Below are 57,014 nucleotides of genomic sequence, written 5' to 3'. Positions count from 1 at the left end.
GAGGCCGTGGCGACCGGCGAGGTCGAGGAGCGCGGTCTCGATCCGCGCCTCCTCGGACTGGCCGTGGCGCTGGATCTCCACGTAGAGCCGGTCCTCGCCGAACGTCTCCTTCAGGCGCTTCAGGCGGTTGAGGGCGAGCTCCGGCCGGCCCGCCCGAAAGGCCGCGTCGAGGGGGCCCGCCATCCCGCCGGTGAGCGCGATCAGCCCCTCGGAGGCGCCCGCGAGCGCTCCGGCATCGAGGCGCGGCGCCTCGCCGAGGGCCGTGTCGAAATAGGCGCGGCTCGCCAGCCGCAGCAGGTTGGCGTAGCCGGTCTCGTCCTGGGCGAGGAGCACGATGCCGTGGCTGGTCGGCGCCTGACGCTGGTGCGGGTCCGCGGCCTCGAACGCCACCGAGAGCTGCACGCCGGCGATCGGCTGGACGCCCTCCCCGGCCGCCTTCTCGGAGAATTCCAGCGCGCCGAACAGGTTGTTGGTGTCGGTCAGGGCCAGGGCCGGCTGCCTGTCGGCGACCGCCGCCTTGATCAGGGAGCCGACCTTCAGCGCCCCTTCGAGCAGGGAATAGGACGAGTGGACGTGGAGGTGGACGAATCCGACCTCCTTGAGCTGGCGTGGCATGGCCGACCTTGTTCCGGGGTCGGGCAGCATCCCCGCTCGCCGGCCTCAAGTCGACGTGCGCCGCGCCGCCGGCGGACGATATCCACCGGTCGTGCCCCGGAAGCACCAGTTCGGCCCAGCCCTGTGGACAATCGGCGCCTACGGGGCGATCGCCTGTGCATAACCCGTCCGCGGACGGAACCGGGCAGTCTTCGGAAAAATCCGGCTAACGAACCGGTGCCAAGGCTATCGCCCAGGCGCCCACCGCCGCGAACAGCATCCCGAACGCCATGAACTCGACCATTCCGGTCAGGATCACCCGCTTCAGCATCGACCTGCCTCCTGTGTTCCGGCCCTAGTATGTTCATGTTTTGTTCTATGGAAAGGGTCTGTGGGTCACAGGGCGGCCCCGTTTCTTCGACAGGGTAAAAAGTGTCTTGATGCGGATCGGGCGGGCTGGCATGCCCCCGCCTTCGAGACGAGCTCGTCACCGGCTGGGGAGTTCGAAGGAGCAAGCCATTCCCGAGCACCGGACGGTCGAACGGTTCGACGTCGCCCTCGTGGCCGTCGGCACACACGGCGATGTGCTTCCGTTCATCGCGCTGGGGCACGAGCTCCTGAAGCGCGGCCACGGCGTCTCGCTGGCGGCCCCGGCCCCGTTCGAGGCGATGGCCCGCCGGGCCGGCCTCGCCTTCCAGCCCCTGGGCACGGTCGCCGATTACGAGGCGGTGATCCGCCAGCCGGATCTGTGGCACCCGCAGCAGGGGTTCCGCCCGATGTTCGATTACGCCCTGCGGGTGGCCGAGCCGGCCTGCCTGTGGCTCGGCGCGACCCGCGCCCGGGGGATCGACCTGCGGGTGGTCGCCTCGCCGCTGGGCTGGGGGGCGCGGCTCGCGCAGGACCTCTACGATCTGCCGACCGCGACGCTGCACGTCATGCCGTTCCTGATCGAGAGCCGGTACGATCCGCCGCGCCTGCCGGGCCTGCCGCTGCCGCGCGTCCTGCCGGCCGCCCTGCGGGCCTACGTGAATCTCGGCGTCGACAAGGTGGCGGTCGGCCCGTTCACCCTCCCGCCGCTGAACGCCCTGCGGGCGCGTCTCGGCCTCGATCCGGTCTACCGGCTGCGGCACTGGTGGAACAGCCCGACCGGCATGCTTCTGATGTTCCCCGACTGGTACGCGGAGCCGCAGGCCGACTGGCCGGGCCAGGCGGTGCAGCTCGGCTTCCCGTTGGTCGACCGGTTCGGCGACGTGGCGTCCATGCCGCCGGAGCTGGAAGCGTTCCTCGAGGCGGGCGAGCCGCCGATCGTGTTCACCTACGGCTCGGCCATGCGCCAGGGCGCCGGCTTCTTCGACACCGCGGTGCGGCTGTGCCGGCGCATGGGGCGGCGCGGCGTCCTGCTCGCCCCGCAGGGGGGGCAGATCCCGAAGCCGCTGCCGGCCGGGATCATCCACCTGCCCTACGCCCCCCTGAGCGCCCTGCTGCCGCGCAGCGCGGCGCTGGTCCACCACGGCGGCGTCGGCACGGTGGCGCAGGCGCTGGCCGCGGGCGTCCCGCAGCTGGTGGTGCCCGTGGCCTTCGACCATTTCGACGAGGGGCGGCGGCTGAAGGATCGGGATCTCGGCGCCACCCTGAGCCGCCGCGCCTTCCGGCCCGCGCGGGCGGCGCGGGTCCTCGGCCGGCTACTCGCCGACCCCGCGGTGACGCGGGCCTGCGCGGCGGCCCGGGCGCGGATGGCGGACGGCCGCGACGCCGTCCTCGACGCCTGCGACTACGTCGAGCGGCTGACGGCCGCCGAGGCCGGTCCCGGCCCGTCCCGCGCGTCCTGACCGCGCCGCCTGCCCGAACGCGGGGGGGCGCCGCCTCCGACCGAAGCGGCGCCCTTTCGATTACTGCCCGAGCAGCGCGGTGGCCGAACCGACGAACGTCATGAGCAGGCCGCTCACGAAGGCGCCGATCATGACGTAGGAGAGAGCCTTGAGCTTCATCCGTCCTCGCGTCGGCTCAGCAGCGGTAGCCGCCGGAGGTCTGGCCGTACTGCTTCACCGGCCGGGTCTGCTGGTCGGCGTTGCCCTCGGCGGCCGAGCTCAGCGGGCAGCCGACGTAGTTGGGATTGTCGTGGACCCCCAGTCCGAGCGAGCCCGTGGTCTCGACCTCGTAGGGAGCGAGGCCCGTCCAGCGGGCGCCGTTCGCCGCCAGAGCGGACGAGATCGGGGCAACGCCAAGGACAAGTGCGGTGACGGCTGCGGCGATACGGGTCTTCATGGTCAGGCTCCAGAGATAACGCAGTACAGGCCGGTTGTTCGGCTCTGTTTTGTCTTGCGTGATCACAAGATAGGGGCCCGGTGTCTTCCGCGACGTGACGCGTCGCACGCGGCGCGACGGATTAAAGATCGCGTGCACTTGCGGGGCTCGGAGGTCTGCGGGCCGGCTGGCGTCGCGGGCCGGGAGCGATGCGCCCTGTGGTTGATCGAGGCTGCCGCGGCGCGGCGTGTAAGGGGCGCGCCGCCGCGCGGGCCGTCGCCGCGCCGGCACACGGGAGATCTGCTCAGCGGGTGGCCCGCTCAGTCGAGCTGCGTGATCAGCCCGTCCCGGATAGTGACCCGCCGATCCATGCGGGCGGCCAATTCCAGGTTGTGGGTCGCGACCAGGGCGGCGAGCCCCGAGGCGCGGACCAGGGCCATCAGGATCGAGAAGACGTGGCCCGCCGTCCCGGGATCGAGGTTGCCGGTCGGCTCGTCGGCGAGCAGCAGCCGCGGGCCGTTGGCCACCGCCCGGGCGATGGCGACGCGCTGCTGCTCGCCTCCCGACAGCTCCGCCGGGCGGTGCGGCAGCCGCTCCTTGAGGCCGAGGAAGCTCAGGAGTTCCGTGGCGCGGGCCTTCGCCTCCGGGGCCTTCAGGCCGCGGATGAGCTGGGGCATCACCACGTTCTCCAGCGCCGAGAACTCCGGCAGCAGGTGGTGGAACTGGTAGACGAAACCCATCTCCTCGCGCCGCAGGCGCGTGCGCTCGGAATCCGCCATCGCGGCCGTGGGCTGACCGCCGATATAGATCTCGCCCCCGTCCGGCCGCTCCAAGAGGCCGGCGAGGTGCAGCAGGGTCGACTTGCCGGCTCCCGACGGTGCCACCAGAGCGACCAACTCCCCCGGCCAGATCGCGAGGTCTGCGCCGCGCAGGATCTCGAGGGCACCCTCGGCCTGGGCGTAGCGCCGCTCGACGCGGGAGAAGAACAGCGCCGGCACCGGCTGGTCGCCGGCGGTCTGGCTCGAATCGCTCATCGGATGCGGCCCGTCAGCCGTAGCGGAGGGCCTGCACCGGATCGAGCCGGGCGGCGCGCCAGGAGGGATACAGCGTCGCCGCGAGCGACAGCAGCAGGGAGGTGATCACCACGGCGGTGATCTCCTTCGGGTTCATCTGCGCCGGGATCTCGGCGAGGAAGCGCACGGTCGGGTCCCAGGCGCCCGGAAACAGCACGTGCTGGATCGGCTTGATGTTGAGGGTGATCAGGATGCCGAGGCCGAGCCCGCTGAGCGTCCCGACGACGCCGATCAGCGCGCCGTTGATCAGGAAAACCCGCATGATCGTGCCCGGCGTCGCCCCCATGGTGCGCAGGATCGCGATGTCGCTCGACTTGTCGCGCACCAGCAGGATCAGGCCGGAGACGATGTTGAGGGTCGCCACCACGACGATCAGGCTGAGGATCAGGAACATGACGTTCCGCTCAACCTCCAGGGCCCCGAAGAAGGTCCGGTTGCGCTGGCGCCAGTCGGTGAGCAGGATCGGGCGCTCGGCCGCCATCTCCAGGGGCTCGCGCATGTCGCCGACATGGTCGGGATCGTCGACGTAGATCTCGATCATGCTCACGTCGCCGTCTTTGTTGAAGAACGCCTGGGCCTCGGCCAGCGGCATGAACACGAAGGTCTGGTCGAACTCGGTCATCCCGACCTCGAACACCGCCTTGACCGTGTAGCTCTTGGTGCGCGGCGCGGTCCCGAAGGGCGTCGACGAGCCCTTGGGCGTGACCAGCGTGATCGTGTCGCCGGCCTGCAGGCCCAGCGTGTCGGCGAGCCGCCGCCCGATCAGCACGCCGGTGCCGTCGTCGAAACCTTCGAGGGTGCCGCCGCGGATCGCCGAGGACACGGCCGCCAGCGCGTCGAGGTCGGCCGCCCGCACGCCGCGGATGATGACGCCGGATCCGCCGTACTGCGACGAGGCGAAGGCCTGGCCCTCGACCAGCGGCACCGCGGCGCGCACGCCCGCCACCTTCGACAGCCGGTCCGACAGGTCGGTCCAGTCGTTGAACGGCCGGTCGATGGGCGTCGCGAACAGGTGGCCGTTGATGCCGACGATCTTCGACAGCAGTTCCGCGCGGAAGCCGTTCATCACCGACAGGACGATGATCAGCGTGGCGACGCCGAGCGCGATGCCGAGCACCGAGAAGAACGCCACCACCGAGACGCCGCCGCCCCGGCGCCGGGCGCGCAGGTAGCGGCCGGCGAGGATCCACTCGAACGGCGCGAAGGGCGCGGTGCCCTGGCGGAACGAGGCCGCGAACGAGGCCGCGAAGGTCCGAACCCGGTCCAGCTTCGCTGAGGCGGCCATCGGCACGCCTCAGACGCGCCGGATGCGTGCCAGCAGATCGACGGTCGCGAGGCTCTCGCGCTCGCCGCCGGCACGCCGCTTCAGCTCGACCTTGCCCTCCGCCAGGCCCTTGGGCCCGACGATCACCTGCCAGGGCAGGCCGATCAGGTCGGCGGTGGCGAACTTCGCGCCGGGGCGCTCGTCGCGGTCGTCGTAGAGCACCGACAGGCCGGCGGTCTCGAGGTCGGACTGGATCTGCGCGCAGGCGGCGTCGGTGGCCGCGTCCCCGACCTTGAGGTTGATCAGGGCGACGTCGAACGGCGCGACCGAGTCCGGCCAGATGATCCCGGCCTCGTCGTGGCTGGCCTCGACGATGGCGGCGACCAGCCGGCTCGGCCCGATGCCGTAGGAGCCCATATGGACCGGCCGCTCGATCCCGTCCGGACCGGCGACCTTGGCGCCCATCGGCTCGGAATACTTGGTGCCGAAGTAGAAGATGTGCCCGACCTCGATGCCGCGGGCCGCCATGCGGTTGTCCTCCGGGACCTCCGCGAAGGCCGCCGGCTCGTGCATCTCCTCGGTGGCCGCGTAGTGCGAGGTCCAGGCATCGACGATGCCCTGGAGGGCGGCGACGTCGTCGAAATCGACGGTCGCCGGCGGGATGTCGAAGTCGAGATAGGCCTTGTCGCAGAAGACCTCGCTCTCGCCGGTCTTGGCCAGGATGATGAACTCGTGGGACAGGTCGCCGCCGATCGGGCCGGTATCGGCGCGCATCGGGATCGCCTTCAGGCCGAGGCCCGCGAAGGTCCGCAGGTACGCCACGAACATCCGGTTGTAGGCGTGGCGCGCCCCGGCCTGGTCGAAATCGAACGAGTAGGCGTCCTTCATCAAGAACTCGCGCGAGCGCATCGTGCCGAAGCGCGGCCGCACCTCGTCGCGGAACTTCCACGAGATCTGGTAGAGATTCTTGGGCAGGTCCTTGTAGGAGCGCACGCTCGCCCGGAAGATCTCGGTGACCATCTCCTCGGCTGTGGGGCCGTAGAGCATCTCGCGGTCGTGCCGGTCCTTCAGGCGCAGCATCTCCTTGCCGTAGGCGTCGTAGCGGCCGGATTCCCGCCACAGCTCGGCGGACTGCACCGTCGGCATCAGGATCTCGACGGCGCCGGACCGGTCCTGCTCCCGCCGGATCACCGCGCAGACGCGCTCCAGAACCCGCAGGCCCAGCGGCAACCAGGCGTAGATGCCGGCGGCTTCCTGGCGGACCAGGCCGGCGCGCAGCATCAGCCGGTGCGAGACGATCTCGGCTTCCTTGGGCGTCTCGCGCAAGGTCGGCATGAAATAGCGGGAGAGACGCATGTCGTCAGAGTCTTGGAAGAGGATCGGCCGGGAGGAGCCGCGGCGCGCCGGCACACAACACGCCGGAGACGCAAATTACAAGCACTGCGCGACCACGGCGGGGCGTAATCGCGGCGAACCGGAGGCGGCGGCCCGGCCGCGCTGAGGCCGCTGCCTAGGCGGAAAGCGGTATGCCCATTTGCCGGCAAGAAAGCGCAGATTTTTCTCGCAGACCCGGTGACAACACGAATTGTTGTTCCTATAAGCGTCCGGCGATGTTTGCGACGCCCGGAAGAGGTGGCGCAAGGTCCGAGTCTCGGGAGGAAAAGCGACCGCCCCGCAGCCAATGCGAGGGATATTTCAAGGTCGAGCCAGTGAAGCTTGAAAGCAAGGCCTCGGGCCTTGCTTTTTTTATTCTTGGGTCCGGTCGGCGCGGCCGTGTCGGACCACCCGCTAGGCCCGCGCCCATCTGGTTTCGGGCGGTGGCCCGCCGCGGCGGCGCTTCCCGGATCGCCGCTCCGAGCCGTCCTAGAGCCCGGTCAGCGGGAACACCGCCAGGGCGATCAGGAAGGCTGCGCCCGCGACCAGCGTCGTCCAGATCGCCTTCTCGCGCAGCCGCGGCGCCGCCGGCGCCCCAGGATCCTGGCCCGGCACCACGTGGCTGGGCCGCGTCTCCGGCTGGTTGCGCAGGGGCAGGACCGCGAAGAGCAGCGTCCACCAGACCACGAAGTAGAGGGCGATCGCCCCGCCCACCGTCAGCTTGAACAGGCTCACCGCCGCCGCCACGAAGGCGGCGATCAGGACGGTGATCGCCGCCAGGGTCACCGGCGTCGAGCGGGCCAGTGCGTTCATCATCCGGCTCACACCTGCTCCAGCTCGACCAGGGTGCCGAGGAAGTCCTTGGGGTGCAGGAACAGGACCGGCTTGCCGTGCGCGCCGATCCGCGGCTCACCGGTGCCGAGCACCCGGGCGCCCTGCGCCTTGAGCTGGTCGCGGGCGGCCAGGATGTCGTCGACCTCGTAGCAGACGTGGTGGATGCCGCCGCCCGGGTTGCGGGCCACGAAGGACTCGATCGGCGAGCCCTCGCCCAGAGGGGACATCAGCTCGATCTTGCTGTTCGGTAGCTCGACGAACACGACGGTGACGCCGTGCTCGGGCTGCGGCAGGGGCGCGGTGATCGTCGCGCCCAGCGCGTCGCGGTAGACCGCGCAGGCGGCGTCGAGATCCTGCACGGCGATGGCCACGTGGTTGAGACGGCCGATCATGATGTTTCCTCCCCGGCGTTCTGGCCCCCTGTCCGGGAGCTTCGTTCGTTCGCGGGGAAGGCTCCGCCCGTACGCGCGGACGCGACCGGCCCCCTCTCCCGTGCGGCAGAGGGTTGGGGTGAGGGACGAGCCCTCTCCGGCAGAACCTGTCCCCCTCACCCTGTCCCTCTCCCGTGCGCGAGAGGGAACCCGGGCCCTGTCCGGCAGCCGATCGGATGATCGGCTGCTTCGGCTCCGTCTAGATTACAGCCAACCGCTATCGGCAGCCAGCTTCACACCTCCACCACCTGCACGTGGCAGGCCGGCTTCTTGCCCCACACCTCGTTGACCGCGGTGCGCACCGCCCGGTCGACCGTCTTCTCGACGCTCTCCGAGTCCTTGAGCTTGCCCCGCGACATCCCCGACAGGGTGCGGGAGACCGCGTCCACCACGGTCTCGATCAGCGGCTCGCCGGACCGGCCGCGGTTCGGCAGGCCGATGATGTCCACCGCCGGCTCGCCGAGCACGACGCCGTCCTCGTCGATAGCGATCGCCACCGAGACCAGGCCGGCCTGCATCAGCTTGCGCCGCTCCGGGATCGCCCGGTCCTTCTCGTCGATCAGGACGTCGCCGTCCTTGAACAGGCGGCCGGCCTTCACGTGGTCGATCACCTCGGGCTTGCCGGGGCTCAGACGGATCAGGCTGCCGTTGCGGGCCTTGACCACGTTCTGCACGCCCTGCGCCCGCGCGAAGCGGGCGTGCTCGTCGAGGTGCAGGGCCTCGCCGTGGACCGGGATCGCGGTGCCCGGGCGGGTCCACCGGTACATCTCGACCATCTCGTCCCGGCGCGGGTGGCCGGAGACGTGGACGAGGTCGGTGCGGTCGGTGATCACCTCGACGCCCTGCTCGATCAGGTCGTTGATGATCGAGCCGACATCGCGCTCGTTGCCCGGGATGGCGCGCGAGGAGAAGATCACCTGGTCACCGGCGGTGAGGCTGATATCCGGGTGGTCGCGGCGGGAGACGCGGGCGAGCGCCGCCCGCGGCTCGCCCTGTGAGCCGGTGAGCAGCGCGACGACGCGCTCCCGCGGCAGGCTCTTCCACGAATCGGAGCGGCGGAACTCGGGCAGGCCGTCGAGGTAGCCGCACTCGCGGGCCACGTCGATCACCCGGTCCATGGCGCGGCCGACCGCGATGACCTCGCGCCCGCAGGCGGCGGCGGCCTCGGCGACCGCGCGGATGCGCGCCACGTTGGACGCGAAGGTCGTCACGGCGACCCGGTGCGGCGCGTCCGCGATCAGCGTCTTCAGCGTCTCGGCGACGGTCTTCTCGCTCGGCGAGAAGCCCTCGCGCACGACGTTGGTCGAGTCGCAGACGATGGCGAGGACGCCCTCGTCCCCGAGCGCCGTGAACGCCTCCGGCGACGTCACCGAGCCGGCCACCGGGGTCGGGTCGATCTTCCAGTCGCCGGTGTGGAGGACGAGGCCCGCCGCGGTGCGAATGGCGATGGCGTTCGACTCCGGGATGGAGTGCGAGACCGGCACGTACTCGAGCTCGAACGGCCCGACGGTCACGCGCCGGCCGGGCTTCACCTCGCGCAACTCGACCTTCGGGGCGCCGGGCTCGGACAGGCGCCGGGTCTCCAGCAGGTTCTTGGCGAAGCGGGTCGCGTAGACCGGTACCTTGAGCCGGGGCCACAGCTCGGAGATCGCCCCGATATGGTCCTCGTGCGCGTGGGTGATGAAGATCCCCAGCAGGTCCTTGCGCCGCTCCTCGATGAAGGAGAGGTCGGGGAACATCAGGTCGACGCCCGGCATCTGCTCCTCGCCGGCGAAGCCCATGCCGCAATCGACCATGATCCACTTCCGGCCCTTCTCCGGGCCGAACCCGTAGAGTGCCGCGTTCATCCCGATCTCGCCCACGCCGCCGAGCGGCAGGAAGACCAGCTCCTCCTGTCCCTTTATCATCTGTCGTCGTCCAAACTCAGGCCGCCGTCGCGGCCGATCCGAAATGCACCTCGCCCGCCGTCACGGTATGCCGGTTCCCGTCGGGGGCGAGGATCACGAGCCGCCCCCCCTCGTCGATCGTCTCGAACACGCCCCGCAGGATGTGACCGCCGCTGTGCACCGCGATCTCCGATCCGAGACCCGCGGCCCGCGCGAGCCAGGCCGCGCGCAGGTCAGCGAAATTCCGTCCCCGGTCCCAGGCGCGCGCCCGCGCGGCCACCCGGTCCGAGAGATGTTCCAGTAGCGCCTCGGCGCCGCACGCGTAACCCGCCGCCGCCAAGCTCGCGGCCCCGAGGCCCTCCGGCGCCGCCGCGACGTTCACGCCGAAGCCGATGACCGCGGCACGCCGCCCGCCCGGGAGCGTCTCCGCCTCCAGGAGCAGGCCGGCGAGCTTCGCCCCGCCGAGCAGCACGTCGTTCGGCCATTTGAGCTGAAGAGATCGGGCCCCGGCGCCGGATCCGGTATCCGGCAGGGTGCCGCAGGCCGCCTCCAGCGCCTCGATCAGGGCGAGGCCAGCCACGAAGCCCAACTCGGCGAGGTGGTCCGGCGCGACCCCGGCGACCGGCCAGAGCACGCTCGCCGCGAGGTTGCCGGGGAGCGAGGACCAGCTGTTGCCCCGCCGACCGCGGCCCGCCTCCTGGCGGTGCGTCACCACCCAGAGCGGGCCTGTCTCGCCGGCGCGCGCGCGCGCCACGGCCTCCGTGTTGGTGGAGCCGAGGGTGTCGTGGACGTGCAGGCGGTGGCCCTCGGCGCGCGCCGAGGGCCCGAGTCGGTAGGTCAAGGCCGTCCTAGAACAGCGACTTCGCGGCCCGGCCGGCGGCGCCGACCAGCGGCCCGGGCAGCAGGAAGAACAGCACCACCACGACGCTCGACAGGGCGAGCACGATGCGCAGGCCCGGGGCCATCGCCTCGTACGGCTCCTTCGGCTCGTCGAAGTACATGATCCGCACGACGCGCAGGTAGTAGTAGGCGCCCACCACGCTGGTCACCACGCCGATCACCGCCAGCGTCACGAGACCCGCCTTGATGGCGGCGGCGAAGACGTAGAACTTCGCGAAGAACCCGGCGAGCGGCGGGATGCCGGCCAGCGAGAACATCATCGCGGCGAGGCAGAAGGCGAGCCACGGATGGGTCCGCGACAGGCCCGACAGGTCCTCGATCTTCTCGAACATCACGTCCCGGCGCCGGAGCGACAGGATGATCGCGAAGGTGCCGAGCGTCATCGCGAGGTAGATGATCATGTAGGTGACGAGCCCGCTGATCCCCTCCTCCGAGCCGGAGGCCAGGCCGATCAGCGCGTAGCCGATATTGCCGATCGACGAGTAGGCCATCAGGCGCTTGATCGAGGTCTGCCCGATCGCCGCGAACGAGCCGAGCGCCATCGACGCGATCGAGACGAAGATGAAGATCTGCTGCCAGATCGCCGTCACGTCCGGCATCGCGCCGATGAAGACCCGCACGGTCATCGCCACGGCGGCCATCTTGGGCGCCGAGGCGAAGAAGGCCGTCACCGGGGTCGGCGAGCCCTCGTAGACGTCGGGCGTCCACATGTGGAACGGCACGGCCGCCAGCTTGAAGCACACGCCGGCCGCCAGGAACACGATGCCCAGCACGATGCCGAACCCGGCATTCTCGTTGAGCGCCGAGACGATGCCGGGGAACGAGACCGTGCCGGTGAAGCCGTAGACCAGCGAGGCGCCGTAGAGCAGCATGCCGGAGGAGAGCGCGCCGAGCACGAAGTACTTGAGGCCGGCCTCGGTGGACTTCACGTCGTCGCGATGGAAGGCGGCGATCACGTAGGCGGCGAGCGACTGCAGTTCCAGGCCCAGGTAGAGCGCGATCAGGTCGTTGGCCGAGACCATGACCATCATGCCGATGGTGCAGAGCACGATCAGGACCGGGAACTCGAACCGGTCGATGCGCTCGCGCTTGAAGAAGTCGTGCGCCAGCAGGATCGTCGCCGCGGATCCGAGCAGCACCAGCGACTTCATCACCTTGGCGAAGGAATCGGACACGAACGCGCCCGACAGGGTCGTGACCCGGCCGTGCACCGGCTGCGAGATCACCACCGACAGGGCGACGAGGAGCAGGGCGAGGGCGCCGATGCTCACGGTCTCGGCGGAGCGGTCGCCGCGCCACGCGCCGTAGAGGATCAGGCCCATGACGCCGACGCCGAGGATCAGCTCGGGCATGAGCGGCGCCAGCGAGGGCAGGACGGAGTGGACGGTTGTCATGGTGTCCGCCTCAGCGCGGGATCGGCAGCGCCGCGGCGGCCGTCTGGGTGTTCGAGAGCGCGGTCTTGATGCTCGCCATCAGCGCGTCGGTCGAGGGCGCGAACACGTCGAGCACGGGGGCCGGGTGAACGCCGTAGTAGATCGTCATGACGACCAGCGGCGCCAGGATGATCTTCTCGCGGGTGTCGAGATCCAGGATGCCCTGGAGATTCGGCTTCTCCAGCTTCCCGTAGATCACCCGGGCGTAGAGCCACAGGGCGTAGGCCGCCGACAGGATGATGCCGAAGGTCGAGAAGAACGCCACGTTCGGGTTCGCCTTGAAGGCGCCGAGCATGGCCAGGAACTCGCCGACGAAGCCCGAGGTGCCCGGCAGGCCGACATTGGCCATCGTGAACACCATCATGGCCACGGCGTAGAGCGGCATCCGCTTCACGAGGCCGCCATAGGCCGAGATCTCGCGGGTGTGCATCCGGTCGTAGACGACGCCGACGCAGAGGAAGAGCGCCCCCGACACGATGCCGTGGGAGATCATCAGGAACAGCGCGCCCTGGATGCCCTGCTCGTTCAGGGTGAACAGGCCCAGCGTCACGAAGCCCATATGGGCCACCGACGAGTAGGCGATCAGCTTCTTGATGTCGGTCTGCATCATCGCGGTGAGCGACGTGAAGATGATCGCGATCACCGACAGCGCGAAGACGAAGGGCGCGAAGTCGTGGCTCGCCACCGGCAGCATCGGCAGCGAGATCCGGATGAAGCCGTAGCCGCCCATCTTCAGGAGTATGCCCGCCAGGATCACCGAGCCGGCGGTGGGCGCCTCCACGTGGGCGTCGGGCAGCCAGGTGTGGACCGGCCACATCGGCATCTTCACCGCGAAGGAGGCGAAGAAGGCGAGCCACAGCCAGGTCTGCATCTGCACCGGGAAGCGGTACTGCAGCAGGGTCGGGATGTCGGTGGTGCCGGCCTGCCAGTACATCGCCATCACGGCGAGCAGCATCAGCACCGAGCCGAGCAGGGTGTAGAGGAAGAACTTGAAGCTGGCGTAGACCCGGCGCGCGCCGCCCCAGATGCCGATGATCAGGAACATCGGGATCAGGCCTGCCTCGAAGAACAGGTAGAACAGCACCAGGTCGAGGGCGGCGAAGACGCCGATCATCGTCGTCTCGAGGACGAGGAAGGCGACGAAGTACTCCTTCACCCGGAAGTGGATCGAGTGCCACGAGGCGCCGATGCAGAACGGCATCAGGAACGTGGTCAGCAGGATCAGCGGCATCGAGAAGCCGTCGACGCCGAGCTTGAACCGGATCGTCTCGGTGAGCCACGCGTGACTCTCCACGAGCTGGAAGCTCGACGAGGCGGTGTCGTAGCGGCTCCACGCCACCAGGGAGAGCAGGAAGGTGACGATCGTGGTGGCGAGCGCGGCCCAGCGGCTGTTGCGCGCGACCGACTCCTCGTCGCCGTTCAGCGTGAGGATGAAGGCCGCGCCGCAGAGCGGCACGATCAGCAGGCCGGAGAGGATGCCGAGACCGAGCATGTCAGTGTGCACTCTTGGGCAGGCCGGACATCAGGTACCAGCTGATCAGGCCGGCGACGCCGATGAGCATGACGAAGGCGTAGTGGTAGACGTAGCCGGTCTGGAGACGGACCACCCCGCGGGTCACGTCCACGACGCGCGCCGCGATCCCGTTCGGTCCGAGGCCGTCGATGATCCGGCCGTCGCCCTGCTTCCAGAGGAACAGGCCGAAATCCTTGGCCGGGCGGACGAAGATCCGGTCGTAGATCTCGTCGAAGTACCACTTGTTGAGCAGGAACCGGTACAGCGACGGCTGCTGCGCGGCGAGCGCGCCCGGCAGTTCCGGCCGGCGGATGTACATCCAGTAGGCCACGACGAAGCCGAGGATCAGCATGATCAGCGGCGAGTACGAGACCAGCGCCGGGACGTCGTGGATCTCGTGCATGATGTGGTTGTTCGGGCCGTGCGCCAGGGCGTGACCCCAGAACGCCTCCATCCCCTCGCCGATGAAGCGGTTGTGGAAGATGATCCCGGCGAATAGCGCGCCGAAGGCGAGCACCGCGAGCGGGATCGTCATCACCAGCGGGCTCTCGTGGGGCGTGTGGTCGCCGTGGTGGCCGTGCCCGTGGTGGTCGTCGGCGACGAGGTCGCTCTTGTGGGCCGGCTCGATGTCGTGGCCCTTGTCGTCGTGGGCGACGCCCTCGGTGTGCCCGGGCGCGCCGTCGGCCTCGTGGGCCATGGTCGCGTGGGCCGTAGTCGCGTGGGCGACCGCGGGCGCGTGGTGCTGATCGTGGGCGGCGTGGGCGCCCCAGCGGGCCGGGCCCTCGAAGGTCATGAAGAACAGGCGCCAGGAGTAGAACGAGGTGAAGAACGCCGCCACCACGGTGCAAAGGAAGGCGAGCGTGTGCCCGGGGCGGGTCGAGGCGTAGGCCGCTTCGATGATCGCGTCCTTCGAGTAGTAGCCGGCCGTGTAGGGGAAGCCGATCAGCGCGAGCGAACCGATCGCCATCATGGCGCTGGTGTAGGGGATGTAGCGGCGCAGGCCGCCCATGTTCCGCATGTCCTGCTCGTGGTGCATCGCGTGGATGACCGAGCCGGCGCCGAGGAACAGCAGCGCCTTGAAGAAGGCGTGGGTGAACAGGTGGAACACGCCGGCCGCGTAGGCGCCGACGCCGAGCGCCACGAACATGTAGCCGAGCTGCGAGCAGGTCGAGTAGGCGATCACCCGCTTGATGTCGTTCTGCACGAGGCCGATCGTGGCCGCGAACAGGGACGTGATGCCGCCGATCACCGTCACGACGATCAGCGCGTTCGGCGCCTCCTCGAAGAGCGGCGACAGGCGGGCGACCATGAACACGCCGGCGGTGACCATCGTGGCCGCGTGGATCAGCGCCGAGACCGGGGTCGGGCCCTCCATGGCGTCGGGCAGCCACGTGTGCAGCAGGAACTGCGCCGACTTGCCCATGGCGCCCATGAACAGCAGCAGGCAGGCCAGCGTCAGGGCGTTCCAGTCGTAGCCGAGGAGGTGGAAGCTGAGCGTCTTGATCGCGTCGACCTTGCCGAAGACGGCGTCGAACGCCACCGAGCCGGTCAGCACGAAGACCAGGAAGATGCCGAGCGAGAAGCCGAAATCGCCGACGCGGTTGACGATGAACGCCTTCATGGCGGCGGCGTTGGCCGAGGGCTTCTCGTACCAGAAACCGATCAGCAGGTACGAGGCGAGGCCCACGCCTTCCCAGCCGAAGAACATCTGGACGAGGTTGTCGGCCGTCACCAGCATCAGCATGGCGAAGGTGAACAGCGACAGGTAGGCGAAGAAGCGCGGCCGGTGCGGATCCTCCTCCATGTAGCCCACGGAGTAGAGGTGCACGAGGGTCGAGACGGTGGTCACGACGACCAGCATCACCCGGGTCAGGGTGTCGACCTTGAAGGCCCAGTCGACCTGGAGGTCGCCGGCCGCGAACCAGGACGCCACCTGCACGCGCTCGGCCGGCCCGCCGTCGATGAACACGCCCCAGGCGATCAGCGCCGTGAAGGCGAGGAAGGACGTGGTGATGTACTCACAGGCCCGCGCCCCGATGTACCGGCCGAACAGGCCGGCGATCAGGAAGCCGATGAGCGGGAAGAAGACGATCGCGTGATACATCGCTCTCTTGCAGTCCGTCCTCCGGGCCGGCCGCGAAGCGGCGGCGTCCGGATGTCACTCGGGGCGCGCGAAGGGGAAGGCCCTAGCCCTTCATCATGCTGACGTCTTCCACCGCGATCGAGCCGCGGTTGCGGAAGAACACCACCAGGATGGCGAGGCCGATCGCCGATTCGGCGGCCGCGACGGTCAGCACGAACAGGGCGAAGACCTGTCCGGTGATGTCGTTCAGCTGCGTCGAGAAGGCGACGAGGTTGATGTTGACCGAGAGCAGGATCAGCTCGACCGACATCAGGATGACGATGATGTTCTTGCGGTTGATGAAGATGCCGAGCACGCCGAGCGTGAACAGGATCGCCGCGACGGTGAGGTAGTGGCTCAGGCCGATCATCGTTCGATTCCTCCGGCTCTCATCAGCGCGCGCATCAGACCTCGACACCTTGGCGCGAGGGGACCTTGCGGGTCTCGACCGCCATGGCCTGGGTGCGGGCGTTCTGGACCGCGATGTTCTGGCGCTTGACGCCCGGCCGGTCGCGCAGCGTCAACACGATGGCGCCGATCATGGCGACCAGCAGGATCAGGCCGGCGAGCTGGAAGAAGTAGGCGTAGTCCGTGTAGATCACGCGGCCCAGCGCCTGGGCGTTGGTGAGGTTCTCGGCCGAGGCGACGTTGCCGAGCGGGGCCTGGACGAGGCCCGGATCGATGCTCCACGAGCCGACGACCAGCAGGATCTCGACCAGGAAGATCGCGCCGATCAGGGCGCCGATCGGGAGATACTGCTGGAAGCCCTGGCGCAGCTCGGCGAAATCGACGTCGAGCATCATCACCACGAACAGGAACAGCACCGCGACCGCGCCGACGTAGACGACCACGAGGATCATCGCGAGGAACTCGGCGCCCATCAGGACGAACAGTCCGGCGGCGTTCACGAAGGCGAGGATCAGGAACAGCACCGAGGCGACGGGATTGCGCGAGGCGATCACCATGAAGCCCGACGCGACCGTGATGCTCGCGAACAGATAGAAGAAGGCGGCTGCTGCGGTCATGCGCTGATCGGGATCGGCCGCCGGAGCGGCCCCTTCTGCCGTGCGTGGAGACGGTCCGCGGCGGGCGGCCCGTCTATAGAACCCGGTCGACGGGGGCACAACAGCGCCCCCGGCATGGCTCTAGAGCATCGCACCGGAACCGGGAACCGGTGCGACGCTCTAGGGCCTTGTTTTCGCGTCATCTTCTGCCGGGCACCGGCGACCGGTGCCCGGGACGACGGCTCAGCGATACGGCGCGTCCATCGCGATGTTGCGGGCGATCTCGCGCTCCCAGCGGTCGCCGTTCAGCAGGAGCTTCTGCTTGTCGTAGAGAAGCTCCTCCCGGGTCTCCACCGAGAATTCGAAGTTCGGCCCCTCCACGATGGCGTCCACCGGGCAGGCCTCCTGGCACATGCCGCAGTAGATGCACTTCACCATGTCGATGTCGTAGCGCGTCGTGCGGCGGGTACCGTCGTTGCGGCGCGGTCCCGCCTCGATGGTGATCGCCTGCGCCGGGCAGATCGCCTCGCAGAGCTTGCAGGCGATGCAGCGCTCCTCGCCGTTGGGATAGCGGCGCAGGGCGTGCTCGCCCCGGAAGCGTGGGCCACGATGGCCCATCTCGAAGGGGTAGTTGATCGTGGCCTTCGGCTTGAAGAAGTAGCGCATGCCGAGGATCATCCCCGACACGAACTCCTTCAGGAGAAGGCTCTTGGCGACCTGATCGAGCTTCATGCCCGGATCTCCGATGCGAAGGGTAGGCTCAGGCGCCCGGCGCGAGGCCGGTCAGCTTGAGCACGAAGGCGACGACGACGACCGAGACGAGCGAGATCGGCAGGAAGACCTTCCAGCCGAGGCGCATGAGCTGATCGTACCGGTAGCGGGGCACGATGGACTTCACCATCGCGAACAGGAAGAACAGGAAGCTCGCCTTCAGGGTGAACCAGATCACGCCCGGCACCCAGGTGAAGGGTGCGAACGGGATCGGGGACAGCCAGCCGCCCATGAACAGGATGGTCCCGAGAGCGCACATGCTCATGATGGCGACGTACTCGCCGAGCATGAACAGCAGGTACGGGGTTGAGGAATACTCGACCATGTAGCCGGCCACGAGTTCCGACTCTGCCTCCGGCAGGTCGAAGGGCGGGCGGTTTGTCTCGGCCAGCGCCGAGACGAAGAACACCACGAACATCGGGAACAGCCACAGCCAGTACCAGCCGAACAGGCCGAGGCTGGTGTCCTGCGCCATCACGATGCGGGAGAGGTTCAGCGAGCCGGCGCAGAGCAGCACGCAGATGATCACGAAGCCGAGCGACACCTCGTAGGAGATCATCTGCGCCGCCGAGCGCAGCGCGCCGAGGAAGGCGTATTTCGAGTTCGACGCCCAGCCGCCCATGATGACGCCGTACACGCCGAGCGACGAGATCGCGAAGATGTAGGTGATGCCGACGTTGATGTCGGCGATCGCCCAGCCGTCGGCGAGCGGGATCACCGCCCAGCTCGACAGGGCGAGCATCGCGAAGACGAGCGGCGCCAGCAGGTAGATCGCCTTGTTGGCGCCGGCCGGGATCACCGGCTCCTTGATCACGAACTTGATCAGGTCGGCGAAGGACTGGAACAGGCCGAACGGCCCGACCACGTTCGGGCCGCGGCGGAGCTGCACCGCCGCCCAGATCTTCCGATCGGCGAGCAGCGCGTAGGCGATGAACACGAGCAGCGCCGAGAGGAGCACCAAGCTCTTCAGCACGATCAGGAGCACGGTCCCGAGGATTTCGAGCGGCGTCATCGGTCTTCAGCTCCTACTCGGCCGCCGCGAGGGGCCGCGCCTCGGCGGCGCGCTCCCGGGCGAGGCGCGAGCACTCCGCGAGGATGCGCGAGGCGCGGGCGATCGGGTTGGTGAGGTAGAAGTCGGTCACGGGCGACGCGAAGGCCGGCCCGGTCGCGGTGCCGCCGAGACCGGCGAGCCGGTCGACCGCCTCGGTCACGTTGCCGGGCTCGATGGCGCCGATCGCCGCCAGGTGCGGGTGGGCGGCGTAGAGCGCCCGGCGCAGCGCCGTGAGCGAGTCGAACGGCAGGCGCTTGCCCAGCACGTCCGAGAGGGCGCGCAGGATCGCCCAATCCTCGCGGGCGTCGCCCGGCGGGAAGGCGGCGCGGTTGCCCATCTGGACCCGGCCTTCCGTGTTCACCCAGGTCGCCGACTTCTCGCTGTAGGCCGCCCCCGGCAGGATCACGTCGGCGCGGGAGGCCCCGCGGTCGCCGTGGCTGCCCTGGTAGACCACGAAGGCGCCCGGCGCGACGTCGCGCTCGTCGGCGCCGAGGTTGAACAGGACGTCCAGCGCGCCCGGCTCCAGCATCTGCGCGAAGGTCAGGCCGCCCTCCCCCGGCACGAAGCCGAGATCGAGCGCGCCGACGCGGGCGGCGGCCGTGTGCAGCACGCCGAAGCCGTTCCCCTCGGCCGAGACCGCGCCGATCTCCTTCGCGAGGGAGGCGGCGACGGCCAGGATGCCCGGCGCTGCATTGGCGCCGACGATCACGAGCGGGGCCTTCGCCTCCTTGAGGATCTCGAGGAAGCTGTGCTCGCCGCGGGCGAGTGCCGCCAGTGAATCCGGGCCGGCGCCGATGTAGTGGCTCGGATAGGTCAGGTCGACCGGCTCGCCGATCACGCCCACCGCCAGCGGCGCCATGCGCCAGCGCTTGCGGATGCGCACGTTCAGCAGCGAGGCCTCGGTGCGCGGGTTGGCGCCCACGATCAAGATCGCGTCCGCCGCCTCGATGCCGGGAATCGTCGGGTTGAAGATGTACGACGCGCGGCCCAGCGCCGGGTCGAGGCCGGCATCGGTCTGGCGGCAATCGAGGTTCGGCGAGCCGAGGCTCTTGATCAGCTCGCGCAGCGCGAAGATCTCCTCGACGCCCGAGAGGTCGCCGACCACGGCACCGACGCGCTTCGGATCCGCGCCCTTCACCTTGGCGGCGATGGCCTGGAACGCCTCGCCCCAGGAGGCGGGCCGCAGCCGGCCGTTCTCGCGCAGGTACGGCCGGTCGAGGCGCTGCATCCGCAGCCCGTCGATGTGGTAGCGGGTCTTGTCGGAGATCCACTCCTCGTTGATCTCCTCGCTGATCCGCGGCTCGATCTGCATGACCTCGCGGCCGCGTGTGTCGATGCGGATCGAGGAGCCGACCGCGTCCATCACGTCGACCGACTCGGTCTTGTTCAGCTCCCACGGGCGGACGTTGTAGCTCTGCGGCCGGTGCACGAGGGCGCCCACCGGGCAGAGGTCGGCGACGTTGCCCTGGAGCTCCGAGGCCATCGACTGCTCGAGGTAGCTGGTGATCTCCATGTCCTCGCCGCGGCCGATGGCGCCGAGGTCGGGCACGCCCGCCACCTCGGCGAGGAAGCGCACGCAGCGGGTGCAGTGGATGCAGCGGTTCATCGCGGTCCGCACAAGCGGACCGATATGCTTCTCCTCGACTGCGCGCTTGTTCTCCGTGTAGCGGGTCGAATCGACCCCGTAGGCCATGGCCTGGTCCTGCAGGTCGCAGTGGCCGCCCTGGTCGCAGATCGGGCAGTCGAGCGGGTGGTTGATGAGGAGGAACTCCATCACCCCCTCGCGGGCCTTCTTGGTGCCCTGCGAGCGCGTCAGCACCTCAGGCGGCTCGCCGTTCGGGCCGGGGCGGCAATCCTTCACCGCGTAGGCGCAGGAGGCCACCGGCTTCGGCGCGCCCTTCAGCTCGACGAGGCACATGCGGCAATTGCCGGCGATCGACAGGCGCTCGTGGAAGCAGAAGCGCGGGATCTCGGCCCCCGCGGCCTCGCAGGCCTGGAGCAGCGTGTAATCGGCGGGGACGTCGACCTCGGTGCCGTCGACGAGGATTTTTGTCATCGGATCGTCTCGTGAACTGGCCCAAACGCGCGAGGCCGGATCCCACCCACGCCCTCATCCTGAGGTGCGAGGCGCAGCCGAGCCTCGAAGGAGATGTCCAGCCCGCCTCGCGATCTCTGGAGGGCTCCTTCGAGGCCCGCTGACGCAGGCACCTCAGGATGAGGCTGTGGGTTGGACACCGGCATCGTGCTCCTACTCCGCAGCCATCGGCACAGGCTCGCTGTGCGGGTTGGCCGTGTAGCGGTCGATGCGCTTCTCGATCTCGGGGCGGAAGTGCCGGATCAGGCCCTGGATCGGCCAGGCCGCGGCGTCGCCCAGCGCGCAGATCGTGTGACCCTCGATCTGCTTGGTCACCTCGAACAGCATGTCGATCTCGCGCTTCTGCGCGCGGCCCTCGGTCATGCGCTGCATGACGCGCCACATCCAGCCGGTGCCCTCGCGGCAGGGCGTGCACTGGCCGCAGGATTCGTGCTTGTAGAAGTACGAGATCCGGGTGATCGCCGCGACGATGTCGGTGGACTTGTCGAGCACGATCACCGCCGCGGTGCCGAGGCCGGAGCCCAGGTTGCGCAGGGTATCGAAGTCCATCTTGGCGTCGACGATCTGCTCGGCCGGCACCAGCGGCACCGACGAGCCGCCCGGGATCGAGCACAGCAGGTTGTCCCAGCCGCCGCGCATGCCGCCGCAATGGCGGTCGATGAGCTCGCGGAAGGTGATGCCGAGCTCCTCCTCGACGTTGCACGGCTTGTTGACGTGCCCGGAGACGCAGAAGAGCTTGGTGCCGGTGTTGTTCTTGCCGCCGAGGCCGGCGAACCACGCGCCGCCCCGGCGCAGGATCGTGCCGGCGACCGCGATCGACTCGACGTTGTTCACGGTCGTGGGGCAGCCGTAGAGGCCCATATTGGCCGGGAACGGCGGCTTCAGCCGCGGCATGCCCTTCTTGCCCTCGAGGCTCTCGATGAGCGCCGTCTCCTCGCCGCAGATATAGGCGCCGGCGCCGTGGTGGACGTAGATGTCGAACGGGTAGTCGTGGACGTTCGACTGGCCGACGAGGCGGGCCGCGTAGGCCTCGTCCACTGCCTTCTGGAGGGCGTGCTTCTCGGCGACGTACTCGCCGCGGATGTAGACGTAGCAGGCATGCGCGTTCATCGCGAAGCAGGCCAGCATGCAGCCCTCGATCAGGAGATGCGGGTCGTGCCGCATGATCTCCCGGTCCTTGCAGGTGCCCGGCTCCGACTCGTCGGCGTTGACCACGAGGTAGTGCGGGCGCCCGTCGGACTTCTTGGGCATGAACGACCATTTGAGGCCGGTGGGGAAGCCCGCGCCGCCGCGGCCGCGCAGGCCGGAGGCTTTCATCTCCTCGATGATCCAGTCGCGGCCCTGCTCCAGCAGGAACTTGGTGCCGTCCCACGCGCCGCGCTTCTTGGCGGCCTCCAGCCCCGGCGAGTGCAGGCCGTAGAGGTTGGTGAAGATGCGATCCTGATCCGACAGCATGTCAGGTCCTCACTGAGCCGGCGCCGACAGGGCCTTGGCCTGCCCCACCCAGTTCTCCCGGTCGATGCGACCCGGGAACGCGAGGTAGGTGCCGACCCAGGCGATCTCGTCGCGGGACCAGGCGGCGATCTGGTCGAAATGGTAGATGCCGAGCCCGTTCAGGCGCTGGCTGTTGCCCGGGCCGATGCCCTTGATGCGCGTCAGCTCGTCCGGCTTGCCGGCGCGGGCGGCCTCAAGCCCCGGCGGCCGCTTGCCCACGGCGTCGGCCTTCTGCTCGGGGCTCGCATCCTTCGGCAGGGCCGCGAGCGCGCCGGCGATGCGCGCCTCCTCGGTCTCGGCCGCCACCTCGCCCTCGCTGGCGCCGGAGGCCTCCGGCTGCTGCGGGACGGCGTCGCGGTTCGGCACCGCCTGATGGCCCTGCTCGCCGGCGGCGGGCTCGCCCTCGGCGACGCGCTTGGCCGGCGTGTCGAGCACGTCCGCGTCGCCCGGCCGGGCGGCGCCGTGCTTGGCGGTGGAGCGGCCGCGCTCGGCCGCGTCGGCGCGATCCTCGGGCTTCACCGGACTCTCGCCGTTGGCGGCGCGCTGGGCCGGAGCGTCGCTCACGGGACGCTCGACCGGGCGGCCGGCGTCGGGCCGGGCCGGCTTCGGGTTCTCGGCGGCCTGCTGCGTGCTGGACGCGGCTTCACCGGTCTGGGTGGCCGGTTCCTCCGCCTTGCCGGCCTCCTCGAAGCGCTTGCGCCACGCGCCGACCCGCGAGCCGTCGAACAGCGTCGGGTCGGTGAGGGTGTTCACGGCGTCCTGGGGCTCGGACGAGACGCGCCCGGTCTGGGAGCCGACCTTCACGGGCCGGCCGGCGGCGAGGTCGTCCATCAGCTGGCCGAGGGACTCGGGCGTCAGGTCCTCGTAGTAATCCTGGTTGATCTGCACCATCGGCGCGTTGCAGCAGGCGCCGAGGCACTCGACCTCGAGCCACGAGAAATTGCCGTCGGCCGAGACGTGGCCGGCCGGGCCCAGACGGGCCTGGAGCATCTCCTTGAGGCCCCGCGCGCCGCAGGAATCGCACGGGACCGTGCCGCAGACCTGGATCCAGAAGCGGCCCACGGGCTCGAGGGCGAACATCGTGTAGAAGGTCGCGACCTCCAGCACGCGGATGTTCGGCATGCCGAGCTCGGCCGCCACCGCCTCGATGGCCGCCCGCGGCAGCCAGCCGCCGTTCTGCTCCTGCGCCCGCCACAGGAGCGAGATCACCGCCGAGGCCTGGCGGCCTTCCGGGTACTTGGCGATCTGGGTCTTGGCCCACTCGGCATTCTCGGGGGAGAACGCGAAGCTCTCGGGCTGCTCCGAGGCCGGGGCGAGTCTGCGGTTTGCCATCGCTTCTGTCTTACCGATCCACTTCGCCGAACACGATGTCGAGCGTGCCGAGCACGCAGGACACGTCGGCTAAGAGGTGCCCGCGGCACATCCAGTCCATCGCCTGCAGGTGCGCGAAGCCCGGCGCGCGGATCTTGCAGCGATACGGCTTGTTGGTCCCGTCGGACACCAGGTACACGCCGAACTCGCCCTTCGGCGCCTCGACCGCGGCGTAGACCTCGCCCTCGGGCACGTGGAAGCCCTCGGTGTAGAGCTTGAAGTGGTGGATGAGCGCCTCCATCGAGCGCTTCATCTCCCGGCGCGGCGGCGGCGCGAACTTGCCGTCGACGGAGGCGATCGGCCCCTGGCCGGCGGGCTCGCGCAGCTTGGCGACGCACTGCTTCATGATGCGCACGGATTCGCGCATCTCCTCCATGCGGATCACTTGGCGATCGTAGGTGTCGCCGTTCTTCCCGACGGGGATGTCGAACTCCATCTCCTCGTAGCACTCGTAGGGCTGCGCCTTGCGCAGGTCCCACGGGATGCCCGAGCCGCGCACCATCACGCCCGAGAAGCCCCACTCCATCGCCTCGTCGACCGACACGATGCCGATATCGACGTTGCGCTGCTTGAAGATGCGGTTGGCCATGACGAGATCGTCGAGGTCCTGGACGACCTGCAGGAACGGGTCGCAGAACGCGTCGATGTCGTCGATGAGCTTCGGCGGCAGGTCCTGGTGGACGCCGCCGGGCCGGAAATAGTTGGCGTGGAGCCGGGCGCCGGAGGCCCGCTCGTAGAAGATCATCAGCTTCTCGCGCTCCTCGAAGCCCCAGAGCGGGGGCGTGAGGGCGCCGACGTCCATCGCCTGCGTGGTGACGTTGAGCAGGTGCGACAGCAGGCGGCCGATCTCGCAGAACAGCACACGGATCAGCTGCGCGCGGCGCGGTACCTCGATACCGGCGAGCTTCTCGATCGCCAGGCAGAAGGCGTGCTCCTGGTTCATCGGCGACACGTAGTCGAGCCGGTCGAAATAGGGCGTCGCCTGCAGGTAGGTCTTGTACTCGATCAGCTTCTCGGTGCCGCGGTGGAGCAGCCCGATATGCGGGTCGACCCGCTCGACCACCTCGCCGTCGAGTTCCAGCACGAGGCGCAGCACGCCGTGCGCCGCCGGGTGCTGCGGGCCGAAGTTGATCGCGAAGTTGCGGATGTTGTGTTCGGTCACGGACGCTCTCCGCGGCTCAAGCCGACGTCTTCTCGTCGCCGGGGAGCACGTAGTCGGTGCCTTCCCACGGGGACAAGAAGTCGAAGTTCCGGAATTCCTGCGTCAGCTGCACCGGCTCGTAGACGACCCGCGCCTGGTCCTGGTCGTAGCGGACCTCGACGAAGCCGGTGAGCGGGAAGTCCTTGCGCAGGGGGTGCCCCTCGAAGCCGTAATCGGTGAGCAGGCGGCGCAGGTCGGGATGGCCCGAGAACAGGATCCCGTAGAGGTCGTAGGTCTCGCGCTCGTACCAGTTGGCCGCCGGGAAGACCTCGATCACGGAGGGGACCGGCGTCACCTCGTCGGTCTGCACCTTCACCCGGATGCGCAGGTTATGGCGCAGGGAGAGCAGGTGGTAGACCACGTCGAAGCGCTTCTCGCGCTGCGGATAGTCCACGCCGCATATGTCGATGAAGTTGCGGAACGCGCAGGCCGGATCGTCGCGCAGGTAGGTCAGCGCGTAGACGATGTCGGAGGCCTGGACCACCAGCGTCAGCTCGCCGAACGCGACGGTGTGGGACACGACCGCTGGCCCGAGGGCGCCGAGGACGCGCTCGGCCAGGGCCGAGACGGCGTCGTCGCCGTAGGCCGGCTGGGTGTGGGGCAGGATCGAGATGCCGTTCGTCATGGCCGCTCCTCAGCGCTCGATCGTGCCGGTCCGGCGGATCTTCTTCTGCAGCAGCAGCACGCCGTAGAGCAGCGCCTCGGCGGTGGGCGGGCAGCCGGGCACGTAGATGTCCACCGGCACCACCCGGTCGCAGCCGCGCACCACCGAGTAGGAGTAGTGGTAGTAGCCGCCGCCGTTGGCGCAGGAGCCCATGGAGATGACGTAGCGGGGCTCCGGCATCTGGTCGTAGACCTTGCGCAGAGCCGGGGCCATCTTGTTGGTCAGCGTGCCGGCGACGATCATCACGTCGGACTGGCGCGGCGAGCCGCGGGGGGCGAAGCCGAAGCGCTCGCAATCGTAGCGCGGCATCGACATCTGCATCATCTCGACCGCGCAGCAGGCGAGACCGAAGGTCATCCACATCAGCGAGCCCGTGCGGGCCCAGTTGATCAGCTCGTCCGTGGTGGTGAGCAGGAAGCCCCGGTCGGCGAGCTCGTCGCTGATCGACAGGAAGGTCGGGTCGTCCGCGCCGATCGGGCGGCCGGTGTTGGGATCGATGATCCCCTTCGGCTGGGGCGCGATCGCGGGGGCGCGGTTGGTGTCGGTGATCAGGGCCATCGGCGACTCAAGAATTCTGTGCGGGCGGCGAGCGGCGGGAGATCAATCCCATTCGAGGGCGCCCTTGCGCCACTCGTAGACGAAACCGACGGTCAGCACGCCCAGGAAGACGATCATCGACCAGAAGCCGAACCAGCCCAGGTCCCCGAAGGTGATCGCCCAGGGGAAGAGGAACGCGACCTCGAGGTCGAAAATGATGAACAGGATGGCGACGAGGTAGAAGCGCACGTCGAACTTCATGCGGGCGTCGTCGAAGGCGTTGAAGCCGCACTCGTAGGCCGAGAGCTTCTCGGGATCGGGGCTCTTGAAGGCCACCAGGAACGGCACGACCAGGAGCGCCGTGGCGATGAACAGCGCCACGCCGATGAACACGATGAGCGGCAGGTAATCCGCCAACAATCCGGTCATGCCAGGGCCTCGCGAGACGAGTGAAACCGCGGTGCGACGCCGACCCGGATCCGCCCGTGGAATTGTTCTTATGCCAGGATGCGCGCGGCCGGAGGCTTAGTCGAGCCGCCGGCCCGTGACAATGGCTTGTCGCGTCGCACAAAGCGCGCTGTCAGCCATCCTGTCGGTCGTCCTGTCGGTCGTCCTGTCGGTCATGTCCGAGATGGGCTTGCGCGGCGCCGGCGCAACACGACGGAAGCGCGCAGGCCCGAGTCGGGGGGCTGGTATGCCCGCGGCGGCGGTCGCGGATCGTGGCGGATGCGAATCCGTGCGGGACGCGCTTGACAGGGCACCGGGCGCCCCATAAACCCCGCCCCGTCGCCGGGCGAAACGCCCCTTCGAAGCGACCACGCCGTGCGGGCGTAGCTCAGTTGGTTAGAGTGCCGGCCTGTCACGCCGGAGGTCGCGGGTTCGAGCCCCGTCGCCCGCGCCACGTCCCCCCGATATCACCATCAGAATTCGTCTCGCGGTGCACCGTGCCGACGCGCAGTCGCGCCTGCCCGAGCGGGACGGGTGATGGCTCGGCCGTGCGGTCAGGCCACCTTCGACGATTCGGGGGCAGGACTCGGCGGAGCGACCGCGCCCGGCCGCGTCCCGCGCAGGCTGAGGGCGATTCCCGTCAGGATCAGGCCTCCCCCGGCCAGGATGTCGGCGCTCAGCGGTTCGCCCAGGACGAGATGCGTGCTCAGGATGCCGGCCACCGGCACCAGCAGGGCGAAGGGGGTCACGGCAGCCGCCGGGTAGCGGGTCAGGAGCCCGTTCCAGAGGCCGAAGGCGAGGAGCGTCGTCGCGTAGGCCTGGAACGCGACCGATCCGATCGCCCCCCAACTCGGATGCGCCAGCGCCGTGAGCGCCCCGGGCCCCTCGACGATCAGCGACAGGATGAGCAGGGGCGGCGTGGTGGCGAGGCTGCTCCAGACCATCAGCGCCAGGCGGTCGACCCGGCCGATCCGCTTCGCGACGACGTTCGCGCTGGCCCAGGACAGGGCCGCGCCGACGACGAGGATCAGCGGGCCGAGCGGGGCGCCCCCGCCCCGCCCGAGCGCCACCGCGGCGACACCGAGGAGCGCGATGCTGCCGCCCAGGATCTGTCGTCGGCGCGGGCGCTCCCCCTGCAGCGCCCAGGCGAGCGCCACGGTGAACGGGACCTGGACCTGGATCAGGAGCGACGACAGCCCGGCCGGCATGCCGAGGCGGATCGCCGTCATGAGCAGCCCGAACTGGCCGACCCCGAGGGCGAGGCCGAACCCCGCCACCAGGGCGACGGGGGCCCGGGGCGGCCGGATCACCAGCGCCGCCGGCAGCGCCGCGAAGCCGAAGCGCAGGGCGCACAGCATCAGCGGCGGCACCGTCTCCAGGCCGACCTTGATGGCCACGAAGGCCAGCCCGAGGATCGTGACCACCAGGATTGCGGCGAGCCCGTCGCGCAGCGTCATGCGCGCACCCTACGCCGCACGCCGACGCGTCACCACCGCATCACCAAGGCCGCACGGCCGCCCGGGCATGGCGTCGCTCGTCGCGCCGGCCGACCAGCAGGTGGATCGCGTCGCCCGCGCCGGGCACGCAGGCATCGGCCACGTCCTGCCGCGTCAGGCCGATATCCTTCAGTTCCCGGTCCGACAGGGTCGACAGGCGCTGGAGCACGCGACGGTTCATCGCCGCCCGCGACAGGCCCGCGCGCACCTCGGCGGCGACCGTCAGCACGGGCCCGGCCATCCGGGCGAGCCATCCGCCGCGCGATCTGATCCGGGATCCGATCCGGGTTTCCAGGGCGGCGGTCTCTGTCAGGCACTGAGTCATGGATCCCCTCCTCCATCGTTCCGGGGCGTCGCGATCCTGGCGGGCGGGGGCTGGCGGCGACAGGAACACTTCGGTACGGTTCGGAAGAATTGTCCGGACGAATGAGCAGTACGGATGACGGTCGAAGTCAGAAGCCCAGGGACGCGCGTCGAGGCCGTGGTCGGCGAGATCCGCGAGCGGATCGCGGCGCGGCGGCTGGTCCCGGGCGTGCGGATCCCCTCGGTCCGGGCCTTCGCGGAGACGATGGGCGTCTCGAAATCCACCGTCGTGGAGGCCTACGAGCGCCTCGCCGCCGAGGGCGCCGTGGTGCCGCGGCCGGGCTCGGGCTTCTACGTCGCCGGCAAGACCCGGCCGCTCTCGCTCCAGGCGATGGGGCCGCGGCTCGACCGGATCGTCGACCCGCTCTGGATCACCCGTCAGGCGCAGCAGGCCGGCTCCGACCAGCTGAAGCCCGGGGCCGGCTGGCTGCCCGATTCCTGGATGCCCCACGAGGCGATCCGCCGGGGCCTGCGCCGGGTGGCCCGGGCCGACCTCGCCGAGATGACCAACTATGACCGGCCCCTGGGCTACGAGCCCCTGCGCCACCAGATCGCCCGCAAGGTCGGCGAGAAGGGCGTCGGCGCCGAGCCCGACCAGATCGTGCTGGTCGAATCGGCTACGCAGGCGCTGGACCTCGTCTGCCGGTTCCTGCTCCAGCCCGGCGACACCGTGCTGGTCGACGATCCCTGCTACTTCAACTTCCTGGCGCTGCTGCGCGCGCAGCGCGTGGCGGTGGTCGGCGTGCCGATCACGCCGGAGGGGCCGGACCTGCAGGCGCTCGCGACCCTGCTGGAGCAGCACCGGCCGCGCTTCTACCTGACCAACGCCGCCCTCCAGAACCCGACCGGGGCGAGCCTCGCGCCGACCGTTGCGCACCGGCTCCTCAAGCTGTGCGAGGCGCACGACACGCTCATCGTCGAGGACGAGATCTTCGGCGACCTCGAGCCCGAGGCCGCCCCGCGGCTCGCCGGCTTCGACGGACTGGAGCGCGTGATCCAGATCGGCAGCTTCTCCAAGACCCTGTCGGCGGCCGCGCGCTGCGGCTGGATCGCGCTCCGGGCCGACTGGGTCGAGCCGCTGGTCGATCTCAAGCTCGCCCTCAGCCTCGGCAACGGCCACATCACGGCCGCGCTGGTGCACGCGCTGATCACCGAGGGCGCCTACCGGCGGCACCTCGCCGAGACCCGCCGCCGGCTCGCCGGCGCGATGGTGCAGGCCTCCGCGGAGCTGCGCGCCTGCGGCCTCGAGACCTGGGCGCAGCCCCGGGGCGGCTTCTTCCTGTGGATGCGGCTGCCCGACGGGCGCGACGGGGCCGACGTCGCCCGCCGGGCGCTGGCACGCGGCATGGTGCTGGCGCCCGGGACCTCGTTCAGCCTGTCGGATGCGTGGAACGGCTACATGCGCTTCAACGTGGCCCACTGCGCCGATCCGCGGATCCGGCCGATCCTCCGGGAGGCGCTGGGCTGAGGGGCACGGTCAGGCCGGCAGCCGCAGCTCCGCCCGCAGGCCGCCGAAATCCGACCGCCCGAGGCTCAGGCCGCCGCCGTACAGCTCGGCGAGCTCCAGGGTGATCGGCAGCCCGAAGCCGTGGCCCGGCACGCCCTCGTCGAGGCGCCGGCCCCGGGCCATGACGGCGGAGGCCGCCGCCGGGTCGAGGCCGGGTCCGTCATCCTCCACGACTACGGCCACCGCGCCGTCGCGCGCCGCCGCCGAGACCCGCACGCGGCCGAGGCACCAGCGGCAGGCATTGTCCACGAGGTTGCCGAGCATCTCGTCGAGATCCTGGCCCTCGCAGGAGACCGACAGGGTCTCCGGGACGTCGAGGTCGATCGCCGCGCCCTTCTCGGCGTGGATCCGCGTCAGCGCCGCGCGCAGGTCCGACAGCCGGGGCGCCAGGGCCGTGCGGCCCCGGGCCGAGCCCGCCAGGGCCGCGGCCCGGGCGCGCCGGAGGTGATGGCGCACCCGCCGGTCCATGTCGTCCACCTGCCGGCGCAGGGCGCCGTCCGGGTCGCGGGCCGGCTCCGCGAGGGCCATCGACAGGGTGGCGAGCGGCGTCTTGAGGGCGTGGGCGAGGTTGGCGACGTGGCCGCGGGCGCGTTCCAGGTTCTGCGCGTTCTGGTCGAGGAGCGCGTTGAGTTCCGCCACCATCGGCGCGATCTCGGCCGGCTGGTCCGCCGGCACGCGCTCGTGCCGCCCCGCCCGGACCGACGCGAGGTCCGCGCGCAGGCGCGTCAGCGGCGCGAGGCCCAGGCGTACCTGGAAGGCCAGGCCCGCGAGCAGGCACAGGCCGAGGATGCCGAGCGCCAGGGCGAGGCTCGTGAGCGCCTCGCGCAGCGGCCCGCGCAGCTCCCCCTCCGGCGCCGCCACCACGATCGTCGCCGGCTCGGGCCCGGGCACGGCCAGCACGCGGGCGACGAGGGGCTCGCCGCGCGGCCCCGTGCCCGAGGCCGGGTGCGGCCGGCCCGGATCGTCGTCCGGTCCGGGATCGGACAGGCGGATGTCCCCGCCCCGCAGGGAGCCGGATCGGATCGTCTCGGCGCCACGGCGCACCTCCCAGGCCCAGCCGGGGCCGGGCCGGTCGAAGGGCGGCGCGTCGAGCCCCTGCGGGAGGATCCCGGCCTCGAGCCCGGCCCGCAGGGCGACGATCTGCGCGTCGAGCCGGCCGTCGAGCTGCCCGCGCACGAAGCGGTGCAGGATCACCCCGATGGCGAGGCCCGCCACCACCAGGGCCGCCAGCACCAGCACCAGGGCCGACGCGAGCAGCCGTGTGCGGAGCGAGCGGCGCCGCGCCGTCGCCGCCATCAGGCGGGCTCCGCGTGCAGGCGGTAGCCGTGGCCGCGCACGCTCTCGATCCGCGCCGGCGCGATCTTCCGGCGCAGGCGCGTGATGATCACCTCGACGGAATTCGAATCGACGTCGGCGTCGCCCTCGTAGACCCGCTCGATCAGGTGCGGGCGCGGCACCACGGTCTCGCGGTTCAGCATCAGGCAGGACAGGACCCGCCATTCCAGGCCGGTGAGCTTGAGCGGCAGGCCCTCGTGCTCGAAGGCGCCGAGACCCGGATCGAAGCTGAGGGGACCGCAGGTGATCCGGCTCGCGCCCCCGCCCTGGGACCGGCGCACGAGGGCGCGGAGGCGGATCACCAACTCCTCCACGCGCACCGGCTTTACGAGATAATCGTCCGCCCCCGCCTTGAAGGCCGCGACCTTGTCGCTCCAGCCGTCCCGGGCGGTGAGCACCAGCACCGGCAGGGTCCGGCCGGCCCCGCGCCAGGCCCGCAGCACCGAGACGCCGTCGCCCTTCGGCAGGCCGAGATCGAGCACGACGGCGTCGTAGCCCTCGGTCTCGCCGAGATGCTGGGCGTCCTCGCCGGTGGCGGCGTGGTCGAGCACGAAGTTCTCGGCGCGCAGGACCTTGGCGACCTCCGCCGCGAGGGCGGCGTCGTCCTCCACCAGCAGGATCTTCACCGGTCTCACCTCCCCGTCTGGACCGCGGCGGCCGGCCGGTTTCGCCCGCCGCCGCCGGCACTTAGGGCCGTGGTCTCACGTCGGCTCCCGGGACGGCCGCCCGGGCGCCGACCTGTCGGCCCGCATCAACGCCCGCTGCCAAGCCTCTGAACCCGCACGGGTTCCACACGGAGCGCTCTAGGGCGGCGCGTTTAACCGGGCCTGAACCGCGCGGTTCAGACCGGATTGCCGGCGCCTCCCTAGGAAGGGGCATCGGATCGAGCGGATCCGGACCCTCCAGAGGATGAGATCATGAGCGACGACAAGACCATCGACGGGACCGCGCGGGAAGTCCGCGAGACCGAGGCCGCCAAGCCGGCGTCGCGGGCGGTGCCGCGGCGGACCTGGGTGGTGGGCGCGGTGGCGCTGCCGCTGGCCCTGGGCGCCGTCGGCCTGTCCCTGGCGCAGGGAACGCCGTTCCAGCCGACGCCGGTCGCGCCGGTGGCGATCCAGGCCCTGGCCCCCTCCGGCGCGACCGCCATCAAGGGTGAGGTCGCGGAGATCTTCGGCAACAAGTTCGTGGTGCAGGACGGGACCGGGCGGGCCCTCGTGGAGACGGGCCGCGAGGGCGAGGGCGGCGGCCTCGTCGCCAAGGGCGAGACCGTGACGGTGCAGGGTCGCTTCGAGACCGGCTTCCTGCGCGCCCGGGTCCTGACCCACGGGGACGGGCGCACGCTGCTGCTCGGGCCGGCCGGCGGCCCTCCGACCGGCAGCCTGGACTGGGCCAAGGACCGGCTCGGTCTCGGGCCGAAGCCCGACATGGCCGCCCTGACCGCCTCGGTCCAGGCGGCGGGCTACGGCGACGTGCGGGTCACGGGTCGCGGGCCGCGCCACGTCGAGGTGGCCGCGAAGGACCGGGACGGCCGCGAGCACCAGCTCCATGTCGGCTTCGACGGCCAGGTGCGGGAGCGCCCCGCGCCGGGGTTGCCGCCGCTCTGAGCCGGGCCCGGGCGGGCGGGTCCGCGTGCAACCCTTCCGCGCCTGCCGCGTCCTCCTGTCTCTCGCCGGACAGGAGGTGCGCGCCGTGGAGCCGATGAAGCCGATGGAACCCATGAAGCCCATGGAGCCCATGGAGCCCATGAAACCGATGAAGGGCGCGGAGCCCTGGTGGCCGAAGGATCTCGGCGAGCCCGCGACCAGCGGCGCGCAGAACGGGATGAGGTACGCGTTCTTCCCGGACAAGCGCCGCCTCCTCGTCGACCGCGACGGGCAGGTCTCGACCTACGACAGCGGCGACCACCGGATCGGCGGTGTCGCGCAGGCGGACGGGGCGGCCAAGACCCTGACCTTCACCGGCCAGGACGGCGAGGTCGACCTGGGCTCCCTGAAGAAGCTCGACTGAGCCCGGCGTGGACAGGCCGGGACGGCGCGCTTAAGCCCGGCCCGACCATGCGAGCCGTCCCGCCAGACCCCGCGATGCCATGCGCGCGCTGATCGACCTCGTCCGCGCCATGCGGTCGGCCGACCGGCGCCGGCTCGCCCTGATCGCCCTCGGCCTCGCGGCGGCGGCGCTGCTCGAGGTGGTGGGCGTCGCCTCGGTGATCCCGTTCCTGACGCTGGTCGGGGACCCGTCGGCGGCGACCCGGATCCCCTACCTGGCCCAGGCCCGGAGCGCCCTCGGACTGACCGACGAGCGCGGCTTCCTGCTGGTGACCGGCGGGGCCGCGCTCGCGGCGATCCTCGTCACCGCGCTGGTGAATGCCGGGCTGACCTACGCGCAGCTCCGGTTCACGCACCTGGCCGGCTACAGCCTCAGCCGGCGGCTGCTGTTCCGCTACCTCGACCGGGAGCGGCTGTTCTTCGCGAAGGCCAACAGCGCCGAGCTCGCCAAGAACGTGCTGTCCGAGACCGACCGGCTGGTGATCGGCGCGCTGACCCCCGCCACGGTGCTCGCCTCGCGGGCGAGCTCGGCGCTCGCGGTGATCGTCTTCCTGCTGGCCTACGCGCCACAGCTCGCGCTGATCCTGGGGGGCGGCTTCGGCGGCCTCTATGTCGGGATCTACCTCGTGATGCGCGCCCGGCTGGCGCGGCTGGGCGGCCGCACCGTCGCCGACAACGAGGCCCGCTTCCGGATCGTGCAGGAGACCTTCGGGGCGCTCACCGAGCTGAAGCTCTACGGGCGCGCGGAGGCGTTCGCGTCGCGGTTCGACGCCCCGGCCCGGGCCTACGCCCTCGCCACCGCGGCGAGCCAGCTCACCGGCCAGATGCCGCGCTTCGTCATCGAGGCCCTGGCCTTCGGCGGGGTGATCGTGGTGGTGCTGTTCGCGCTCGCCCAGGGGCTCGACGTCGCCGGCATCCTGCCGCTGCTCGGCCTGTTCGCCTTCGCGGGCTACCGCATGCTGCCGGCCTTCCAGAACATCTTCACCTCGGTGGCGCTGATGCGCTTCACCCTGCCGGCGGTGCGGGTGATCGTCGACGAGCTCGCCGACGAGCGCGAGCCCCGGCCCCGCACCGCGGAGCGGCTGCCCTTCGCGCGGGCGATCCGGCTCGAGAGCCTCGGCTTCGACTACGGCACCGGCCGTCCGGCCCTCGCGGGGATCGACTTGACGATCCCGGTCAACGCCACGGTCGGCCTCGCCGGGCGCACCGGCTCGGGCAAGTCGACGCTCGCGGGCCTGATCCTCGGCGTCCTGGGCCCGACCGCCGGGCGGATCACCGTGGACGGCCGGGCCCTCGATGCCGAGATCCTGCCCGCCTGGCAGAACCGGATCGGCTACGTCCCGCAGGAGGTGTTCCTGGTGGACGGGACCGTGGCGGAGAACATCGCGCTCGGCCTCGACGCGCCGGACCTCGCCGCCGTCGAGCGGGCGGCGCGGCTCGCCGGCGCCCACGACTTCGTCGCCGCCCTGCCGCACGGCTACGCCGAGCGGGTCGGCGAGCGCGGGGCGCGGCTGTCCGGCGGCCAGCGCCAGCGCGTCGGCATCGCCCGGGCACTCTACCACGACCCGGACGTCATCGTCTTCGACGAAGCGACCTCGGCCCTCGACGACGAGACGCAGGCGGCCGTGATGCGGGCGCTGCGCGCCCTCTCGGGCCGGCGGACGCTGATCCTGATCGCCCACCGCCTCTCGACCCTGGAGGGCGCCGACGCGGTCCACGTCCTGGAGGCCGGCCGGATCGTCGCTTCCGGGCCGCCCGAGGCGGTCCTGCCGGGGCTCGGAACGGCGGCCTGAGCAACCGCGCGCCGGGGCCTTGCGTCCGGCCCCGCCTCCGTTACCTCGGCTCACCGAGGCAGACCGGGAGAGCACCGTGACCACGCGCATCGAGCTGACCGCACCGGACGGCACCACCGCGACGCTCGCGACCGACGGGGCCGAGCCGGTCTCGTGGCGGGTCGGCGGGACCGAGTATCTCTGGAGCGGCGATCCCGAGCACTGGAACCGCCACGCACCCTGGCTCTTCCCGGTGGTCGGCGCCTCGGCGGGCGGGCACGTGACGGTCGGGTCCGAGCGCTACCCGATGGCCCAGCACGGCTTCGCCCGGGACCTGCCCTTCGCGGTGGTCGATCGCAGCGCCGACGCGGTCACCCTGCGCCTGACCGACGGGCCCGAGACGCGGGCGCACTACCCGTTCGCGTTCCGGCTCGACATCGCCGCGCGGGTCCGCCCCGCGGGGCTCGACCTCGACGTGACCGTCGCCAATCCCGGCGCCGTCCCCCTGCCCTACGCCCTCGGCTTCCACCCGGCCTTCCCATGGCCCTTCGCGGGCGGCACCCGCGCCCGCGACGGCGGCTACGCGGTCGCCTTCGAGGAGGCGGAGCGGCCCTTCGCCCCCCAGGTCGGCCCGGGCGGCCTGCTGCTGCGCGACGAGCAGCCGATCCCCCTCGCCGGGGACACGCTGCCCCTCGATCCGGCGCTCTTCACCGAGGCCTTCGTGTTCCGGAACGCCCGCAGCCGCTGGATGCGCTTCACCGGCCCCGGACGATCGATCCGCATGGAGATGGCGGATTTCCCCCACCTGGCGGTCTGGACCAAGCCGACCGCACCCTTCCTGTCGCTGGAGTGCTGGACCGGCTACGCCGACTGGTCGGACTTCGCGGGCGACCTCGCCGCGCGCGATTCGCAGCGCCTGCTCGCCCCGGGCGACGCAGCGCGCCACGGCGTCCGCCTGATGCTGGAGACCTAGCCCTTGCGGATCTGGGTGGCGCGGCCCGAGCCGGGAGCGACGCGGACCGGGGCGGCCCTTGCCGAACTCGGCCATGCGCCGCTTGTGGCGCCCGTCCTGGCCGTGCGGCCGACCGCGGCGGCCCCGCCCATGGGACCCTTCGCCGCGCTGCTGCTGACCAGCGCCAACGCGGTTCCGGCGATCCGCGACGCCCCGGCCCTGCGCGGACTCCCGGTCTTTGCCGTCGGCGCTCGGACGGCCGCCCTGGCCCGCGCGGCCGGTCTCGGCCCCGTCCGGGAGGGGCCCGGCGACGCCGCGGGCCTCGCCGGCCTGGTGGCGGCGACGCTGCCGCCCGGCCAGCCGCTCCTCCACGCGACGGGAGCCGAGCGCAAGCCGGAACCGGCGGCGACGCTCACGGCCGCCGGATTCCGGGTCACGGCCTTCGTGGCGTACCGGGCCGAACCGCTGGACCGCCTGCCGCCGGCGGTCGGCCGCGAACTCGCCGGGAACCGCCTCGAGGCGGCCCTTCACTATTCCCGGCGCAGCGCCGCCGTCGCCCTTGCCCTCGCGGATGGATCGGAGCACGGCGGAGCTTTCCGCCGGCTGAGGCATTACTGCCTATCGCCGGATGTTGCGGCACCCCTGGAAGCGGCCGGTGTTCCGGTCCATTTCGTCGCGGCACGCCCGCGCGAAGCGGACCTGCTCGACGCCCTGGCAGGGCGACCGGGCTAACCGCGCGGTGACAGGGAGGCCGGGCCGCCGTATCTCGCCCTCGCGCCCGGCGCCGCCGCGGTGCTAGGGGGGCGCGGCGACGCCGAAGAGTTGGAGGACTTGCCCGTGACGCCACCACCCAGCGACGCCGACAAGCCCGGCCCCGGCGGCCGGAAGCCGGACGCCGCGCCCGGCAAGCCCGGGCAGTCCAGCCCGCCCGGCGGCGCGTCCCGACCGGCCGCGACGTCGGCGTCCACGGCCTCCACGTCGGCCTCGATGTCGGCCTCCACCTCTTCCACCGCCGCCGGCGGCGTGCGGGGGCCGCAGGGATCCGCGTCGGGAACGCCGCCCAGGCCGGCGACCGACCCGGTCGTGACCGCCAAGCCCGGCACGACCGATCCGAAGGCCGACGCCGGCAAGCCGGTCTCCGGGGCCGACAGCCTGAAGCCGTCGACCGGCCCGGCCGCCCAGTCGGCCGGTGCGAAGCCCGATCCCGTGACGGCGGGCGCCGCGTCGTCGGCCTCCGACGGCAGGACCGGAGCGTCCCCCTCGTCGTCGTCGACGGCCTCCACCGCCGCGTCCGGGACGTCCGGCGCGAAGATCGATCCGAAGGCCGCGCAGCCCGGAACCGGCCCGCAGGGCGGTCCCCGTCCGGGGGGAGGCGCACCCGGCGCCGCGGGCCCGGCAGCGGCCAGCGCGGTGACGGCCGGCCCGATCATCGACCTGAAGGCCAAGCGCATCCCGGATCCGCCGGCCGCCGGCAAGGAGCCGGGCAAGGACGCTTCCAAGGACGCCTCCAGGGACGGCAAGGAGCCGCCGAAAGGCCCGATCCCCGCGGTGGCCGCCGTCGATCCCAGCAGGAGCGCCGCCGCGCCCGCCGGTCGGGCCCGGGCCGGGTTCGGCTCGCTCGCGGCCGCGGGGCTGCTCGGCGGCGTGATCGGCGCCGGCCTGCTGTTCGGCGCCGAGAAGGCCGGGATCGGACCCGACCCGCGCCTGAGCGCCCTGGACCAGAGGCTCTCCAGCCAGCTCGCGTCCCTCGACAAGCGTCTCGACGGGCTGGCCCCGCGCGACGCCGTGACGGCGCTCGACAAGCGCGTCGCCGCCGCCGAGGCGAGCGCCAAGCAGGCCCTGGACAAGTCCGGTGCGGCGCCCGCGTCCACCGCCAACGGGCAAGCGGCCGGTCAGGCCTCCGGTCAGGCCCCCGCGGTGCCGCCGGATCTCGTCGCCCGCCTCGACAGCCTCGACCAGCGCGTCGCGGCCCTGCAGGAGGAGCCGGGTCAGGAGCCCGGTCGCGACCAGCCGGCCGATTCGAAGCTCGGCGTGGTCCAGGACAATGCGAAGCAGATCGCCGACCTCGAGACCCGCCTGAAGGCGGTGGAGGATGGCGGCGCCAACAAGGGCGCGGCCGAGGAGGCCGCTCGCAAGGTCGCGGCGCTGCAGAGCGAGGTGGAGCAGAAGACCAAGGCGAACGCCGAGGCCGACGCGGCCCTGGGGCAGCGCCTCGATGCGCTGCAGCAGGCCGTCGATGCGCGGGTGAAGGCCGCGACCGAGGCGGTCCAGGCGGCGACCCAGGCGAGCCGCACCGCCGCCGAGGCCGGACAGGCCCAGGCCGCGGAGGCCGCGAAGGCGGTCGACCGGCGGCTGCAGGAGCAGGCCGACCAGATCGCCGCCCTGGACAAGAGCGTCGCGCAGCGCGCCGAGGCCAGCACCGTTCAGGCAGCGCTCCGGGTCGTCGTCGCCGACCGCGTGGCGGCCGCCCTGGAATCCGGGACGAGCTACGCCGAGCCGCTCGCGACCCTGCGCAAGCTCGATCCGGGGACCGACGCGCAGGCCAAGGCCCTGGCGCCCTTCGCCGACGGCGGTGCTCCCTCGGCTGGGGATCTTGCCGACACGTTCCGGCCGATCGCCGAGCGGATCGCGGCCAAGCGGCAGGCGCAGCGGGCCAAGAGCGCGGCCGAGACCGGCGATTTCCGCACCAAGCTCCTCAGCATGGCCGACGGTCTCGTGCAGATCCGCAAGGCGGACGCACCCGCTCCCGAGGCCGCGGACGATCCGGAGAGCAAGGTCCAGGCGGCCCTCGACCGCGGCGACCTGCCGGCGGCCTCGGCGGCCTTCGCGGCGCTCCCGGCCGAGGCCCGGGAGCAGGCCGGGGATTTCGGCGCCAAGCTCAAGGCCCGGGCCGAGGCCGAGCAGGCCGTGCGCGCGCTGCTCGACGGCGCCTTCAAGGCCCTGCCGGTCGGCGCCGCCCAGCCGGCCCAGGCCGCCCCCGGGCGCTAGGCCGGTGAGGGCCCCGATCCGCGCGCTGCGCGGCCGCACCATCTCCGAGCGGGCGCGCAGGCGCCCCGCTCCTCCCGCACCCCGCGACGGCCGCCAGCCGGCCGCCGACAGGAGATACTGACCCCATGTGGCGCGCCCTCGCCTTCCTGGCCCTGCTCGCACTCGCCGCCTTCGGGGCGGTCTGGATCGCCGACAGGCCCGGCACCGTCACCGTCGTCTGGAACGGCTACCAGATCGGCACCAGCCTCGCGGTCGCCCTCGTCGGCGTGATCGCGGCGGCGATCGTCCTGGGCGTCCTCTGGGCGATCGTGCGCGGTGTCATCGGCCTGCCCGAGGCCCTGGTCCGCGGCTCGGCCGAGCGGCGCCGGGCCAAGGGCCTCTCGGCCCTCTCCCGCGGCATGGTGGCGGTGGGCTCGGGCGATCCCCTGGCGGCCCGCCGCTTCGCGGGCGACGCCGAGCGGCTCCTCGGCACCGAGCCGCTGACCCTGCTGCTGAAGGCGCAGGCGGCGCAGATCTCCGGCGACCGGGACGCGGCCGAGAGCGCCTTCCAGCGCATGGTCGACGATCCCGAGACCCGGGTCCTGGGCCTGCGCGGCCTGTTCGTCGAGGCCCGGCGCCGCGAGGACGAGACGGCCGCCCGCGCCTACGCCACCGAGGCCGCCCGCCTCGCCCCGAGCGTGACCTGGGCCAACGAGGCCCTTCTGGAGGCGCAGAGCGCCGACGGCGACTGGGCGGCCGCCCTGGAGACGATCGAGCGCCGCTCGTCCCTCGGACTGATCGACAAGGCCGCGGCCCGACGCCAGCGGGCGGTGCTCCTCACCGCCATCGCTGGCGAGCGCGAGGCCGGCGAGCCGGAGATCGCCACGGAGCGGGCCCTGCAGGCGGTCAAGCTCGCCCCCGACCTCGTGCCGGCGGCCTGCATCGCCGGCCGCCTCCTCGCCCGTCGCGGCGACGTCAAGAAGGCCGCCCGGATCGTCGAGGCGGCCTGGAAGGCCAATCCCCATCCCGACCTCGCGAAGGTCTATCTGGGCCTGCGTCCCGGCGATTCGGTCCGCGACCGCCTCGCCCGCGCCGAAGTCCTGGCGAAGCTGTCGGTCTGGGACCCCGAATCCCGCCTCGCCCTGGGCCAGGCCGCCCTCGACGCGCGGGACTACAAGCGGGCCCGCGAGGCCGTGAAGCCCCTGCTCTCCGACCGTCCGACCGCCCGGGCCTGCCTGATGATGGCGGCCATCGAGGAGGCCGAGCACGGGGCCGCTTCCGGTCAGGCCCGCGAGTGGCTGGCCCGGGCCGCCCGCGCCCCGCGCGACCGCGTGTGGATCGCCGACGGCATCGCCACCGATACCTGGGCGCCGGTCTCGCCGGTGACCGGGCGCCTCGACGCCTTCGCGTGGCGCGAGCCCCCGAACACGCTCGGTGCCGCGCCCGCGGTGGAGCCGGAGGCGGACGCCGCCGGCCCGGCCCTCGTGCCGGCGGCCCCGAACGCCGCGGCGCCGGGCGCCAGACCGCTCGCCTCATCGGTCCCCGTGTCGCCTTCGACCGTGTCCCCCGCCGCCGCGACTGCTCCGGTCCCGTCGCCGACACCCGCGTCGACCTCCGCGTCGGCCAAGGCCGCGTCCTCGGCCTCGGTCGCGTCCGCGGCGTCGACCTCCACCGGGCCGATCCCGACCGTCCTTCCGGCGAAGGCGAGCGCCTCGAAGGCGGCCGGTGCCGACCCGGTCTCGGCCGGGATGGCGTCTGCGGCGTTGCCGCCTTCCGGCTCGGGTGAGCGGCCGGTTCGTCGGATCGGGTGACCGGTTTCACGGCGCGCCGGCCGTCCGAGCGCGAGATGACAGGAGCGCCGCGGGGTCACGGACACGCCGGGGCGTTCGACTATTGCAAGTTGAATGAGCCGGCGCGCCGTGTAGCTTGTCGTGAGCTGCCGACCGAGGATCCGATCATCCCCCAGCCCGCTCACAGCCCGCGCGCGCCGTCGATCCGGTCGGATCGGAGGGGCGTCCCGCGTCGCCGGGTGCGCCCGTGACCGTCCTCGAGGAGGACGGCGAGCCGCGCCGGCAGGTCGGGGCCCTGCCGTTCCGGCACGGGCGGGACGGCAAGACCAAGATCCTGCTGGTGACCTCCCGGGAGAGCCGCCGCTGGGTCATCCCCAAGGGATGGCCGATGAAGGGTCGCAAGCCGTTCGAGGCGGCCGCGCGGGAGGCCTACGAGGAGGCCGGCCTGCGCGGTGCGGTCGGCAAGCGGCCGATCGGGCTGTACCTCTACCGGAAGCGTCTGAGGAACCTCGACACCGTCCTGTGCCAGGTGAAGGTGTTTCCGCTGGAGGTGCGCAAGCAGCTCAAGCATTTCCCGGAGGCGCGCCAGCGGGAACTCCGATGGTTCACCCCGTCGGACGCCGCCGAGGCCGTGTCCGAGCCCGGGCTCGCCGCCCTGATCCGGGCCGCATCGCGCACCTAAAACGGCGCGGAAGCGCAACACGGCGTTGCCAACCCGGCGGCGATCCGTTATGGCCCCACTCGGCCGGACGGAGACGCCCTCGCGGGAGCGCCCCGGTCACCTGCTGCGGTAGCTCAGTGGTAGAGCACTTCATTGGTAATGAAGAGGTCGAGAGTTCAATCCTCTCTCGCAGCACCAGAAACCTTCCCGATCTCGCAAACAGTCCGGACGATGCTAACGGTTCCCTAGCGGAACCCGTCGCAGACTGAGGATCGCGTCGGCTGCCCGGCCGACACCATCCGCTGAAGGGGACGCGCGGACGTGAACTCGACAGCCCTGTTCACCATGCTGGGCCTCGTCATCGGATGGGCGGTCCTGGCCGGCGCGGCCCTGATCACCGGGCGGGTCGCCACCTTCGCGTTCCTGATCCTGACGCTGATCGCCCTCTACCTCTACGTGCCGTGGGTGCGGCTGCGGGCGAGCGGGATCGACGGGTCCAGCCGGCCGGTCCGGTTCTGGACCAACGTCGCCATGCTGGCCGTCAGCCTCGCCGCCTGCCTCGCCTTCGGGATCATGCTCGCCCGGCGCACCGGGCTCCTGTAGGCGCTCGTAGAGCGGCGCGTTCCGCGGCCGCGCCGCGCGCGCCCGGCGATCCCGAGAGAACTGTCCCCTGTCCGACCACCGAGCGCGCTCACGCGGCGCATCGCGGGCAGAGAAAGGGGCCGCTGATCCGGTCATTCGCGGCGCCCCCTTAACATGGGTGAAGCGCCCTTAACTTACATTGTGTAATTCTGGCCGGTTAGGCGCGGCCCTGATCGTGGATTTTCACGACAATACCCTGGCGCGGCGCGGGAAAATGCGTTCGGTCAAATATTGATCGTTATAAAATTCGCGAAAGATCGAACCGTGGTCCCGAGGCGGGGTTGGACAGAGTGCGAGGCGCGATGCTCCCACGGAGTACCGGGCCGACGGCCGATCGTGCGGTGGGCTTGAGCACGCCGTGCCTCTCGCGAGGGACAGACATCATGTACTATCACGACAAGCGGCTTCAGTACCCGGTCAAGGTCGACAGCCCCGACCCGATCTACGCCCGCATGCTCCAGCAGGCGATTGGCGGCATCGAGGGCGAGATCCGGGTCGCCTTCCAGTACTTCTTCCAGGCCTGGGGGAACCGCGCCCCGACGACCAAGTACCGCGACATGCTGCTCAATACGGCCACCGAGGAGATCGGCCATATCGAGATGCTCGCGACTGCGGTGGCGCTGAACCTCGAGAATGCCCCTACCAAGGTCCAGGAGGCCGGGGCGGCCGACGCGATCGTCGGTGCCGTGATGGGCGGCGAGAACCCGCGCCACATCGCCGAGGGCATGCTGCACAAGACGCTGCTGTCGACCGGCATGGCCGCCTTCCCGGGTAATTCCGACGGCCAGTCCTTCGACATGAGCCACATCTACGCCAGCGGCAACATCGCGGCCGACATGTACTGCAACGTCGCCGCCGAGAGCACCGGGCGCGTCCTGGCGGTGCGGCTCTACAACGCCACCAATGATGCGGGCATGCGCGACATGTGGAGCTTCCTCATCGCCCGGGACACGATGCACCAGCAGCAATGGCTGGCGGTGATCGAGGAACTCGGCGGCCACGCCGGAACGCTGCCGATCCCGAACTCCTTCCCGCAGGAGAAGGAGAACCAGAAGTTCAACTACAACTTCTTCTCGACGTCGGCGGACGGTTCGCCGCCGCCGGCCGGGCGCTGGACCCAGGGCCCGTCGCTCGACGGCAAGGGCGAGTTCAGCGTCGTCCAGAACCAGCCGATGGGCGAGGAGCCGGTGCTCGGCCCGGCCCGGCCCGACAGCGGTGCCGAGAGCCAGCAGATCGGCTGATCCGCCGGCCGGGACGGCTCACCCGAGGTCGCGGCGCTCCGGTGCGCCGCGACCCGCGCGCGGACGGGAACAGGTGGCTCGCAGGACGGTGACACGCGGCACGCTCGTCGACGGTCGTGTCTGCCTCGCCCGGACCGACGCGGAGCGCGCCCCGCTGGTCCGGCGACTGGCGCGGATCGAGGGTCAGGTTCGAGGATTGCGGGCGATGGTCGAGGCCGACAGGCACTGCCTCGACGAGATCCAGCAGATCCGGGCCGCCACCGCGGCATTGCGCGAGGTCGGCCTCCTGATCATCGACCAGCACGTCGCCGCGGGGCTCCGCCTCGCGGCGCGCGATCCGGACCGGGAGGCGGTGATGGCGGACCTCCTTCGGGTTCTGCGGGCGGCCATGGCGGAGGCCGGATAGGCGCGGGCGGCCGGCCCGCACCCCCCGGCGCCCACGCTCAGTGCTTGGTCAGCGTCTCGACGACGGTGCCTGGCCCGATGCGCGCCGAGAAACGGGCCAGCCGGCTGCGGCTGGGCTCCTCGAGACCGCCGGCATGCGCGAAGGTCGTCAGGGCGATGCCGACGAGGAACCGGGCCTCCTCGACGGTCACGGCCCGGCCGCTCAGGGTGCTGGCCGCGCCCCGAACGGCGAGGACGGCCTCCTGGAAGGCGGGATCGTCCTCGAGATCCGAGAGCCGGGTCATGGGCGCGATCCCGCGGTCGAGAGCGTCCTGCGGCCGCCCCGCTCGGGGCGGGCATTCGCAGCAGCGAGATCTTCGCGTGCGCTGCCGCAGATACGGCCGTGCGGCGAACAGTTTTCCGGTGCGTATGACCTCATCGAACTCCCTCTTTCCGTCGACATATCTGTCGCGATTGTCGCGGATGCCAGCATATATTGATCCGAAGATGTGCCCATCCGCTGATCTATGTTGCGGCGGATGCGGCGGATGCGGCGTATTCAGCGATTAATGGCGCCACGCGATTTTTCGTACCCTTCAGGTGATCGGCTATCATGCTCGAACTCTCGCTCGACGCTGATACAATCGACGCGCAGGGCCCCCGGCTCCCCGACAGCGTGCAGTATCACCTCGGCCATCTGCTCGCGGCGACCTACGCGCAGGACAACGTCGAGCCGACCATCGCGGATCGCTTCGCCGAACTGCTGAGGCTGCTCGACGGCGCCTTCGGCCGGGCGCAGGACGGACGCGAGAAGGCGTTCCAGGCCTCGCTCCTCGCCCTGGTGCCGAACCTGCAGCGCTTCGCCCGCTCGCTCCTGCGCAGCCATGTCGGTGCCGACGACCTCCTGCAGAACACGCTCCTCCGGGCCTGGCGCTCGCGCGCGAGCTTCGCGCCGGGCACGAACCTGGAAGCGTGGCTGTTCACCATCATGCGCAACCAGTTCTACAACGAGCACCGCAAGCGTGGGCGCGAGGTGCAGGACGAGGATGGCGCGCAGGCGGAGCGGATGGTCTCGCTGCCAGAGCAGGGTGGCCATCTCGACCTGAGCGACGTCCAGGCCGCCCTCGACCGCCTGGCGCCGCCGATGCGGCAGGCGCTGGTGCTCGTGGCGATCGAGAACCTCACTTACGAGGAGACCGCCGCCGTCATGCAGTGCCGCATCGGCACGGTGAAGAGCCGGGTCTGGCGGGCCCGGACGCAGCTCGCCGAGATGCTGGGCTACACCGGCCTCGAGGTCGGCAGCGACGACATCATGCTGGCCGCCGCGGGACCGAAGGGCTGGAAATCCACCGCTGTCTCGTGACGGCGACCGGCGGACGGGGTCGCTAGGGACCCGCCTCTGCGCGTAGGGTCGATCCCCGATCCCGGGCTCGAGGAGCCGCTGTTCCCCATGTCGCCGCTCCCCATGCTGCCGCGCGCCGTGATCGCCGCTGCCGTCGTGTTCGGCCTCGCCCTTTCGTCGGCGGCGGTGGCGGCGCGGACCGCAACGGGACCCGCAGCGCGGGCCTGGCTCTCCGACCTCGTCACGCGGATCGATGCCGCGGACCGCGCCGGGACGCGGCCGGGACCGAGCCGTGGCCGCGGAACCGTGGTCGTCCACGTGCAGATCGCCGCGGACGGTGCGGTTCAGGGCGCGGAGATCGAGGAGAGCTCGGGCTCGGCGAAGCTCGATCAACGGGCGCTCCGCGCCGTGCAGGGGATCAGTCCGGCGCCCGCGCCGCCCGCCGCACTCCTGGGTGTGGACGGGATCGTCGATCTCAGCATCCCGGTCGCGCTCGGCCACTGAGCCCGCGCCGAGTATGCGTCTGCCGGCCGGACCTCAATCCCGGCGGCGTCGCCGGACCGGTCAGCGGCTCGGGCCGGTATCGGCGCTGATATAGGCCCCGACGAGATAGCCGGCCTGGAGAGCGGTGAGGTAGGCGAAGAGCAGCAGCACCTTCTCGGCGTCGAACTGGGCCCAGACGAAGATCGAGAGGGCCAGCCACCCGAGGGTGACCAGCATCGAGCTGGCCATCAGAACCGATGCCCGATACCGCCAGCCCTCCCATATGCCCACCGCGAAAAGCAGGGCCGCAACCAGCAACGGGCCGTCTCCTTCCGCGCGAACAGATAAAATTTTACGCGCTAAACCTCTGGTATTTCGAAGATTTTCGACCGCGCGCCCGACATTCGGGGGGGAGTTTTAATTTTGCATTAACTCGGTCCGTCCGCTGGGGCCGTCCGTCATAGGACGACCCGGTCACGGTCCGAGTCCAGCAACGCCTCCACTCCGCGCCGGCCGCTCGGCGGGCCGGGGATGCAGAATGCGAGCCAGGCAGACGGCGGCGCCGACCGGCAGTTTCACCGGCGATCCATCATTGACAAGATCGATAATAGAAATCGATTGCATCTGTTTGGATCATGTTGCTCTGCAGCGTAGATATCCCCTCGAAGCCGGGCACGCCCCGGACAACGAGAGGACTTCAGATCATGACCGTTCGCACCATCGTTCTCGCCGCCCTCGCTGCCGTTCCGATGATCGGGGCCGCTCGCGCCGACGAGAGCATCGCGCTGACCCCGCCGCTCTATCGCGAGCAGGCCCGTCCCACGGCCGCCGTGCGGCCGGCCTCCGAGCTGGCCACGACGCCGCGTCTCGTCCCGGCGAGCCCGGCCTCGCGCCGGGTCGTCGCCACCGCGGTCCCGGCCCGCTGAGGCGGGGCGTGTCCGCGATCCGGCGTCACCGGGTCATCCGGTGGCGCCGGCCGCAAAGCCGGGCCGGTACGAAGCGTCAGCCTAGCCGTCAGGCCGGGCAGGGTTTTCCCCCCGGCAGAACCACCTCGCTCTGCCCGTTGTAGATCTCGCCGCCGCGCACCGGCCAGATCTTCTTGTACCGGAAGGTCCACCGCGTCAGGTTCGAGAGGACCGGGAAGATCGGGTGGTAGGTCATCGTGACTTCTGACACGACGAAGCGGTCGCCGTTCCGGGTCATCCCGGCGGGCGGTGCGCCGAGCGAGGAGCCCGCCGTGCGGGCCTGTCCGTTGGACTCGGCGCTCGAGCAGACCTTGGTCGCCGCCGAGCTGCCGTCGCTGTAGGTGCCCGCCGCCGTGAGCACGATGCTCGCCCGGCTCACGTCGTAGGGGTTGGAGATCGCGCTCGTCGCGGCGAAGACCGGCTTGAGGTCGGCGTAGCTGCCGCGTGAGATCAGGTCCGCCATCGTGGCCGCCGCGTTGTCGAGCCGCTTCCCGATCATGTAGGCGCGGGGCAGCTCGATCGACCCCATCAGGATCAGCAGCAGGATCGGGGCGATCACGCTGAACTCGATCGCGCTCACGCCCTCCCGGTCGCCGATCAGGCGGATCAGGCGGGCGCGCAGGCGACCGCTCAGCACGGCTTGGGCTCGTAATCCTCGGCCCGGAAGATCTCGGTCGTGACCAGCAGCTGAGTCTTGTCGGCCATGATCCGGCCGGTGAAATCCAGCATCTGGAACAGCCGCATCACCGGCACGGCGACCCGGACCGTGACGGTGTCGCCGCCCTGCGGGCACTCGAAGCGCTGGCCGAAGCCCGGCGTCCAGGTCTTCGTGGTCTTGTCGAACGGCTCCGCCGGCTGCGAGGTCGAGAACGAGGGCGTCCGGGAGACGTCGAGGCGCAGGTCGGCGCAGGGGAACAGCGCCGAGGGGCCGGTGCAGACGATCCTGCGGAGGCGCTCGCTCGGATCGCCGCCGTCGGAGCCGTCCTGGAAGGTGCCGGTTCGCAGCTGCCGGACACTCCGGTCGACCGCGATGTCCAGCGTCTGCTGCTCGATCGCGATGACGCCGGATTCCGCCACGACGCCCAGGAGGGCCAGGAACGGCGCGGCCAGGAGCGCGAACTCCACCGCGGAGGCGCCGGTCCGGTGGCCGGCGAACCGTCGGACGCGTCCGGCCGTGCCGGCGCGGCCCTCGGTCCCGCCCGGACGGCGGACGGTCGCGACGCGCCGAAAGATGCCCATCATGCCAAACGAACTCTGCAGGTCCGTGCCTGCCGCCGTCCGGCCGTAGAGGCGCGGACAGAAATAACCCTATGATGAGGCCGTTTAAAAACGGTTCAAATCTGGGTAGAAATTGCGGGTTCAGCAAGATTTTGCGGCCGCGATCTGTGATGAGGACGCAATTTCACCCTGAGGTTGTGTGCCGTTGTGTTCATCCGGCGGCAGGCCGGTGAGGCGATCAGTCGTCGAGACCGTGCCGGGCATTGTGCGGCCGCATATAGAAGTTGTTCACAGCTAAAGGCGGCTCTATCGCGTGGCGATAGCTTCGCGGTGCTCGGACGCCACGGATTTTTAGGAGCTGTGCCTTAGGCCAACGGTTCGGTGGCCGGTGCCGCCGCAGCCGCCGATCCGGTCCCGCCCTGGGAGACGCGTCCATTTCCCTGTTCTGGAGAGTGCTCCGCGCCGGCCCGCGGGCCCTGACGGACCGGTCGGGCTCGGTCGCCCTGACCTTCGGCCTGAGCGCCGTGGTGCTGCTCGGCCTGACCGGGGGCGGCATCGATTACGCCCGCCTCGCCTCGCGGCGCAGCCAGCTCCAGAACGCGGCCGATGCCGGAGTCCTCGCGGCCGGCAACTACCTCAAGCTCGCCGTCTCGACCTCGGCGGCGGCCAAGAGCATCGTGGTCGACACAGTCCACGCCCAGGCGGCGCCGCGGCCCGAGAGTCCCTACGCCCTCCGGGTCGACGTGGCGGACGACAAGACCAGCGTCGCCACGACGGTCGACGAGACCGTCAAGCTCGCTTTCGGCGGCTTCGTCGGGGTGCCCACCGTCAAGGTCTCGGTCCGCTCGACGGTCCGCGTCGTCGGCAAGATGCGCCTGTGTCTCCTGACGCTGGACCCGCTCGCCGCCGGCGCGTTCGAGCTGGAGAAGAGCGCCGAGGTGACCGCCCAGGATTGCTCGCTCTACAGCAACTCGCAGAGCCCGCGCGGCATGGTCGGCAAGGACAGCGCCTATGCCCGGGCGCAGACGATCTGCACGGCGGGCGGCTTCGACGGCGCCCGCGCGAATTTCGCGCCGCCGCCGCAGACGGGTTGCCCGCCGATCCAGGACCCCCTGAAGGACCGAGCAGCGCCGCCGGTCGGCGCGTGCACGGCGATCCCGTCCTCGGCGAACAGCAAGCGCGACACCTCCGGCAACATCGTCGACCAGAGCGTCACCCTCGATCCGGGCACCTATTGCGGCGGCCTGTACATCACCAAGAACGCCTCCGTGACGCTGCGCGCCGGCATCTACGTGATGAAGGACGGCCCGCTCATCGTCGACAAGAATGCCGCCATGACGGGGACCGACGTCGCCTTCTACTTCACCGGCAACAAGGGCGGTCTGCTCTTCGACAAGAAGACCACGGTCAGCCTGTCGGCGCCGACCACCGGCCCCATGGCCGGCCTGCTGATGATGGAAGAGCGCTCGGTCAGCGATCCCGTCGACCCCGCGGCGATCCTCGCCGGCCTGGTGGACCAGATCGCCACGCCGCTGCTGCCCGGGCCGCCGCCACCGCCGCCGACCCCGCCGCCGCTGGCCGCGACCAAGCCCATGCGGACCTACCGCATCATCAGCGACAACGCGCGGACCATGCTGGGGACGCTCTACCTGCCGGCCGGCCGCGTGGTGATCGACGCCGACAAGCCCGTCGCCGACCAGTCGGCCTACACGGTGATCGTGGCCCAGCAGGTCAACCTGTACCAGGGCCCGAACCTCTATCTGAACGCGAATTACGACGGGACCAGCGTGCCGGTGCCGAAGGGGGTCGGACCCCTCTCGGGCAAGCTGCTGCTGTCCCAGTAGGGAGGACGCGATGCGGATCCTGCGTCGACTACTCGTCGCCTGGGAGTGACACGGTGCTCGCGCTGATCCTGGACGATTCCGAGATGAACAACCTGCTGATCATGCAGGCGCTCAAGCCCGTGGCCGACTGCGAGCCGGTCGCCTTCACGTGTCCCGTGACGGCGCTCGACTTCCTGCGGGCGCATGTCGACCGGATCGGGGTCGTCGTCACCGACTACGACATGCCCGGCCTGACGGGCCTCGAGGTGATCGCGGCGGCGCGGGCGGTCCCGGGCTTCGCGCACGTGCCGATCGTGATGGTGACGAGCCTCGACCAGCGCAGCCTGCGCCACGAGGCCCTGCGCGCGGGCGCGACCGACTTCCTCGGCAAGCCCTGCGATCCCGTGGAGATCCAGGCCCGCATCACCAACCTGATGAAGATCAGCGCGGCCCACCGGCAGGAGCAGGACCGGGCCGCGTGGCTCGCCCGCGAGGTCGCGGCGGCGGTCGCCGTCATCGAGGCGCGGGAGCGCGAGATCATCGCCCTGCTGATGCGGGCCGCCGAGCACCGCGACACCGATACCGGCGACCACATCGCCCGGGTGGCCGGCTACGTGGGCGTCATCGCCCGGAACCTCGGCTTCGGCCCGGAGGAGATCCGGATCCTGAAGCTCGCCTCCACGATGCACGACGTCGGCAAGATCGGCGTGCCCGACGCGATCCTGCTCAAGCCCGGACCGCTCTCCGCCGAGGAGCGCGCCGAGATGGAGAAGCACGCCGAGCGCGGCCGGCGGATCCTGGAGGGCAGCACCTCCGACGTCGTGCGGCTCGCCGCCGAGATCGCCGAGAGCCACCACGAGCGCTGGGACGGAACCGGCTACCCGAAGGGCCTGCGCGGCGAGGGGATCCCGCTCTCGGGCCGCATCGTGGCGGTGGCGGACGTGTTCGACGCCCTGGTGACCGAGCGGCCCTACAAGGCAGCCTGGCCGCTCGAGCGGGCGCGGGCCTTCGTGGCGGACCAAGCCGGCCGCCACTTCGACCCGCGCTGCGTCGAGGCGTTCCTCGCGGGCTGGGACGCGGTGGCGCGGACCTGCCTGCGCGCCGCCGCCTGATCCGCTCCCCGGTACCGTCGCCCTACCGCCCCTCCCCGTCCCCCCCCCGCGATCGGGCCCGACCGGGCCACCTGAAGGAGCCGAGCGTGCATCTCGCGTGGCTGAGGCCGAGGCGCTCCCTGGCGGGCCGGCTGGCTCTGGCGGTGACCGGCGCCGTCACGGCGGCGCTCGTCCTGGCGGCGGCCCTGTCGGTCTGGCGCGAGGTCGCCCGCTACGCCGCCGACAAGCAGGCGGCGCTGGAGGCCGTCGCGCAGGTCTTCGCGCATGGCGGCGCCCGGGCCACCGCGGCGGGCGACGCCGACGGGGCGGACGCGTCGCTGCGGGCGATCGGCAAAGTGCCGTCCATCGTCTACGGGGCGATCGAGCGTCCGGACGGGTCCGTGCTCGCCGAGCAGGGGATCGGCCTGCGCCTGACCCGGGACGCCGCCCAGGACGGCGCGGACCTGTCGCTCCTGCACCTGCTCGCCACCCGCAGCCTCCAGGCGACCGCGCCGATCGTGGAGAACGGGGTCCCGGTCGGCCGGGTCGTGCTGATCGGCGAGACCGACGACATCCTCGGCCATCTCTGGGCCGCTGCGCAGAACGCCGCGCTGGCGGCGCTGCTCGCCGTCGCGATCGGCGTCGGCGTGTCGCTCTACCTGCAGCGCAGCGTCACGCGCCCGCTCGCCGCCCTCGCCCGCACCATGGAGGCGGTCCGCCTGCGCCACGACTACGCGCAGCGCGCGCCCGTGGGCGGCGACGACGAGGTCGGCGCGCTGGCGCGGACCTTCAACGACCTGCTCTCCGCGGTGAACGAGCGCGATCACCGCCTCGCCGCCCACAGCGCCCACCTCGAGGCGGAGGTCAGCGCCCGGACGGCCGACCTGAGCGAGGCCAAGCAGGCCGCCGACGCCGCCAACGCCGCCAAGTCGGCCTTCCTGGCCACGATGAGCCACGAGATCCGGACCCCGATGAACGGCGTCCTGGTCATGGCCGAGCTGCTGGCGGGGTCCGACCTGCCGGCGCGCCAGCGCCGCTACGCCGAGGTCATCGCCCGGTCCGGCCGGTCGCTCCTGGCGATCATCAACGACATCCTCGACTTCGCGAAGGTCGAGGCGGGCAAGCTCGAGCTCGAGCGCGTGCCCGTGAGCCCCGCCGAACTCGCCGACACCGCGGTGACGCTCTTCGCCGAGCGGGCCCGGACGGCCGGGCTCGACCTCGCGGCCGAGGTCGGGCCGGAGGTACCGCGGGCGATCCTCGGCGACCCGGTCCGCCTCGGGCAGGTGCTGAGCAACTTCGTGTCGAACGCGCTGAAGTTCACCCAGGCTGGCCACGTCGCCGTCCGGATGACGGTCGATGCCGCCGACGGGTGCCTCGTGATCGCCGTCTCCGACACCGGGATCGGCATCCCGCAGGACAAGCTGGCGACGATCTTCTCGGCCTTCTCGCAGGCCGACCAGTCGACGACCCGCCGGTTCGGCGGCACCGGCCTCGGGCTCTCGATCGCCCATCAGATCGTCGCCGCGATGGGCGGCACCGTGGCGGTGACGAGCCGCGTCGGCGCCGGCTCAACCTTCTCGGCGCGCATCCCCGTCACGGTCGCCGAGCCGGCCCGCCCGGTCCGGCGCCGCGACGCGGTGCCGGCCGCGATCGCGCTCGACACGGCCGGTCCCGCCACCCGCGCCGCCCTCGCGGCCGGCCTGCGCGCGGCCGGCTTCGCGCCGGTCGCGCCGGGGAGCGCCGCCGACCACTGGATCGGCGACGCGGCCGCCCTCGTGGCGGCGGGCCGCCGGCCGGACCGGGCCGTGCGGGTGCTCGCGGTCGCGGGACCGGGCGACGGCGCGGCCGACGCGGCGCTCCGCGCCGGTCTCGCCGACGCGGTGCTGCGCTGGCCGGTGACCCAGGCGGAGTGGCAGCCCGTCCTGGCAGCGCTGGCCGCGGGTGACGCCCTCGCCGCGGCCGCCTCCCCGGCCTCGCCCGCCGTCACGGACGAGGCGCTCCCGCGCTTCCCGGCCGCGCGAGTGCTCGTCGCCGATGACAGCGCGGTCAACCGCGAGGTGGCCCTCGAGGCGCTGGCCCGCTGCGGCGTGACCGATGTCGTGACCGTCGAGGACGGGGCCGCGGCGGTGGCGGCCGCCGAGACGCAACGCTTCGACCTGATCCTGATGGACGGCAGCATGCCGGTCCTGGACGGCTTCGCGGCCGCGCGGCGGATCCGGCAGCGCGAGGCGGCCACCGGCGGGCGCGTCCCGATCGTCGCCCTCACGGCGCACGTCCTCGGCGAGGCCGCCGACGCCGCGGCGGCGGCCGGCATGGACGGGACGCTCCTGAAGCCCTTCACGCTGCGGCAACTCGCCGACCTGCTGCAGGCGCAGGTCCCGGCGCTCCGCGTCGCGCCGGCTGCCGCCGCGGCGCATACCGTGACGCCGGCCCCGGTCGCTCCGCTCGCCGCGCCGGCCGTCGCGAACGCCGCCGACGACCTCATCGACGCCGAGGTGATCGACCGGCTGCTCGGCCTCGGGGACGGCGCCTTCCTCGAACGCGTCCTCGACCTGTATCGGTCGCAGGGTCCGGTGGCGCTCGCCGGTCTGAGAGCCGCCCTCGCCGCCTCCGACCAGCCGGCGATCGCCCGGGCCGCGCACAGCCTCAAGTCGATGAGCGCGAATGTCGGCGCGCGCGTCCTCGTGGCGCGGCTGCGCGTCATCGAGGAGGACGCGCGGAACGCGGCCTGCGTCGAGCGGGCGGACGCGTGCGACGCCCTGGACAGCCTGCTCGCCGCGACGATCCGCGGCCTCGAGGAGCGGACGCGGTCCCGGGCGGCGGCCGCCTAGGATCGTCGCGGGCGGCCCCGGAGTCCGTCGGCCCGGCCTATTGAGGCGTTCAGGAAAAGTATTCCATCGGGAGACCGCCCGATTTCGCAGACCTGCCCTGCGATTCGGCATCTGGCATGCCAGCAGGGCCCGCCGTACGGTTGCGCTTCCTCCCAAGCACTCCCTCAGCCCGCCCGGTTCGCCGCGGCGGGCTTTTTCGTCGGCGCTGCCGGCGGGCCGCGGACCGTCCCGACCGCGTCCGCGCGCCGACCCGGCTCGGGATCAGGTGATGAGCATGCGGCGGGTGAACATCGCGGCCGCGAACAGCACGGCGGCGCCGGCGGTGATGATGCTCGTCATCAGGATGCGGCGCGGCTCGGTCGAGGATCCGGCCTTGATGGGCTCGACGATCGGCACCAGGGCCACGACCTGCTGCTGGGCCACGATGCGGGCCCGGTCATAGGCCAGCTGCACGTCGCGGTGATACTTCTCGGCATTCTCGCGCTCGTGCTCGAGATCCTCGAACCGCGTGAGCGCGTCCGAGAGGCGCCGCTTCTCGGTCGGCGCGGTGCCGGCCAGCTGCTGCTGGACCCGCGCGATGTTCGCGTCGAGATCGCCGATCTGCTGCTTCAGGTCGACGATGCTGCGGGATTGCGGGCCGAGGTCCCGCTGGAGCACCGCCAGCTGGACGGCGAGCTTGGTGCGCGTCTCCCGCAGTTCCGAGACCGACTTGATGGTGGCGGTGTTCGACTTGATGACGTCGAGCACGCCCTCGCGGTTGCGCAGCTCGTTCAGGGCGGCGTTGGCCTTGGCCTCGCGCTCCTCCGCGAGCTTCAGGACGCGCGTGCTCACGTCGAGGGCGTCCTTCCGGGATGGCAGGCTGAGGTCGTTCAGCATCCGCTCCGTATCCGTCATGACCGCCTTGGTGATGGCGAGCGACTCGTCGGGATCGAAGGCCTCGACGGTCAGCGACATGATGCCGGACGCCGATTCGACGTCGACGTCGACCCGGCGGCGCCAGTACCGCAGAAACTTCTCGACCGGCTTCTCCGGGTTGAAGCGGGAGAACATGTCGATGTCGTCCCGACCGAACCACGCGCGGATCGGGAGTTCCGCCGCGACCGCTTCGACCATGGGCCGGCTGTGGATGTATTCCTGCGCGATGAGCGTTTCCTGGGCGACGGTCGCCTTGATCACACCGGCATTCGTGCCGACCGTGTCGGGCGTCGCCTTGTCGGCTGTGCCGATGGTCGGCCGGATCGCGAACCGCGCCTCGGTGACGTAGCGGTCGGAGGCGATCAGCCCGTAGTAGATCCCGGCGGCCAGGGTCGGCAGGACGAAGCAGACGACGAACAGGAGCGGCAGCCAGGGGTCGCTTTTGACGTGGCTCTGGTACGAGCGCACGCCCTTCTTGGTGTCGGGCAGGCCCGGGAGGCGCGCGAACTGCCGCAGCGACTGCGCGATCACCTTGTTCCGGTCGATGCCTTTCAGAGGCCGGCCCTGGGCTTTCTCGACCTGCATGTCCATCGTTGCTTCTCGAAGCTCGGGCTTGCGCGGGCGTCGTCGACCCGCGCGGCTTTCACGCCGCTCGCGCAGCCCATCACACGGACAGGCGGCGAAAGCATGTCAGCCGCGCCGTGCCCCCTCCCCCGTGCGGGAGGGCGTTGGGGAGCGGCAGGACGCTTCGAGGTGGAGCGCGCCGTAGAGCCGCTGGGTCCGGATGTGCCTCGTCCGGACGGATCTGATCCCCGACCGGGCGCTTCGCGAGAGCAGACCTCTCCCGACGGATCTCGGGCCTGACCGAGATCCGCGCCGGACCGGTCGGGACCGGCGCTAAGGACTGTCCGCGATCGTGACCTGATCGGCGACACCGTCGGTCTTGCCGCTGAGGCCTGGCACCTCGTCGAGCTGCCGCAGGCTGGTGAACCGGCCGCGCTCCTCCCGGTAGCGCACGATCTCGAAGCCGTGGCCCTTGAGTGCCGGAACGCTGTCCAGTTCCTCGGCCGTCGCCGTGTTGAGATCGATCACGGTGGTGCCCTTCCGCGCCGGTCGGCGCCGTACTCGGTCGCTCCGGTCCCGCGCCGGCCCGGGCGCCTCAGCGGATCGGATCGGCGCGGAACTGCCCGTGGGCGGGCTCGGACGCCCGACAGCGGCAGGCGGGTGGCAGGCCGGTCGGGCCCGTGCGGTTCTGCCCCTCACGGCTCAACAGGCGCAGCAGAAGATGCTCGAGCGGCGCCGCCTGGTAGGGCTTCTGGAGCACCGGAACCGCCTGATAGGCGGCGTCCAGGCCGTGCTGCCCGTACCCGGTGGCGAACAGGAACGGCGTATCGCGCGCCAGCAGCAGGTCGGCGACCGGGTAGCTGCGCGCCTCGCCGAGATTCACGTCGAGCACCGCCAAATCGAACGCCTCGGTCCGGGCATGGGCCAGGGCCTGCTCGAGGCGCATCGCCACCACGACCTCGCAGCCCAGGTCGAGCAGCATGTCCTCGGCGAGCATGGCGACGAGGCTCTCGTCCTCGACCAGCAGGACCCGGCGTCCGGCGAGCGGCGTCATGGCGCGCGCGGCCCTTCGACCGCCTCCTGGCCGATCCAGCCGAGCCGGGTCAGCGGGATCCGCATCTGGCAGGTCGCGCCCGCCGGCGCGAAGGTGATCGCCGCGCTGCCGTCGAACTCCAGCGGCAATTGCCGCTCGATGAGCCGTGAGCCGAACCCCTTCCGGGTCGGGGGCGTGACTGGCGGGCCACCCCGCTCCTCCCAGAGCAGGTCGAGCTGCTGACGGCCGTCATCGCGATCGTGAAGGGACCAGGTCACCGCGACCCCGCCCTCGGGCGTCGACAGGGCGCCGTACTTCGCCGCGTTGGTCATCAACTCGTGGAGGGCCATTGCCAGCGTCACTGCCACCTTAGGGTGCAGTCGCGCGTCCGGCCCTTGTAACCGGAAGCGGCCGGCATCGACCTCTGCCAAAAGGTGGGGGGCGAGCGCCCGCTCGACCACGCCGCGCAGGCTGGCGCTCTCCCAATTGTCCTCGACCAGCACGTTGTGGGCGTTGGACAGGGCCGCCATCCGGGCGTCGAAGACGGCGCGCGTCGTCTGGTCCGTCTGCCCGCGGAAGGTCTGCGCGGCGATCGACTGCACCGTGGCGAGAGTGTTCTTCACCCGGTGATTGAGCTCGTTGATCAGCAGGCGTTGGCGCTCGGCGGCCGCCTTCTCCTCGCTGATGTCGCGGACCTCGATGATCGTCCCGATGATGTTGGTCGCGTCGTCGCGGATCGGGCTGGCAGTGAACGCCACGGGGAAGAAGTGCCCGTCCCTGTGCACGAACACCTCCTCGCCGCGCTCCTGATTGTTCTCCGGGAAGGCGCGGTCGATCGCGCACTCCTCCAGCGGGAAGGGCCTTCCGTCCGGGTAGGTGTGGTGGACGATGTCGTGCAGCGGGCAATCGCGGGCGAGGACTTCCCGCAGCGTCCAGCCGGTCAACTGCTCGGCGGCGCGGTTCATGTAGATGCAGTGCTGGCGGTCATCCATCAGGAAGATGGACACCGAGGCGTTGTCGAGGACCGCGTTGAGGCGACGCTCGCTCTCGAAGAGCTGGCCCGACCCACGCCGCAGGCTCGCCAGCGGCGCGCTAGCGGCGGACGAGGATTGAAACGGCTGCCGCGAGTTCGGCACGGTCACGACCCTTCACGCGGGTTGATCTGAGATACCCTGCGCGCGATCCTGGTGGACCTTCGGGACTGGGCACGGTGGGTGGCTGGCCGCGCCGGACGGCCTAGAGGTGGGAGCGTGCAACGCACCATGCGGAGCCGTTGTTCCCCCGCGCGGAC

54 protein-coding genes and 2 tRNA genes (1 of these 56 running past the window's edge) are annotated in these 57,014 nt (G+C 71.2%); 21 read left to right on the top strand and 35 right to left on the bottom strand.

The genetic code is table 11. From position 1 onward, the window contains the following. On the bottom strand, positions 1-615 hold the beginning of the coding sequence (gene dnaE / locus BM419_RS06885) for a DNA polymerase III subunit alpha (protein ID WP_091925837.1). Its footprint begins 2,904 nt before the window's first position; only the first 615 of its 3,519 coding nucleotides appear in the window; the start codon lies at positions 613-615; its stop codon lies off the left edge, out of view. A 539-nt stretch (positions 616-1,154) separates the two neighbouring features. On the opposite strand from dnaE, the gene BM419_RS06880 reads away from it, so the two are divergent. Beyond that, complete coding sequence (locus BM419_RS06880) at positions 1,155-2,423, top strand: glycosyltransferase (RefSeq protein WP_091925835.1); 1,269 nt, start codon at positions 1,155-1,157, stop codon at positions 2,421-2,423. A 175-nt stretch (positions 2,424-2,598) separates the two neighbouring features. Here BM419_RS06880 and BM419_RS06875 read toward each other — a convergent pair whose 3' ends face one another. From BM419_RS06875 to BM419_RS06770, 22 genes are all read right to left on the bottom strand, one after another. Next, the gene (locus tag BM419_RS06875) at positions 2,599-2,859 is read right to left on the bottom strand and encodes a hypothetical protein (RefSeq protein ID WP_020092251.1); all 261 of its coding nucleotides are present in this window, start codon (positions 2,857-2,859) and stop codon (positions 2,599-2,601) included. A gap of 299 nt (positions 2,860-3,158) precedes the next feature. Beyond that, positions 3,159-3,872, bottom strand: coding sequence for an ABC transporter ATP-binding protein (locus tag BM419_RS06870; protein ID WP_020092250.1), 714 nt, complete (start codon positions 3,870-3,872; stop codon positions 3,159-3,161). A 13-nt stretch (positions 3,873-3,885) separates the two neighbouring features. Continuing rightward, entirely contained in the window at positions 3,886-5,196 is a 1,311-nt protein-coding gene (locus BM419_RS06865; protein ID WP_091925833.1) for a lipoprotein-releasing ABC transporter permease subunit, read from the bottom strand. A gap of 9 nt (positions 5,197-5,205) precedes the next feature. After that, on the bottom strand, positions 5,206-6,531 hold the full coding sequence (gene proS / locus BM419_RS06860) for a proline--tRNA ligase (protein ID WP_020092248.1): 1,326 nt from the start codon (positions 6,529-6,531) through the stop codon (positions 5,206-5,208). A 507-nt stretch (positions 6,532-7,038) separates the two neighbouring features. After that, complete coding sequence (locus BM419_RS06855) at positions 7,039-7,365, bottom strand: DUF1467 family protein (RefSeq protein WP_020092247.1); 327 nt, start codon at positions 7,363-7,365, stop codon at positions 7,039-7,041. A 5-nt stretch (positions 7,366-7,370) separates the two neighbouring features. After that, positions 7,371-7,775: a methylmalonyl-CoA epimerase gene (gene mce, locus BM419_RS06850; protein ID WP_091925831.1), complete on the bottom strand. Its 405-nt coding sequence runs from the start codon at positions 7,773-7,775 to the stop codon at positions 7,371-7,373. A gap of 272 nt (positions 7,776-8,047) precedes the next feature. After that, the gene (locus BM419_RS06845; RefSeq protein ID WP_091925829.1) at positions 8,048-9,721 is read right to left on the bottom strand and encodes a ribonuclease J; all 1,674 of its coding nucleotides are present in this window, start codon (positions 9,719-9,721) and stop codon (positions 8,048-8,050) included. A gap of 16 nt (positions 9,722-9,737) precedes the next feature. Continuing rightward, complete coding sequence (locus tag BM419_RS06840) at positions 9,738-10,541, bottom strand: biotin--[acetyl-CoA-carboxylase] ligase (RefSeq protein WP_091925827.1); 804 nt, start codon at positions 10,539-10,541, stop codon at positions 9,738-9,740. A gap of 7 nt (positions 10,542-10,548) precedes the next feature. Then, a complete protein-coding gene (gene nuoN / locus BM419_RS06835) occupies positions 10,549-11,994 on the bottom strand; it encodes an NADH-quinone oxidoreductase subunit NuoN (RefSeq protein ID WP_020092244.1) in 1,446 nt (481 codons plus the stop codon). 10 nt (positions 11,995-12,004) lie between these two features. Continuing rightward, on the bottom strand, positions 12,005-13,525 hold the full coding sequence (locus BM419_RS06830; RefSeq protein WP_091925824.1) for an NADH-quinone oxidoreductase subunit M: 1,521 nt from the start codon (positions 13,523-13,525) through the stop codon (positions 12,005-12,007). A gap of 1 nt (position 13,526) precedes the next feature. Next, a complete protein-coding gene (gene nuoL / locus BM419_RS06825; RefSeq protein ID WP_091925821.1) occupies positions 13,527-15,650 on the bottom strand; it encodes an NADH-quinone oxidoreductase subunit L in 2,124 nt (707 codons plus the stop codon). A gap of 82 nt (positions 15,651-15,732) precedes the next feature. After that, positions 15,733-16,038 carry an NADH-quinone oxidoreductase subunit NuoK gene (gene nuoK, locus BM419_RS06820; RefSeq protein ID WP_010686008.1) on the bottom strand — a complete coding sequence of 102 codons (306 nt, stop codon included), beginning with the start codon at positions 16,036-16,038 and terminating at the stop codon, positions 15,733-15,735. Positions 16,039-16,072: 34 nt separating this feature from the next. After that, positions 16,073-16,693, bottom strand: a complete 621-nt coding sequence (locus tag BM419_RS06815) for an NADH-quinone oxidoreductase subunit J (RefSeq protein ID WP_020092241.1) — start codon at positions 16,691-16,693, stop codon at positions 16,073-16,075. Positions 16,694-16,915: 222 nt separating this feature from the next. Further along, complete coding sequence (nuoI, locus tag BM419_RS06810; RefSeq protein WP_007560744.1) at positions 16,916-17,404, bottom strand: NADH-quinone oxidoreductase subunit NuoI; 489 nt, start codon at positions 17,402-17,404, stop codon at positions 16,916-16,918. Between the two features lie 28 nt (positions 17,405-17,432). Beyond that, complete coding sequence (gene nuoH / locus BM419_RS06805; protein WP_091925817.1) at positions 17,433-18,455, bottom strand: NADH-quinone oxidoreductase subunit NuoH; 1,023 nt, start codon at positions 18,453-18,455, stop codon at positions 17,433-17,435. Positions 18,456-18,468: 13 nt separating this feature from the next. Then, a complete protein-coding gene (nuoG, locus tag BM419_RS06800) occupies positions 18,469-20,550 on the bottom strand; it encodes an NADH-quinone oxidoreductase subunit NuoG (RefSeq protein WP_091925814.1) in 2,082 nt (693 codons plus the stop codon). A 192-nt stretch (positions 20,551-20,742) separates the two neighbouring features. Beyond that, positions 20,743-22,044, bottom strand: coding sequence for an NADH-quinone oxidoreductase subunit NuoF (gene nuoF, locus BM419_RS06795; protein ID WP_091925808.1), 1,302 nt, complete (start codon positions 22,042-22,044; stop codon positions 20,743-20,745). A gap of 9 nt (positions 22,045-22,053) precedes the next feature. Beyond that, positions 22,054-23,415, bottom strand: a complete 1,362-nt coding sequence (gene nuoE, locus BM419_RS06790; RefSeq protein ID WP_091925806.1) for an NADH-quinone oxidoreductase subunit NuoE — start codon at positions 23,413-23,415, stop codon at positions 22,054-22,056. Between the two features lie 10 nt (positions 23,416-23,425). Then, the gene (locus BM419_RS06785) at positions 23,426-24,616 is read right to left on the bottom strand and encodes an NADH-quinone oxidoreductase subunit D (RefSeq protein WP_020092237.1); all 1,191 of its coding nucleotides are present in this window, start codon (positions 24,614-24,616) and stop codon (positions 23,426-23,428) included. 16 nt (positions 24,617-24,632) lie between these two features. Then, a complete protein-coding gene (locus BM419_RS06780; protein WP_056532537.1) occupies positions 24,633-25,280 on the bottom strand; it encodes an NADH-quinone oxidoreductase subunit C in 648 nt (215 codons plus the stop codon). A gap of 9 nt (positions 25,281-25,289) precedes the next feature. Continuing rightward, entirely contained in the window at positions 25,290-25,877 is a 588-nt protein-coding gene (locus tag BM419_RS06775) for a NuoB/complex I 20 kDa subunit family protein (protein ID WP_010686017.1), read from the bottom strand. A gap of 42 nt (positions 25,878-25,919) precedes the next feature. Further along, positions 25,920-26,285, bottom strand: a complete 366-nt coding sequence (locus tag BM419_RS06770) for an NADH-quinone oxidoreductase subunit A (RefSeq protein WP_007560754.1) — start codon at positions 26,283-26,285, stop codon at positions 25,920-25,922. A 395-nt stretch (positions 26,286-26,680) separates the two neighbouring features. Between BM419_RS06770 and BM419_RS06765 the strand changes: the two genes are divergently transcribed. Then, positions 26,681-26,757, top strand: a tRNA-Asp gene (locus BM419_RS06765). A gap of 100 nt (positions 26,758-26,857) precedes the next feature. Here the strand turns inward: BM419_RS06765 and BM419_RS06760 are convergent. Both BM419_RS06760 and BM419_RS06755 read right to left on the bottom strand, forming a co-directional pair. After that, positions 26,858-27,760, bottom strand: coding sequence for an EamA family transporter (locus BM419_RS06760; protein ID WP_091925803.1), 903 nt, complete (start codon positions 27,758-27,760; stop codon positions 26,858-26,860). Between the two features lie 40 nt (positions 27,761-27,800). Next, positions 27,801-28,124, bottom strand: coding sequence for a DUF1127 domain-containing protein (locus BM419_RS06755; RefSeq protein ID WP_091925800.1), 324 nt, complete (start codon positions 28,122-28,124; stop codon positions 27,801-27,803). Positions 28,125-28,238: 114 nt separating this feature from the next. Between BM419_RS06755 and BM419_RS06750 the strand changes: the two genes are divergently transcribed. Beyond that, complete coding sequence (locus tag BM419_RS06750) at positions 28,239-29,630, top strand: aminotransferase-like domain-containing protein (protein ID WP_020092232.1); 1,392 nt, start codon at positions 28,239-28,241, stop codon at positions 29,628-29,630. Positions 29,631-29,639: 9 nt separating this feature from the next. On the opposite strand, the gene BM419_RS06745 is transcribed toward BM419_RS06750, so the two are convergent. After that, positions 29,640-30,965, bottom strand: coding sequence for a sensor histidine kinase (locus BM419_RS06745; protein ID WP_091925796.1), 1,326 nt, complete (start codon positions 30,963-30,965; stop codon positions 29,640-29,642). Continuing rightward, complete coding sequence (locus BM419_RS06740) at positions 30,965-31,630, bottom strand: response regulator transcription factor (protein WP_020092230.1); 666 nt, start codon at positions 31,628-31,630, stop codon at positions 30,965-30,967. Before BM419_RS06740 ends, BM419_RS06745 begins: the two co-directional genes overlap by 1 nt. Before the next feature lie 291 nt (positions 31,631-31,921). Here BM419_RS06740 and BM419_RS06735 point away from each other — a divergent pair, with 291 nt between their 5' ends. The 12 genes from BM419_RS06735 to BM419_RS06680 all read left to right on the top strand — a co-directional run bounded on the left by BM419_RS06735 (position 31,922) and on the right by BM419_RS06680 (position 43,480). Continuing rightward, positions 31,922-32,608, top strand: a complete 687-nt coding sequence (locus tag BM419_RS06735) for a DNA-binding protein (RefSeq protein ID WP_091680303.1) — start codon at positions 31,922-31,924, stop codon at positions 32,606-32,608. 25 nt (positions 32,609-32,633) lie between these two features. Next, entirely contained in the window at positions 32,634-33,011 is a 378-nt protein-coding gene (locus BM419_RS06730) for a hypothetical protein (RefSeq protein ID WP_244526940.1), read from the top strand. 79 nt (positions 33,012-33,090) lie between these two features. Further along, the gene (locus BM419_RS06725) at positions 33,091-34,842 is read left to right on the top strand and encodes an ABC transporter ATP-binding protein (RefSeq protein ID WP_091925792.1); all 1,752 of its coding nucleotides are present in this window, start codon (positions 33,091-33,093) and stop codon (positions 34,840-34,842) included. A gap of 76 nt (positions 34,843-34,918) precedes the next feature. After that, positions 34,919-35,794, top strand: a complete 876-nt coding sequence (locus BM419_RS06720; RefSeq protein WP_091925790.1) for an aldose 1-epimerase family protein — start codon at positions 34,919-34,921, stop codon at positions 35,792-35,794. A 3-nt stretch (positions 35,795-35,797) separates the two neighbouring features. Next, positions 35,798-36,505 carry a uroporphyrinogen-III synthase gene (locus BM419_RS06715; RefSeq protein ID WP_091925787.1) on the top strand — a complete coding sequence of 236 codons (708 nt, stop codon included), beginning with the start codon at positions 35,798-35,800 and terminating at the stop codon, positions 36,503-36,505. 105 nt (positions 36,506-36,610) lie between these two features. Beyond that, complete coding sequence (locus BM419_RS06710) at positions 36,611-38,761, top strand: translation initiation factor 2 (RefSeq protein ID WP_091925784.1); 2,151 nt, start codon at positions 36,611-36,613, stop codon at positions 38,759-38,761. A gap of 125 nt (positions 38,762-38,886) precedes the next feature. Then, entirely contained in the window at positions 38,887-40,551 is a 1,665-nt protein-coding gene (locus tag BM419_RS06705) for a heme biosynthesis protein HemY (RefSeq protein ID WP_091925780.1), read from the top strand. 226 nt (positions 40,552-40,777) lie between these two features. Beyond that, entirely contained in the window at positions 40,778-41,212 is a 435-nt protein-coding gene (locus BM419_RS06700; protein ID WP_091925777.1) for an NUDIX hydrolase, read from the top strand. 102 nt (positions 41,213-41,314) lie between these two features. Then, positions 41,315-41,389 (top strand) — tRNA-Thr (locus BM419_RS06695). A 123-nt stretch (positions 41,390-41,512) separates the two neighbouring features. Further along, a complete protein-coding gene (locus BM419_RS06690; RefSeq protein WP_020092220.1) occupies positions 41,513-41,794 on the top strand; it encodes a hypothetical protein in 282 nt (93 codons plus the stop codon). A 422-nt stretch (positions 41,795-42,216) separates the two neighbouring features. Beyond that, a complete protein-coding gene (locus BM419_RS06685; protein ID WP_020092219.1) occupies positions 42,217-43,074 on the top strand; it encodes a manganese catalase family protein in 858 nt (285 codons plus the stop codon). Positions 43,075-43,147: 73 nt separating this feature from the next. Then, positions 43,148-43,480, top strand: coding sequence for a metal-sensitive transcriptional regulator (locus tag BM419_RS06680; RefSeq protein WP_244435425.1), 333 nt, complete (start codon positions 43,148-43,150; stop codon positions 43,478-43,480). 37 nt (positions 43,481-43,517) lie between these two features. Here BM419_RS06680 and BM419_RS06675 read toward each other — a convergent pair whose 3' ends face one another. Continuing rightward, on the bottom strand, positions 43,518-43,763 hold the full coding sequence (locus BM419_RS06675) for a hypothetical protein (RefSeq protein ID WP_020092217.1): 246 nt from the start codon (positions 43,761-43,763) through the stop codon (positions 43,518-43,520). A 308-nt stretch (positions 43,764-44,071) separates the two neighbouring features. Between BM419_RS06675 and BM419_RS06670 the strand changes: the two genes are divergently transcribed. Together BM419_RS06670 and BM419_RS06665 are read left to right on the top strand one after the other, a co-directional pair. Further along, a complete protein-coding gene (locus tag BM419_RS06670; RefSeq protein ID WP_091925772.1) occupies positions 44,072-44,821 on the top strand; it encodes a sigma-70 family RNA polymerase sigma factor in 750 nt (249 codons plus the stop codon). Between the two features lie 87 nt (positions 44,822-44,908). Then, positions 44,909-45,304, top strand: coding sequence for an energy transducer TonB (locus BM419_RS06665; RefSeq protein ID WP_091925769.1), 396 nt, complete (start codon positions 44,909-44,911; stop codon positions 45,302-45,304). A 60-nt stretch (positions 45,305-45,364) separates the two neighbouring features. Here BM419_RS06665 and BM419_RS06660 read toward each other — a convergent pair whose 3' ends face one another. Continuing rightward, positions 45,365-45,532: a hypothetical protein gene (locus BM419_RS06660; RefSeq protein ID WP_244540715.1), complete on the bottom strand. Its 168-nt coding sequence runs from the start codon at positions 45,530-45,532 to the stop codon at positions 45,365-45,367. A 455-nt stretch (positions 45,533-45,987) separates the two neighbouring features. Here BM419_RS06660 and BM419_RS06655 point away from each other — a divergent pair, with 455 nt between their 5' ends. Beyond that, entirely contained in the window at positions 45,988-46,209 is a 222-nt protein-coding gene (locus BM419_RS06655) for a hypothetical protein (RefSeq protein ID WP_020092213.1), read from the top strand. An 88-nt stretch (positions 46,210-46,297) separates the two neighbouring features. Here the strand turns inward: BM419_RS06655 and BM419_RS06650 are convergent, their stop codons facing one another. Both BM419_RS06650 and BM419_RS06645 read right to left on the bottom strand, forming a co-directional pair. Beyond that, positions 46,298-46,885, bottom strand: coding sequence for a TadE/TadG family type IV pilus assembly protein (locus BM419_RS06650; protein WP_056532499.1), 588 nt, complete (start codon positions 46,883-46,885; stop codon positions 46,298-46,300). Further along, positions 46,879-47,490, bottom strand: a complete 612-nt coding sequence (locus BM419_RS06645; protein WP_020092211.1) for a TadE/TadG family type IV pilus assembly protein — start codon at positions 47,488-47,490, stop codon at positions 46,879-46,881. Before BM419_RS06645 ends, BM419_RS06650 begins: the two co-directional genes overlap by 7 nt. Positions 47,491-47,918: 428 nt before the next feature. On the opposite strand from BM419_RS06645, the gene BM419_RS06640 reads away from it, so the two are divergent. The 3 genes from BM419_RS06640 (at position 47,919) to BM419_RS06630 (ending at position 53,211) form a co-directional block, all read left to right on the top strand. Then, positions 47,919-49,310, top strand: a complete 1,392-nt coding sequence (locus BM419_RS06640; protein ID WP_091925763.1) for a TadE/TadG family type IV pilus assembly protein — start codon at positions 47,919-47,921, stop codon at positions 49,308-49,310. Positions 49,311-49,363: 53 nt separating this feature from the next. Beyond that, positions 49,364-50,401 (top strand): HD-GYP domain-containing protein, encoded by a 1,038-nt coding sequence (locus BM419_RS06635; protein WP_020092209.1) that lies wholly within the window; start codon positions 49,364-49,366, stop codon positions 50,399-50,401. 86 nt (positions 50,402-50,487) lie between these two features. After that, entirely contained in the window at positions 50,488-53,211 is a 2,724-nt protein-coding gene (locus BM419_RS06630; RefSeq protein ID WP_091925760.1) for an ATP-binding protein, read from the top strand. Positions 53,212-53,472: 261 nt separating this feature from the next. Here BM419_RS06630 and BM419_RS06625 read toward each other — a convergent pair whose 3' ends face one another. From BM419_RS06625 to BM419_RS06610, 4 genes are all read right to left on the bottom strand, one after another. Beyond that, positions 53,473-54,711, bottom strand: coding sequence for a KpsE/RkpR family capsule polysaccharide export protein (locus BM419_RS06625; protein ID WP_307188536.1), 1,239 nt, complete (start codon positions 54,709-54,711; stop codon positions 53,473-53,475). A gap of 312 nt (positions 54,712-55,023) precedes the next feature. Continuing rightward, a complete protein-coding gene (locus BM419_RS06620; RefSeq protein WP_020092206.1) occupies positions 55,024-55,218 on the bottom strand; it encodes a helix-hairpin-helix domain-containing protein in 195 nt (64 codons plus the stop codon). Positions 55,219-55,285: 67 nt separating this feature from the next. Further along, the gene (locus BM419_RS06615) at positions 55,286-55,744 is read right to left on the bottom strand and encodes a response regulator (protein WP_091925757.1); all 459 of its coding nucleotides are present in this window, start codon (positions 55,742-55,744) and stop codon (positions 55,286-55,288) included. Then, positions 55,741-56,859, bottom strand: coding sequence for a sensor histidine kinase (locus BM419_RS06610; RefSeq protein WP_091680433.1), 1,119 nt, complete (start codon positions 56,857-56,859; stop codon positions 55,741-55,743). Before BM419_RS06610 ends, BM419_RS06615 begins: the two co-directional genes overlap by 4 nt. Positions 56,860-57,014 lie beyond the last annotated feature (155 nt).

Source organism: Methylobacterium sp. yr668 (genome assembly GCF_900116245.1).
Taxonomy (GTDB): Bacteria; Pseudomonadota; Alphaproteobacteria; order Rhizobiales; family Beijerinckiaceae; genus Methylobacterium.
The sequence above is the reverse complement of the archived record's forward strand: the minus strand, read 5'-3'. Positions and strand labels throughout refer to the sequence as shown.

Coding starts and splice junctions, on each gene's coding strand:
- BM419_RS06735 (WP_091680303.1), top strand. CDS start 31,922: ATGAGCGACGACAAGACCATCGACGGGACCGCGCGGGAAGTCCGCGAG.
- nuoL (WP_091925821.1), bottom strand. CDS start 15,650: ATGTATCACGCGATCGTCTTCTTCCCGCTCATCGGCTTCCTGATCGCC.
- BM419_RS06775 (WP_010686017.1), bottom strand. CDS start 25,877: ATGGCCCTGATCACCGACACCAACCGCGCCCCCGCGATCGCGCCCCAG.
- BM419_RS06760 (WP_091925803.1), bottom strand. CDS start 27,760: ATGACGCTGCGCGACGGGCTCGCCGCAATCCTGGTGGTCACGATCCTC.
- nuoE (WP_091925806.1), bottom strand. CDS start 23,415: ATGGCAAACCGCAGACTCGCCCCGGCCTCGGAGCAGCCCGAGAGCTTC.
- BM419_RS06655 (WP_020092213.1), top strand. CDS start 45,988: ATGACCGTTCGCACCATCGTTCTCGCCGCCCTCGCTGCCGTTCCGATG.
- BM419_RS06705 (WP_091925780.1), top strand. CDS start 38,887: ATGTGGCGCGCCCTCGCCTTCCTGGCCCTGCTCGCACTCGCCGCCTTC.
- BM419_RS06770 (WP_007560754.1), bottom strand. CDS start 26,285: ATGACCGGATTGTTGGCGGATTACCTGCCGCTCATCGTGTTCATCGGC.
- BM419_RS06745 (WP_091925796.1), bottom strand. CDS start 30,965: ATGGCGGCGACGGCGCGGCGCCGCTCGCTCCGCACACGGCTGCTCGCG.
- BM419_RS06815 (WP_020092241.1), bottom strand. CDS start 16,693: ATGACCGCAGCAGCCGCCTTCTTCTATCTGTTCGCGAGCATCACGGTC.
- BM419_RS06855 (WP_020092247.1), bottom strand. CDS start 7,365: ATGATGAACGCACTGGCCCGCTCGACGCCGGTGACCCTGGCGGCGATC.
- proS (WP_020092248.1), bottom strand. CDS start 6,531: ATGCGTCTCTCCCGCTATTTCATGCCGACCTTGCGCGAGACGCCCAAG.
- BM419_RS06660 (WP_244540715.1), bottom strand. CDS start 45,532: ATGGCCAGCTCGATGCTGGTCACCCTCGGGTGGCTGGCCCTCTCGATC.
- BM419_RS06750 (WP_020092232.1), top strand. CDS start 28,239: ATGACGGTCGAAGTCAGAAGCCCAGGGACGCGCGTCGAGGCCGTGGTC.
- BM419_RS06675 (WP_020092217.1), bottom strand. CDS start 43,763: ATGACCCGGCTCTCGGATCTCGAGGACGATCCCGCCTTCCAGGAGGCC.
- BM419_RS06665 (WP_091925769.1), top strand. CDS start 44,909: ATGTCGCCGCTCCCCATGCTGCCGCGCGCCGTGATCGCCGCTGCCGTC.
- BM419_RS06845 (WP_091925829.1), bottom strand. CDS start 9,721: ATGATAAAGGGACAGGAGGAGCTGGTCTTCCTGCCGCTCGGCGGCGTG.
- BM419_RS06625 (WP_307188536.1), bottom strand. CDS start 54,711: ATGCAGGTCGAGAAAGCCCAGGGCCGGCCTCTGAAAGGCATCGACCGG.
- nuoH (WP_091925817.1), bottom strand. CDS start 18,455: ATGACGCCGCTCGAAATCCTCGGGACCGTGCTCCTGATCGTGCTGAAG.
- BM419_RS06830 (WP_091925824.1), bottom strand. CDS start 13,525: ATGCTCGGTCTCGGCATCCTCTCCGGCCTGCTGATCGTGCCGCTCTGC.
- BM419_RS06875 (WP_020092251.1), bottom strand. CDS start 2,859: ATGAAGACCCGTATCGCCGCAGCCGTCACCGCACTTGTCCTTGGCGTT.
- nuoN (WP_020092244.1), bottom strand. CDS start 11,994: ATGACAACCGTCCACTCCGTCCTGCCCTCGCTGGCGCCGCTCATGCCC.
- nuoG (WP_091925814.1), bottom strand. CDS start 20,550: ATGACAAAAATCCTCGTCGACGGCACCGAGGTCGACGTCCCCGCCGAT.
- BM419_RS06670 (WP_091925772.1), top strand. CDS start 44,072: ATGCTCGAACTCTCGCTCGACGCTGATACAATCGACGCGCAGGGCCCC.
- BM419_RS06755 (WP_091925800.1), bottom strand. CDS start 28,124: ATGACTCAGTGCCTGACAGAGACCGCCGCCCTGGAAACCCGGATCGGA.
- BM419_RS06615 (WP_091925757.1), bottom strand. CDS start 55,744: ATGACGCCGCTCGCCGGACGCCGGGTCCTGCTGGTCGAGGACGAGAGC.
- BM419_RS06865 (WP_091925833.1), bottom strand. CDS start 5,196: ATGGCCGCCTCAGCGAAGCTGGACCGGGTTCGGACCTTCGCGGCCTCG.
- BM419_RS06780 (WP_056532537.1), bottom strand. CDS start 25,280: ATGACGAACGGCATCTCGATCCTGCCCCACACCCAGCCGGCCTACGGC.
- BM419_RS06645 (WP_020092211.1), bottom strand. CDS start 47,490: ATGATGGGCATCTTTCGGCGCGTCGCGACCGTCCGCCGTCCGGGCGGG.
- BM419_RS06685 (WP_020092219.1), top strand. CDS start 42,217: ATGTACTATCACGACAAGCGGCTTCAGTACCCGGTCAAGGTCGACAGC.
- mce (WP_091925831.1), bottom strand. CDS start 7,775: ATGATCGGCCGTCTCAACCACGTGGCCATCGCCGTGCAGGATCTCGAC.
- nuoK (WP_010686008.1), bottom strand. CDS start 16,038: ATGATCGGCCTGAGCCACTACCTCACCGTCGCGGCGATCCTGTTCACG.
- nuoF (WP_091925808.1), bottom strand. CDS start 22,044: ATGCTGTCGGATCAGGATCGCATCTTCACCAACCTCTACGGCCTGCAC.
- BM419_RS06870 (WP_020092250.1), bottom strand. CDS start 3,872: ATGAGCGATTCGAGCCAGACCGCCGGCGACCAGCCGGTGCCGGCGCTG.
- BM419_RS06725 (WP_091925792.1), top strand. CDS start 33,091: ATGCGCGCGCTGATCGACCTCGTCCGCGCCATGCGGTCGGCCGACCGG.
- nuoI (WP_007560744.1), bottom strand. CDS start 17,404: ATGAAGCTCGATCAGGTCGCCAAGAGCCTTCTCCTGAAGGAGTTCGTG.